Source organism: Asticcacaulis sp. AC460 (genome assembly GCF_000495795.1).
GTDB lineage: Bacteria > Pseudomonadota > Alphaproteobacteria > Caulobacterales > Caulobacteraceae > Asticcacaulis.
In genome coordinates this window covers 1-57,671 of the sequence record NZ_AWGD01000041.1, presented here as the reverse complement: position 1 = coordinate 57,671, position 57,671 = coordinate 1, and the positions used below count along the sequence as shown (strand labels likewise).

At 62.4% G+C, this 57,671-nt stretch carries 47 protein-coding genes and 1 other RNA gene (1 of these 48 running past the window's edge); 21 read left to right on the top strand and 27 right to left on the bottom strand.

Annotated features, from left to right (window positions below; all coding sequences use genetic code 11):
- Both fmt and truA read left to right on the top strand, forming a co-directional pair.
- Positions 1–49 carry the 3' end of a methionyl-tRNA formyltransferase gene (fmt, locus tag ABAC460_RS46100; protein ID WP_023455672.1) on the top strand. 881 nt of this gene lie to the left of the window's left edge, so 49 of the gene's 930 nt are visible here — the last part of the coding sequence; the start codon falls outside the window, past its left edge; its stop codon occupies positions 47–49.
- Positions 49–822, top strand: a complete 774-nt coding sequence (gene truA / locus ABAC460_RS46095; RefSeq protein WP_023455671.1) for a tRNA pseudouridine(38-40) synthase TruA — start codon at positions 49–51, stop codon at positions 820–822. The genes fmt and truA overlap by 1 nt, the downstream gene beginning before the upstream one ends.
- A 183-nt stretch (positions 823–1,005) precedes the next feature.
- Here truA and dapE read toward each other — a convergent pair whose 3' ends face one another.
- Entirely contained in the window at positions 1,006–2,160 is a 1,155-nt protein-coding gene (gene dapE / locus ABAC460_RS46090) for a succinyl-diaminopimelate desuccinylase (protein WP_023455670.1), read from the bottom strand.
- A gap of 62 nt (positions 2,161–2,222) precedes the next feature.
- Between dapE and ABAC460_RS46085 the strand changes: the two genes are divergently transcribed.
- Positions 2,223–3,500: an MFS transporter gene (locus ABAC460_RS46085; protein WP_023455669.1), complete on the top strand. Its 1,278-nt coding sequence runs from the start codon at positions 2,223–2,225 to the stop codon at positions 3,498–3,500.
- Between the two features lie 2 nt (positions 3,501–3,502).
- Here ABAC460_RS46085 and ABAC460_RS46080 read toward each other — a convergent pair whose 3' ends face one another.
- Positions 3,503–4,639, bottom strand: coding sequence for an acyltransferase family protein (locus ABAC460_RS46080; RefSeq protein ID WP_023455668.1), 1,137 nt, complete (start codon positions 4,637–4,639; stop codon positions 3,503–3,505).
- Between the two features lie 190 nt (positions 4,640–4,829).
- Between ABAC460_RS46080 and uvrC the strand changes: the two genes are divergently transcribed.
- Together uvrC and ABAC460_RS46070 are read left to right on the top strand one after the other, a co-directional pair.
- Positions 4,830–6,731, top strand: a complete 1,902-nt coding sequence (gene uvrC, locus ABAC460_RS46075) for an excinuclease ABC subunit UvrC (protein WP_023455667.1) — start codon at positions 4,830–4,832, stop codon at positions 6,729–6,731.
- A 17-nt stretch (positions 6,732–6,748) separates the two neighbouring features.
- Complete coding sequence (locus ABAC460_RS46070; protein ID WP_023455666.1) at positions 6,749–7,351, top strand: ankyrin repeat domain-containing protein; 603 nt, start codon at positions 6,749–6,751, stop codon at positions 7,349–7,351.
- Between the two features lie 41 nt (positions 7,352–7,392).
- Here the strand turns inward: ABAC460_RS46070 and ABAC460_RS46065 are convergent, their stop codons facing one another.
- From ABAC460_RS46065 to ABAC460_RS46055, 3 genes are all read right to left on the bottom strand, one after another.
- On the bottom strand, positions 7,393–8,220 hold the full coding sequence (locus ABAC460_RS46065; protein WP_023455665.1) for a slipin family protein: 828 nt from the start codon (positions 8,218–8,220) through the stop codon (positions 7,393–7,395).
- An 87-nt stretch (positions 8,221–8,307) separates the two neighbouring features.
- Positions 8,308–9,348, bottom strand: coding sequence for a GIN domain-containing protein (locus tag ABAC460_RS46060; RefSeq protein ID WP_023455664.1), 1,041 nt, complete (start codon positions 9,346–9,348; stop codon positions 8,308–8,310).
- A 92-nt stretch (positions 9,349–9,440) separates the two neighbouring features.
- Positions 9,441–9,839 (bottom strand): YccF domain-containing protein, encoded by a 399-nt coding sequence (locus ABAC460_RS46055; RefSeq protein ID WP_023455663.1) that lies wholly within the window; start codon positions 9,837–9,839, stop codon positions 9,441–9,443.
- Between the two features lie 380 nt (positions 9,840–10,219).
- Here ABAC460_RS46055 and ABAC460_RS49255 point away from each other — a divergent pair, with 380 nt between their 5' ends.
- The 6 genes from ABAC460_RS49255 to ABAC460_RS46030 all read left to right on the top strand — a co-directional run bounded on the left by ABAC460_RS49255 (position 10,220) and on the right by ABAC460_RS46030 (position 14,999).
- On the top strand, positions 10,220–10,432 hold the full coding sequence (locus ABAC460_RS49255; protein WP_081716682.1) for a DUF4169 family protein: 213 nt from the start codon (positions 10,220–10,222) through the stop codon (positions 10,430–10,432).
- Between the two features lie 147 nt (positions 10,433–10,579).
- On the top strand, positions 10,580–10,816 hold the full coding sequence (locus tag ABAC460_RS46050; RefSeq protein WP_023455662.1) for a ribbon-helix-helix domain-containing protein: 237 nt from the start codon (positions 10,580–10,582) through the stop codon (positions 10,814–10,816).
- Positions 10,817–11,103: 287 nt separating this feature from the next.
- Positions 11,104–11,481: a hypothetical protein gene (locus ABAC460_RS46045; protein ID WP_023455661.1), complete on the top strand. Its 378-nt coding sequence runs from the start codon at positions 11,104–11,106 to the stop codon at positions 11,479–11,481.
- A 64-nt stretch (positions 11,482–11,545) separates the two neighbouring features.
- Positions 11,546–13,831: an ATP-dependent helicase gene (locus ABAC460_RS46040; RefSeq protein ID WP_023455660.1), complete on the top strand. Its 2,286-nt coding sequence runs from the start codon at positions 11,546–11,548 to the stop codon at positions 13,829–13,831.
- Positions 13,828–14,643 carry a peptidylprolyl isomerase gene (locus tag ABAC460_RS46035; RefSeq protein ID WP_023455659.1) on the top strand — a complete coding sequence of 272 codons (816 nt, stop codon included), beginning with the start codon at positions 13,828–13,830 and terminating at the stop codon, positions 14,641–14,643. The genes ABAC460_RS46040 and ABAC460_RS46035 overlap by 4 nt, the downstream gene beginning before the upstream one ends.
- Positions 14,640–14,999, top strand: a complete 360-nt coding sequence (locus tag ABAC460_RS46030) for a RusA family crossover junction endodeoxyribonuclease (protein WP_023455658.1) — start codon at positions 14,640–14,642, stop codon at positions 14,997–14,999. Before ABAC460_RS46035 ends, ABAC460_RS46030 begins: the two co-directional genes overlap by 4 nt.
- A gap of 146 nt (positions 15,000–15,145) precedes the next feature.
- Here the strand turns inward: ABAC460_RS46030 and ABAC460_RS46025 are convergent, their stop codons facing one another.
- Both ABAC460_RS46025 and ABAC460_RS46020 read right to left on the bottom strand, forming a co-directional pair.
- Positions 15,146–17,431 carry a serine hydrolase domain-containing protein gene (locus tag ABAC460_RS46025; RefSeq protein ID WP_023455657.1) on the bottom strand — a complete coding sequence of 762 codons (2,286 nt, stop codon included), beginning with the start codon at positions 17,429–17,431 and terminating at the stop codon, positions 15,146–15,148.
- A 138-nt stretch (positions 17,432–17,569) separates the two neighbouring features.
- The gene (locus tag ABAC460_RS46020; protein ID WP_023455656.1) at positions 17,570–18,106 is read right to left on the bottom strand and encodes an SspB family protein; all 537 of its coding nucleotides are present in this window, start codon (positions 18,104–18,106) and stop codon (positions 17,570–17,572) included.
- Between the two features lie 232 nt (positions 18,107–18,338).
- Here ABAC460_RS46020 and ABAC460_RS51155 point away from each other — a divergent pair, with 232 nt between their 5' ends.
- Complete coding sequence (locus ABAC460_RS51155; protein ID WP_023455655.1) at positions 18,339–19,676, top strand: globin-coupled sensor protein; 1,338 nt, start codon at positions 18,339–18,341, stop codon at positions 19,674–19,676.
- Positions 19,677–19,814: 138 nt separating this feature from the next.
- Here the strand turns inward: ABAC460_RS51155 and ssrA are convergent.
- The 5 genes from ssrA to ABAC460_RS45995 form a co-directional block, all read right to left on the bottom strand.
- Positions 19,815–20,167: a transfer-messenger RNA gene (gene ssrA / locus ABAC460_RS49250) on the bottom strand.
- Between the two features lie 34 nt (positions 20,168–20,201).
- Positions 20,202–20,693, bottom strand: a complete 492-nt coding sequence (locus ABAC460_RS46010) for an RES family NAD+ phosphorylase (RefSeq protein WP_023455654.1) — start codon at positions 20,691–20,693, stop codon at positions 20,202–20,204.
- Positions 20,690–21,190, bottom strand: a complete 501-nt coding sequence (gene parS / locus ABAC460_RS46005) for a type II RES/Xre toxin-antitoxin system antitoxin (RefSeq protein WP_023455653.1) — start codon at positions 21,188–21,190, stop codon at positions 20,690–20,692. Before parS ends, ABAC460_RS46010 begins: the two co-directional genes overlap by 4 nt.
- Positions 21,191–21,244: 54 nt before the next feature.
- Positions 21,245–22,087: a HAMP domain-containing protein gene (locus ABAC460_RS46000; protein ID WP_023455652.1), complete on the bottom strand. Its 843-nt coding sequence runs from the start codon at positions 22,085–22,087 to the stop codon at positions 21,245–21,247.
- Positions 22,088–22,227: 140 nt separating this feature from the next.
- The gene (locus ABAC460_RS45995) at positions 22,228–23,598 is read right to left on the bottom strand and encodes an MFS transporter (protein WP_023455651.1); all 1,371 of its coding nucleotides are present in this window, start codon (positions 23,596–23,598) and stop codon (positions 22,228–22,230) included.
- Positions 23,599–23,987: 389 nt separating this feature from the next.
- On the opposite strand from ABAC460_RS45995, the gene ABAC460_RS45990 reads away from it, so the two are divergent.
- Complete coding sequence (locus ABAC460_RS45990; protein WP_023455650.1) at positions 23,988–24,818, top strand: alpha/beta hydrolase; 831 nt, start codon at positions 23,988–23,990, stop codon at positions 24,816–24,818.
- Here the strand turns inward: ABAC460_RS45990 and ABAC460_RS45985 are convergent.
- Both ABAC460_RS45985 and ABAC460_RS45980 read right to left on the bottom strand, forming a co-directional pair.
- Positions 24,815–25,486 carry a UTRA domain-containing protein gene (locus tag ABAC460_RS45985; RefSeq protein WP_023455649.1) on the bottom strand — a complete coding sequence of 224 codons (672 nt, stop codon included), beginning with the start codon at positions 25,484–25,486 and terminating at the stop codon, positions 24,815–24,817. The genes ABAC460_RS45990 and ABAC460_RS45985 overlap by 4 nt on opposite strands.
- Positions 25,483–26,826: a formimidoylglutamate deiminase gene (locus ABAC460_RS45980; RefSeq protein ID WP_031237480.1), complete on the bottom strand. Its 1,344-nt coding sequence runs from the start codon at positions 26,824–26,826 to the stop codon at positions 25,483–25,485. Before ABAC460_RS45980 ends, ABAC460_RS45985 begins: the two co-directional genes overlap by 4 nt.
- Before the next feature lie 103 nt (positions 26,827–26,929).
- Between ABAC460_RS45980 and hutI the strand changes: the two genes are divergently transcribed.
- The 3 genes from hutI to hutU are packed head-to-tail and all read left to right on the top strand — an operon-like array spanning position 26,930 to position 31,309.
- Positions 26,930–28,120, top strand: a complete 1,191-nt coding sequence (gene hutI, locus ABAC460_RS45975; protein WP_023455647.1) for an imidazolonepropionase — start codon at positions 26,930–26,932, stop codon at positions 28,118–28,120.
- Positions 28,117–29,643 carry a histidine ammonia-lyase gene (gene hutH, locus ABAC460_RS45970; protein WP_023455646.1) on the top strand — a complete coding sequence of 509 codons (1,527 nt, stop codon included), beginning with the start codon at positions 28,117–28,119 and terminating at the stop codon, positions 29,641–29,643. Before hutI ends, hutH begins: the two co-directional genes overlap by 4 nt.
- Before the next feature lies 1 nt (position 29,644).
- A complete protein-coding gene (gene hutU, locus ABAC460_RS45965; RefSeq protein WP_023455645.1) occupies positions 29,645–31,309 on the top strand; it encodes a urocanate hydratase in 1,665 nt (554 codons plus the stop codon).
- A gap of 6 nt (positions 31,310–31,315) precedes the next feature.
- On the opposite strand, the gene ABAC460_RS45960 is transcribed toward hutU, so the two are convergent.
- The 3 genes from ABAC460_RS45960 to ABAC460_RS45950 all read right to left on the bottom strand — a co-directional run bounded on the left by ABAC460_RS45960 (position 31,316) and on the right by ABAC460_RS45950 (position 35,324).
- Positions 31,316–33,118, bottom strand: a complete 1,803-nt coding sequence (locus ABAC460_RS45960; protein WP_023455644.1) for an IlvD/Edd family dehydratase — start codon at positions 33,116–33,118, stop codon at positions 31,316–31,318.
- Between the two features lie 9 nt (positions 33,119–33,127).
- Entirely contained in the window at positions 33,128–34,300 is a 1,173-nt protein-coding gene (locus ABAC460_RS45955) for an aldose epimerase family protein (protein WP_023455643.1), read from the bottom strand.
- 202 nt (positions 34,301–34,502) lie between these two features.
- Positions 34,503–35,324 carry a FadR/GntR family transcriptional regulator gene (locus ABAC460_RS45950; protein WP_081716683.1) on the bottom strand — a complete coding sequence of 274 codons (822 nt, stop codon included), beginning with the start codon at positions 35,322–35,324 and terminating at the stop codon, positions 34,503–34,505.
- Positions 35,325–35,491: 167 nt separating this feature from the next.
- Here ABAC460_RS45950 and ABAC460_RS45945 point away from each other — a divergent pair, with 167 nt between their 5' ends.
- A complete protein-coding gene (locus ABAC460_RS45945; RefSeq protein WP_023455641.1) occupies positions 35,492–36,388 on the top strand; it encodes a DUF3828 domain-containing protein in 897 nt (298 codons plus the stop codon).
- A gap of 6 nt (positions 36,389–36,394) precedes the next feature.
- Here ABAC460_RS45945 and ABAC460_RS45940 read toward each other — a convergent pair whose 3' ends face one another.
- The 5 genes from ABAC460_RS45940 to miaA all read right to left on the bottom strand — a co-directional run bounded on the left by ABAC460_RS45940 (position 36,395) and on the right by miaA (position 45,202).
- Positions 36,395–38,209 (bottom strand): alpha/beta hydrolase family protein, encoded by a 1,815-nt coding sequence (locus ABAC460_RS45940; protein WP_023455640.1) that lies wholly within the window; start codon positions 38,207–38,209, stop codon positions 36,395–36,397.
- Positions 38,210–38,276: 67 nt separating this feature from the next.
- Complete coding sequence (locus ABAC460_RS45935; protein ID WP_023455639.1) at positions 38,277–40,205, bottom strand: alpha/beta hydrolase family protein; 1,929 nt, start codon at positions 40,203–40,205, stop codon at positions 38,277–38,279.
- Between the two features lie 92 nt (positions 40,206–40,297).
- Positions 40,298–42,289 (bottom strand): alpha/beta hydrolase family protein, encoded by a 1,992-nt coding sequence (locus ABAC460_RS45930; protein ID WP_023455638.1) that lies wholly within the window; start codon positions 42,287–42,289, stop codon positions 40,298–40,300.
- A gap of 8 nt (positions 42,290–42,297) precedes the next feature.
- The gene (locus ABAC460_RS45925; protein WP_031237475.1) at positions 42,298–44,283 is read right to left on the bottom strand and encodes an alpha/beta hydrolase family protein; all 1,986 of its coding nucleotides are present in this window, start codon (positions 44,281–44,283) and stop codon (positions 42,298–42,300) included.
- A gap of 40 nt (positions 44,284–44,323) precedes the next feature.
- Positions 44,324–45,202 carry a tRNA (adenosine(37)-N6)-dimethylallyltransferase MiaA gene (gene miaA / locus ABAC460_RS45920; RefSeq protein ID WP_023455636.1) on the bottom strand — a complete coding sequence of 293 codons (879 nt, stop codon included), beginning with the start codon at positions 45,200–45,202 and terminating at the stop codon, positions 44,324–44,326.
- 70 nt (positions 45,203–45,272) lie between these two features.
- Here miaA and ABAC460_RS45915 point away from each other — a divergent pair, with 70 nt between their 5' ends.
- Complete coding sequence (locus tag ABAC460_RS45915; protein ID WP_023455635.1) at positions 45,273–46,385, top strand: Mrp/NBP35 family ATP-binding protein; 1,113 nt, start codon at positions 45,273–45,275, stop codon at positions 46,383–46,385.
- On the opposite strand, the gene ABAC460_RS45910 is transcribed toward ABAC460_RS45915, so the two are convergent.
- Both ABAC460_RS45910 and ABAC460_RS45905 read right to left on the bottom strand, forming a co-directional pair.
- Entirely contained in the window at positions 46,363–50,658 is a 4,296-nt protein-coding gene (locus ABAC460_RS45910; protein WP_023455634.1) for a translocation/assembly module TamB domain-containing protein, read from the bottom strand. The two genes, ABAC460_RS45915 and ABAC460_RS45910, sit on opposite strands and share 23 nt — an antisense overlap.
- A 2-nt stretch (positions 50,659–50,660) precedes the next feature.
- Positions 50,661–52,724 carry an autotransporter assembly complex protein TamA gene (locus ABAC460_RS45905; protein ID WP_023455633.1) on the bottom strand — a complete coding sequence of 688 codons (2,064 nt, stop codon included), beginning with the start codon at positions 52,722–52,724 and terminating at the stop codon, positions 50,661–50,663.
- Between the two features lie 608 nt (positions 52,725–53,332).
- Here ABAC460_RS45905 and ABAC460_RS45900 point away from each other — a divergent pair.
- The 3 genes from ABAC460_RS45900 to ABAC460_RS45890 are packed head-to-tail and all read left to right on the top strand — an operon-like array spanning position 53,333 to position 54,478.
- Complete coding sequence (locus ABAC460_RS45900; protein ID WP_023455632.1) at positions 53,333–53,629, top strand: type II toxin-antitoxin system RelB/DinJ family antitoxin; 297 nt, start codon at positions 53,333–53,335, stop codon at positions 53,627–53,629.
- A complete protein-coding gene (locus ABAC460_RS45895) occupies positions 53,616–53,912 on the top strand; it encodes a type II toxin-antitoxin system RelE/ParE family toxin (protein WP_023455631.1) in 297 nt (98 codons plus the stop codon). Before ABAC460_RS45900 ends, ABAC460_RS45895 begins: the two co-directional genes overlap by 14 nt.
- A 47-nt stretch (positions 53,913–53,959) precedes the next feature.
- Entirely contained in the window at positions 53,960–54,478 is a 519-nt protein-coding gene (locus ABAC460_RS45890; RefSeq protein ID WP_023455630.1) for a hypothetical protein, read from the top strand.
- Between the two features lie 89 nt (positions 54,479–54,567).
- On the opposite strand, the gene ABAC460_RS45885 is transcribed toward ABAC460_RS45890, so the two are convergent.
- The 3 genes from ABAC460_RS45885 to ABAC460_RS45880 form a co-directional block, all read right to left on the bottom strand.
- Positions 54,568–55,365 (bottom strand): hypothetical protein, encoded by a 798-nt coding sequence (locus ABAC460_RS45885; protein ID WP_023455629.1) that lies wholly within the window; start codon positions 55,363–55,365, stop codon positions 54,568–54,570.
- A gap of 26 nt (positions 55,366–55,391) precedes the next feature.
- Positions 55,392–56,102 carry a hypothetical protein gene (locus ABAC460_RS0125270; protein ID WP_031237473.1) on the bottom strand — a complete coding sequence of 237 codons (711 nt, stop codon included), beginning with the start codon at positions 56,100–56,102 and terminating at the stop codon, positions 55,392–55,394.
- 238 nt (positions 56,103–56,340) lie between these two features.
- Positions 56,341–57,567, bottom strand: a complete 1,227-nt coding sequence (locus tag ABAC460_RS45880; RefSeq protein WP_023455627.1) for a pyridoxal phosphate-dependent aminotransferase — start codon at positions 57,565–57,567, stop codon at positions 56,341–56,343.
- Positions 57,568–57,671: the final 104 nt, after the last annotated feature.

The window sequence follows — 57,671 nt, the reverse complement described above, 5'->3', positions numbered from 1 at the left end:
GGACTTCCTTAACGGCACCGAGTTGCAACCGGGCGACCGGTTTATCTGATGCCGCGTTATCGCTGCCTGATCGAATATGACGGCGGCCCGTATAAGGGCTTCCAGGCCCAGGGCGATCACCCAACCGTCCAGGCTTCGCTCGAGCGCGCCATCCTGGGCTTTTCGGGCGAGACTCTGCGCATCACGGCGGCGGGGCGGACGGATACCGGTGTCCATGCCACAGGGCAGGTGATCAGCTTTGACCTTGCCAAGCCGTTCAAAGCGGACACCGTGCGCGACGCGATGAATGCCTTTCTGGTGCGTGAACCGGTGTCGGTGATCGCGGCGGAACAGGTCGACGACGACTTTTCAGCACGGTTTTCGGCGACCGGACGGATGTATCTGTACCGCATCCTGACCCGCCGGGCGCCGCCGGCGCTGGACATGGGCCGGGTATGGCACATCAAGAAGCCGCTGGACGCCGAAGCGATGGCGGAGGCGGCGAAGGCCCTGGTCGGGACGCATGACTTTACGACGTTTCGGCATGTCGAATGCCAGGCGAAATCGCCGGTCAAGACCTTGGACATCGCGCGGGTGAAGCGCTTCGGCGATGAGATCCACCTGGTCTTCGCCGCGCGTTCGTTTCTGCATCGCCAGGTTCGCTCGATGACGGGCACCCTGGTCGAAGCCGGCGTTGGCCGCTGGGACATTAAGGATGTGGCCGACGCTTTGGCGGCCAAAGACCGTGCCGCCTGCGGCCAGGTGGCGCCGCCGGAAGGGCTATACCTCACGCAGGTGACCTATGAAGCCGAGCCAGATTTCGGCGCCTACAGCTCGATCTGACTAAATTTACCTCTTCCCGCCTGCGGGGAGAGGACGAGAGCGGAACGAAGTGAACGCGATCGGGTGAGGGGCTTTCCGAAGACGATTGTGCACTGACGCTGACCCAGCCGCTCAGGCTCGCCGCCCCGCGCCTAACCTCTCCCCGGCCTCGCCGGCAGGCAAAAGAACGGGGAGAGGGGTTTTTCAAGCGAACCGCTTGAAATAGGCATCAATCAAGGCCGCGTACCCATCCGCCAACGCCTGTAATTCCGTCACCGGCACGCACTCATTGATCTGATGCATGGTCTGGCCGACCAGGCCGAACTCGACCACCGGACATAGCGCCCGGATAAAGCGCGCATCCGACGTTCCGCCGGTCGTCGAGCGATCCGTTTCGATTCCGAATTGCGCCGCGATAACCTCCGCAATCAGATCCACGAACGGCCCAGGTTCGGTCAGGAAGGCCTCGCCGGAGATGCTGACCCGCACTTCGATCTTCGCGCCAGAACCTTCGGCGTGTTCGGCCGCCACCCCTTCGAACCAGGCTTTCAACTCGGCCCCGGAATGGGTGGGATTAAAGCGGATATTGACCCGCGCCGTCGCCGACTGCGGGATGACATTGGTCGCTGTATTGCCGGTATCGATCGTGGTGATTTCGAGGTTCGACGGCGGAAAGCCCTCATGGCCTTCGTCCAGCACGCGTGCCTTCAGCGCCGCCACCAGGTCGACCAGAACGGGCAGGGGGTTCAACGCCCGCTGCGGATAGGCGACATGTCCCTGCTTGCCGGTCACCACAAACGTCGCGTTGATCGAACCGCGCCGGCCGACCTTGATCATGTCGCCCAACTGCGCTGAGGACGACGGCTCGCCGACGATGCAATGATCGATGACCTCGCCACGTTCACGCAGCCATTCGACGACGCGGATCGTGCCGTCGCTGGCCTCGCCTTCCTCGTCGCCGGTGATCAGGAACGAGAGAGAGCCGGGAGCCTCGACCCGAGACACGGCGGCGATCCAGGCGGCAATGCCACCCTTCATGTCGACGGCGCCACGGCCAATGACCAGACCATCGTGGATTTCAGCGCCGAACGGATCATACTTCCACAAAGACCGCACCCCGCCCGGCACCACGTCGGTATGGCCGGCAAAGCACAGGTTCGGGCCCGTCGTGCCGCGGCGGGCATAGAGGTTTTCGATCTGGCCGAACTTCAGCCGCTCACAAGCGAAGCCCAAGCCTTCCAGGACGCGCTGGACCACATCCATGGCGCCGGCATCGGCCGGCGTCACCGACTCGCGGCGGATCAGGTTCTGGGTCAGGACAACGGGGTCGATTGGCGCGGATTTTACGGTGTTCGGCATGGCGGTGGATGTAAGACTCAAATAGGGTGCCCGCAACTCATTTGTGTGCAAAGGCTGTTGCCGTGACGACCGATACGCCGCCCATCCCTGATGCCGATCAGGACCAGCGCCATCCGCTCCAGATCCCCGATTTTCGCGCCTTCTGGCTGTCGCGTCTGTGCGGTGTGCTGGGGACCTCGGCCCAGAGCGCGGCCATAGGCTGGCAGGTCTACGACATCGCGCGGCAGACCTCGGACATGCTGGAATCGGCACTATATCTTGGTCTGATCGGCCTTGCCCAATTCATCACCCTGTTCGCCTTTACGGTCCCGGCCGGGATCATTGCTGACCGCTACGACCGCAAAAAGATCATCACCCTGGTGCTGCTAGGGCAACTGCTGCTTTCGCTGGCGTTTCTGGCCTATTCCTTCCTGCCGGCGGCACCCTTTTGGGGCTTCTTTGCCCTGAGCGCCGTCCTAGGCGCCCTGCGCGCCTTCAGCGCCCCGGCCAGCTCGGCCATCGGGCCGATGCTGGTGCCTAAATTCGTCCTGCCCAAGGCGATCGCCGTCAACTCTATGGCGTTTCAGACCGGCCTTATCGTCGGCCCAGCCCTGGGCGGAGTACTGATCGGTTTTTCGACGCACTTCGCCTTTGGTTTTTGCGCCGTCCTGCTGACGATGGCGTCAATCCTTGTCTTCACCATCAAGACGAAGACCGCGCCGGAACCGACCACCACCTCCAAGACCCAGATGATCAAGGAAGGCTGGACCTATATCTGGACCAACAAGGTCATTCTGGGCGCCATTTCGCTGGATCTCTTCGCGGTCTTGCTGGGCGGGGCGACGGCGCTGATGCCGGTGTTTATCCGCGATGTCATCGTGGCCGATACCCTGCTACCGGCGGCGATCGCTTTCGGCCTGCTGCGGGCCTCACCGGCGATCGGCGCGCTGATCATGTCTTTTTATCTGTCGTTCAAGCCGCTGCGCCGCCATGCGGGGCCGTGGATGTACGGCGGCGTGGCAATCTTCGGCGTAGCGACCATCGTGTTCGGCCTGTCGACCAATGTCTGGCTGTCGATCTTTGCCATGATCGTGCTAGGCGCGGCGGATATGATCAGCGTCTATGTCCGGGGGACGTTGGTGCAGATCGTGACGCCCGACCACATGCGCGGCCGGGTGGCGTCGGTCTCCTACCTGTTCATAGGAGCGTCGAACGAACTGGGCGAGTTCGAAAGCGGTGTGGCGGCGCGCATCCTGGGCCCCATAGGTGCGGCCTTGTTCGGCGGCATCGGTTCATTGATCGTGACAGGCGCCTGGATCAAGCTGTTCCCGACTCTTTATAAGGCCGATAAGCTGGAGTAGAATTATTCCGCCGGGGCCAGGACTTCGCGCGGCTTCGACACTGGCGGGTTCTTGATAAACGCCCGGAACCACCTACGCGACGGCTTTTCGAACTGGTAGTGGCTCAGTGCCGCCAGGGCTATCGACACCGACACCGACACGATCACCCAGCCCCATTTCGGCAGGGCGCCAATGAGGCCCCAGCCCGGAAAGGATTGGAAGATGATCTTCTGGACGATGTCATGGATCAGGTACAGGGCGTAGGAAATGCCGCCCAGCCAGTAGATCCAGCGCACCTGCATCAGCCGCGCCACCCAGCCCGTGTCGTGGCTCAGCGCCATGATCAGCACGCCGAAAACGCCGACCAGGATCAGGTCCGAGCCCCGCATCGACAGCAGCAACAGCGACAGAAGGAACAGGACACCGGCGGCGCGCGCCGGGATCAGGTCTTTGAACCGCCAGGCGACCAGGCCGATGTAGAAGGAGGCCAGGCAGCGCAGGGTCGTCCCCAGGGCGTAGGAACTTACGATATCCAGCGGACCGTGACGGCCGCGCAGGGGCGTTTCGGCGATCCAGTGGGGGCCATAGGCGATAACAGCCAGCACGGCAAAGCTGCCGGCCAGGCCCAGCAGGGTCCAGCGACGTGATACTTTCAGCGCCAGCCACAAACCTGGCGGGAAGAGCAGATAGGCAGCCCATTCGGCCGAAATCGACCATGACTGAGGCACGATCGAATTGGAGAGGCCCCACACCTGGGTCAGGGTGAAGTTGGGGAGGAGAGCCTGGGGCAGGTCTTCGAAACGGTAGGTCGGCGCCAGCACGGTGACGATCAGGATCGCCGTCAGCACCGTCATTAGCGCGAACAGCGGATAGATACGGACCAAACGCAGCACCAGGAAGTGCTTGAATTTTTTGAAGCAGAAGCCGTCTTCGAACAGGTGGGCATAGGTCATGGCCATGACGAAGCCGCTGAGGATGAAGAACAGATCGACCGCCATATAGCCGTGATGAATGAACGGCCGCACCGGATCAGGAAACTTCCAGAAACCGTTGGCGTGGAAGATCACGACGTACAATGCCGCCAGCCCGCGCAGGCCGGTGAGCGAACGGATCTCGGCCGGGGACGATCCCGGCGCCGCGGCGGTCAGTGCCGCGGTCAAAGACCCCGAAGCTTGCCTCAGACTCTGGAAAACGGACGATACAAAACGCATATAGCGTGGATACTAAAAACAGCGATTTTCGCAAGTGCAATATCACGCCGCCGTGAACAGAAATTGTTACAGTCTCCGCGCCGCTGTCGCGTAATGACAGCGGACAGGGTAGTGTTTGAGTCGTGCCAAGAAACGTAAAATGACCGAAGAGATCATCATTGCGACACCGGACAGCCCAGCGCCGGAGGAACCGCTCAAGGGTGCGGAACTGATCCGTCGTGAGGCGGCCCTGGCGCCCGACAAGCCGGGTGTCTACCGCATGCTGGGCGACGACGGCGAGGTCCTCTATGTTGGCAAGGCTAAGTCGCTGAAGAAGCGCGTGCTGCAATATGCGCAGGGCCGTTTCCATACCCAGCGCATCGCCCGCATGGTCGCCCTGACCCGCGAAATGGTGCTGATCCGCACAGACACGGAAGGCGAGGCGCTGCTGCTGGAAGCACGGCTGATCAAGGCGTTGAAGCCGCGCTACAATGTGCTGCTGCGCGACGACAAGATGTTTGCCGAAATCCTGGTGCGCAAGGACCACGAAGCGCCCCAGATCACCAAGCACCGCGGCGCTCATTCGATTCCGGGCGAGTATTTCGGCCCGTTCGCCTCGACCTTCGCGGTCAACAACACGCTGGATACCCTGCAGAAGGCCTTCCTGCTGCGCACCTGCACCGACAATGTCTATGCCTCGCGCACGCGACCGTGCATGCTGCACCAGATCAAACGCTGCAGCGCCCCCTGCACCGGTGTGGTCTCGCTGGAGGACTATAACGGTCTGGTCGGCCAGGCCCACGACTTTCTTAGGGGCAAGAGTCGCAAGGTCATCGAGCGCATGAGCGCCGAGATGATGCAGGCCTCCGACGACATGGACTTCGAACGTGCTGCCCATCTGCGCGACCGGGTGCGGGCGCTGAACCACGTCGCCATGTCGACCTCGGTGGATCTGAACGAGGAGGAGGCCGACGTCTTTTCGGTGTTTGCCGAAGGTGGCGGCGCCTGCGTCCAAGTCGTTTTCTACCGCGCCGGCCAGAACTGGGGCGACCGCGCCTATTTCCCGCGTGTCGACAGTGAGGATAGCGAAGGCGCCATTCTCGACGCCTTCCTGGGTCAGTTCTACCAGGACCGCCAGGTGCCGAAACTGATCCTGGTGTCCCACGACCTGAACGAGCCCGACCTGATGATGGAGGCGCTGAGCCTGAAGGCCGGCCGCAAGGTCCAGATCACCCGGCCCATGCGTGGGGGCAAGTGCGAGATCGTCCAGCACGCCCTCAATAACGCTAAGGCGGCCCTGGGCCGGCGACTGGCCGAACATTCGGCCCAGTCCAAACTGCTCCAGGGCGTGGCGGAGGCTTTCGGGCTGGAGGCGCCGCCGATCCGCATCGAGGTCTATGACAACTCGCACCTGGGCGGCACCCATGCTGTCGGCGGTATGGTGGTGGCTGGACCGGAAGGCTTCCTGAAGGGCCAGTACCGCAAGTTCACCATCCGCGATCTGGATACCAAGCCGGGCGACGACTACGCCATGATGGCCGAAGTCTTCCGCCGCCGCTTTATGCGGCTGATCAAGGAAAAGGACGTGCCGGAGGGCGAGAAGGCGTTCGGCAAGCCGGACTTGGTTCTGGTTGACGGTGGCCAGGGGCAACTGGATGCCGTGCTGGCGGTGATGGCCGAACTGGGCATGGAGGGCATTCCCATTATTGGTGTCGCCAAGGGGCCGGATCGCGATGCCGGCTTGGAGCGGTTCTTCATGCCAGGGCGGCTGCCGTTCATGATGGAGCCGAAGTCGCCGGTTCTGTACTATCTGCAGCGCCTGCGCGACGAAGCGCACCGCTATGCTATCGGCGCCAACCGGCAGAAGCGCGACAAGGCGATTTCGCAGAACCCGCTGGACGATATCGGCGGCATTGGCGCGCGGCGCAAACGGGCGCTTCTGGCAGCGTTCGGTTCAGGCCGCGAAGTCGCGAGTGCACGGGTCGAGGAGTTGCAAAAAGTCGAAGGCATTTCCGCGGCCCTGGCCCAGAAGATCTACGACTTCTTCCATGGTGAAGGGTAAAGATTACAAGGGGAAGCATGACACAGCAAGTTCAATTCAATCCTAAGATTTCCGCCTCGATCAGAAGCCGAGACATTTCCGCGTTTCGGCATTTATTGAAGGCCGAACCGGAGCAAATTACGGCCTACACGCCTTTTGCCGGCGGGACTTGGTTGCATTACGCTGCTTTTGAGGGAGACATTGAGGCTGCTCAACATCTCCTTACGCTTGGAGTCGATGCGAATGTCGGCGACAAACGTGAAGGGCGTGGGGCGATTTGCGACGCTTGCTTGGGGGGGCATGAAGAGATCGTTCGACTACTGCTTAATAACGACTGTCGGCTTGACACGTCTGACCCTGTGCGTAATCCACTTTTCTCCGCTATCGTTGGTCGGAGCTTACCGATAGCCAGGTTGCTGCTGGAACGGGGCATTGACCCACTCGTCCAGTACAATGGGCCGTCCATGAAGGAGATGGATGCCGCTGCCTTTGCCTTGGAGCGTGGGGAGATCGAGATTGCCGAAGAGATCGCGCGCTGGCGAGCCAAAGGCAAATCTGAAACTGCGCGCCAAATTCTGGATGACGCGCGGCGGCGGCTACTGTTGAACTATCCGCATTTGCCTGCGGATTACGAGCCCTAAGTCAGACTGTGTTAGGCCCTACGGCTTGGACTCGATCGCTCTTAGGTCTTGTTCTTGACCATATCGATCAGGCCGCTCGCCGCCTGAGTCATTTCCATCGGAAGAGCCAGGACGATCGTCGTATTCTGTTCGGTGCCGATTTCGCTCAATGTTTGCAACCGGCGCAGTTCCAGGGCCGCCGGCGCGCTCTGGATCATCTTGGCTGCCGCCACCAGGGTTTCCGATGCTGCCGCCTCGCCCTGGGCCTTGATCAGGCGGGCCTTGGCCTCGCGGGTGGCCTCGGCTTCGCGGGCGAGGGCGCGCTGCATCTGCTCAGGGATGTCCAGGTCGCGCATTTCGACGGTGTCGATGTCGACGCCCCACTTGGATGCCGAACGTTCCAGCATATCCATCAGCTTGGCATTGACCATTTCACGGTGTTTCAGCAACTCGTCCAGACCATGCTGGCCGATCGTGTCGCGCAAAGCCGTTTCCGATGCCTGCAACACCGCCATGTAGGGATCGAACACAGCGTTCAGCGCCTTGGCCGGGTCAATGACCTTGTACCACACCACGGCATTGACCCGCACGGCCACGCCGTCGCGGCTAAGGGTTTCCTGCGTCTCCAGCTTGACGGTTAGGATGCGGACGTCGACCCTTTTGACATATTCGATGAACGGGATGATCCAGTACAGGCCCGGCCCGCGGGTCGAGGCGTACCGGCCCAGGAAGTAGACGACGCCACGTTCCCATTCCTGGTTGATCTTCAGACCCATGAAGACGATGACGATCAGCAGGACCAGAACAGGCACCGCCAGGGCGCCGAGGGCAACCCAAACGCTGCCGATGCCGCCGCCTATGGCGTTGAATACGGAAATCACCTGATCCATGAAAGCCCCCTTCCAGCCGCTTCCGCGGCAACCGAAGGAAGACTACACTGCCGTTAACCATTTGCCAACGGCAAACGGCACCGTTTCCTATTGACCAATGTACATTTCGCCGGAGCCATTCACCTTGGTAATCACCGGGCCAGTAGCCTTCATGATGCTGATGTCGCCAGGGCCGTTGGCGTCGATATTTACCGTGCCGGCAATGCCGCCGAACGCGACGTCGCCCGAGCCGGAGCCCCTCATGACGAAGCCCGGAATGTGGCCGCCGGCAATATCGACGTCGCCCGATCCGGCCAGGCTGAGCGAGACGGGGCCCGCGATCTTTTGCACCGACACGTCGCTCGAGCCGGTATTGACCAGGGTCAGGCCGTTCATGACATTGCCCAGGCTCAGATCGCCGGAACCGTTCATCTTGGCCTTGACCGAGCGCGCGCTCATCACCTGGACATCGCCCGAACCCTGGTTGAAGATCTCGACATCGAGACTATTCTGGGCGGAGAAGCCGCCCGACCCGGTCTGGGTCAGCTTCAGCCTGCGTACCGACTGAACGTCGATATCGCCCGAGCCGGTGTTGTCGATGATGGCGTCACCGGCGGTCGACAGGCTGATATCGCCCGAACCGCTGTTGATGATGTTGAGCGGACCGGCGACCGGTTCAACCGTCCACTGGCCGCCGCCGCTCATGATCATATCCAGGCTAAGGCTGGGCTTGACGTGACCGACCGTCAGGGCGGCGTCCTTGACGACGGCATTGTTGGGGACGCGCACGAAGACCAGCGGCAGGTCGTCGATCTTGACCTTGCCCATGCCGGCGATCACCACCTGACCGCGGGCCAGGTCTTCTTCGTCGAACTCGATATGCGCCAGACCGCGGCCGCCCGACAGATGACCGTTCAGCACGGTAACATTGCCGCGCTGGGAGACCATCAGAGCGGGCACCTTCGCCTTGCCGTAGCGCACCTTGATGTCGATGTCGCTGCGATCCTCTGGCGTGACGACGACCCGTGCCGCCAGGTCGCGCAGCTCGATCTGCGGGCCATCGGAAATGAGGCGCATCTGGGCGGCGGCGCCCGTGGCCACGGCAATGGCGACGGCGCTGGCGGCAAAGGGGATCAGGTATTTACGCATGGCTTACTCCGGAACTTGTTCGTAAAATGGCCCTTGGGCGCCGCGAAATCAAATTAAAAGGGAGTCATCTTTAGAGGTCGGGCGCCGCGATCTTACGGCTTATCGACGATCTTCTTGCCGATGGGGGCCAGGGCCAGGGCGGCCAATTGGACGTCCTTGAAGGCGAAGGGAATGCCGATGATGGTCACGGCCTCGGCGACGGCCGCCAGAATGTGGCTCAGCGCAATGTACCAACCGGCGAAAACGAACCAGATGATGTTGAGTACTACGCCAACGCAGCCGCCCCCCAGGTCCTTCTCGCCGTCATAGGTCTCGCGGTCGACGATTTCCCGTCCGAAAGGCCAGAATACGAACCCGGCGATTCGCCATGCCGCCATGGTCCAGGGCAGGCCGACCACGGTCAGCGCCAGAATCGCGCCGCCCAGAAGCCACAGGCAGCCGGAAATAAAGCCGCCGAAAATCAGCCAGAGAATGTTGAGCAAGAAGGTCATATCACGTTATCCGTTGCAGATGAGACGGCATTATAATGACCTGTTCAACGGCTTCATCTTAATTTTCATTTATTTACGAAATATCCGAAAAGCGCAGGTCCCCGGACAATCCCATTCGCGTGACAATACCGCACAATGGTGGACGAGGCGTGATTTAAGGTATATACTTGCCTGAACACTGCGACCTATCGGGCGTTGTGGCATTTTTTGCTTGGACACGGGCGGGGCGGCCCAGTCGAAACATGAAATGGCAGGGCATGTACTTGCATTTGCGAGGCGTTATCTGAAACGCCGGCGCACAGGCCTGCTGTTTCTCCGCGGCGTGAGGCGCGGTGACAAAGCTCCCCCAGGTGCCGGAATCGGTGTGACGGGAGGTCGAATTGACAGACATTATCAATCTCAATAAGGCGCGAAAAGCCAAGCTAAAACAAAGCAAAACGAAACAGGCGGCAGAAAACCGCGTTCGTTTCGGCACTTCGTCCAAAGCCCGTGCCGCGGAGCTTCGTGAACGTGAGCGTCAAATGGCACAGATTGACGGCCATCGTCTTGCGACAACTGTTGAAAATCAAAAACCTGTTGACGAGGAACAATAAAAAACCCCAGATTAACTACCAAGGAGGGGATGTGGTCGAATATTACCACAAACATGCGTAAGTACACGGGTTACAGTTGCGTATAGAGACGGCCAAAACCGGCGCAAACTGCACAATCGGATCACCAACGATCCGGAGGAAAAATAAATGCCTGGCCTTAAAAAAAGATCGGTCAACCTTGCTGGACATGCCACATCGGTTGCCCTTGAACCCGAGTTCTGGGTGGTGCTGGAGAACATCGCCAAAGAACGTCGAATCAGTCTCGCGGCCTTGATTGCGGAACTCGATTCGAAACGGGGAGAAAGTCTGCTGGCCTCCTTCTGCCGTCTGTCCGCCCTGGCTTTTGTCCAGGGACGTGGCGGGCCCAAGCGTAAGAAGGCCTGAGTAACAGTATTTCCGGGGAATTTTGCGGCCCGAATCATAACAATGTTATGACCGGGTCCTGTAATTGGTAAGCGTGCCCTATCTCGGCCATGATTTTCACCTTTCCTGGTGGAAACCATGTTTCTTTGCCCAGAGATATCGTCATGACCCTCCCGCAATCCTGTTCGAAGCGCATCCCAAAAAGTGTGACGCACTTTTTGGATAGGGATGCGCGTCATAACAAGAAATTAGAGCGCCGATCCGATATCTTCGGATCTAAAAGCGCTCTAATTTGGCCGGTTCTCGGAATGGCGGCGCTTATTTTGAGTGCCTGCCAGACGACGCCTGCGGTCGGCGGTCAGGGCGACATTGACGCCCTGACCGCGACGATCCGCGATGCCGCTGCGGCGGAAGGGGAGAGCATCGGCCTGATCCCGCCGCTGCGCACCGGCGCGCCCAAGGCCGATGTCGAGCGTCAGCTAAGCCGGGCCGGCTACAGTCTGTTCAATACCGGCATCATCGCACCGCGACCGGGCGAACCGTCGCTGGGCGTGTACGGCAAGACCATGGGCAAGGGCTATCAGGTCGATCCCTGCCAGGTGCGCTACAACATCACGGTACATTTCGACGGTTCCGACCGTCTGACCTCGGCCGAAGGGTCGTGGGTGGATGCGGGCTGCCAATAAACGCTTCTGCGGATATCACATAATCGGGGTTGGACTTGCTGTCGGCAGTTGCTAAATTGTTCCGATGGAATCTGTCACCACCCGCATCAGCGAACTCGCCGCCGTCCGGCCGCCCGAACGCCCTGAACTTTTCTCCGGCCTGAACCCCGAGCAGGAAGCCGCCATCCGCGCCACCGAAGGCCCCGTGCTGGTCCTGGCCGGCGCCGGCACAGGCAAGACGCGCGTGCTGACCACCCGTATCGCCCATATTCTGCAGACCGGTCTGGCCCGTCCGTGGGAGATCCTGTGCGTTACCTTCACCAACAAGGCGGCGCGCGAGATGCGCGAACGCACGCAGCGTCTGATCGGGCCGTCGGCGGAGGGGCTGTCGAACCTGGGCACCTTCCACTCGATCGCCGCCCAGATCCTGCGCCGCCATGCCGAACTGGTGGGGCTGAAGTCCAGTTTCACCATCCTGGACGACGACGACCAGGTCCGGCTGATCAAGGGAATCTTCGAAGGCGAGAATATCGACCAGAAGCGCTGGACACCGAAGTCCTTCGCCTGGCACCTGGACCAGTGGAAAAACAAGGGGCTGTCCCCTGACAAGGTCAAGGGCGACGGCACCGAATTCGCCGGCAACCGCGGCCAGAAACTGTACCAAATGTACCAGGACCGCCTGCGCATCCTGAATGCCTGCGATTTCGGCGACCTGTTGCTGCACAACCTGACCATCCTGACGCAGCACCAGGATGTGCTGGAGCACTATCACAAGCGCTTCAAATACGTGCTGGTCGACGAGTACCAGGACACCAACGTCGCCCAGTATCTGTGGCTGCGCCTGCTGACCAATGCCAACCGCAACCTGTGCTGCGTCGGTGACGATGACCAGTCGATCTATGGCTGGCGCGGCGCTGAGGTCGACAACATCCTGAAGTTCGAACGCGACTATCCCGGCGCCAAGGTCATTCGTCTGGAGCGTAACTACCGTTCGACCCAGCATATCCTGGGCGCGGCTTCGGGCCTGATCAAGGCCAACTCGGCGCGCCTGGGCAAGACCCTGTTCACCGACCAGAAGGGGGGAGACAAGGTCCGCGTCAACGGCATCTGGGACGGCGCCGCTGAGGCCCAGTTCATCGCCGAGGACATGGAAAAGCTGAAGAAATCCGGTCGCAACTGGGCGGACATGGCCATCCTGGTGCGGGCGTCATTTCAGATGCGGGCGTTCGAAGAGCGCTTCGTCATGCTGCAGATCCCGTACATCGTCGTCGGTGGTCCGCGCTTCTTTGAGCGCGCCGAAATCCGCGATGCCATTGCCTATCTGCGCCTGATCCAGTCCCAGGACGACGACCTGGCCTTCGAGCGTATCATCAATGTCCCCAAACGCGGCATCGGCGACGCCACGGTCCAGAAACTGCTGCAACAGGCGCGGCTGGCGGGCCAGAGCGTGATGACCGCGGTGCGCGACCTGGTCCAGACCGACGAACTGCCGGGCCGCAGCAAGACGCCGCTGATCGCGTTTTTGCGTGATTACGACCGCTGGGCGGCGATGAGCAAGGACAGCCGGGCCGAGGTGCTGCTGGATACGGTCCTGACCGACAGCACCTATTACGACATGCAGCGCGCCGACAAGACCTCGGGGCAGACGCGGCTGGACAACCTGAAGGAACTGGGCGACTCGATGGCCGCCTTCGACAATCTCGGGGCCTTCCTGGAGCATGTCGCCCTGGTCATGGACCTGGAGCGCGACAATGGCGCCAACAGCGTGCGTTTGATGACCCTGCACGCCGCCAAGGGGCTGGAATTTCCAGTCGTCTACCTGCCGGGCTGGGAGGAGGGCATCTTTCCGTCGCAGCGGTCGATGGACGAGGGTGGGCTGAAGTCCCTCGAAGAAGAGCGCCGGCTGGCCTATGTCGGCCTGACACGGGCGCGCGAGCAGGCCAAGGTCAGCTTTGTCGCCAACCGCCAGGTCTATGGCCGTTGGACCAGCCAGATACCGTCGCGGTTCGTCGATGAACTGCCGATCGAGCATGTCGAGGCGGCGTCGCAGACGGGCTACGGCAACTCGGGCTGGACCTCGCAGGAATCGCGTTGGGACCGGGCGGGTTATCAGCCCAACCACACCAAGCGCGAACCCGACAACACGCGGCTCAGCGGTGTCGACATGTCGCGGCTGGAGCGCAAGCCCGTGCCGCACCGTCAGCCGGTGGCCGCCAAGCCGGAGGGCAAGAGTTTGAAGGTTGGCGAGCGGGTCTTCCACGTCAAGTTCGGCTATGGCCGGGTGACCGAGGTGGAGGGCAACAAACTGCTTGTCGATTTTGAAACCAGCGGCGAGAAGAAGGTCATCGATAGTTTCGTGGATCGGGCATGATGATGAAAGCGGCGGCTGGGGTTTTGGCGTTGATGTTGGCGGCCGGAGCGGCTCAGGCCGGTACCGAATGGAAGGCTGTAGATCCGGAAAATGTTCTCATCGTCGATACGGCGAAGGGGCGGATCTTCGTTGAACTGCACCCGGAGGTGGCGCCCAAGGCCGTGGAGCGGATCAAGCTGCTGACCCGGCGTGGCACCTATGACGGCCTGCAGTTCTGGCGCGTGGCGCCAAACTTTGTGGTCCAGATAGATGTCGGCAATGTCGAGGGCGGCAAGACGGAATTGCCGAACCTGGCGCCGGAGTTTCGTTTTCGGCTGGGCGTGGATGCGCCGCATACAGTGATTTCGAAACCGAAAGGTCTGGAGAGCGGATTTATCGGCGCCATGCCCTATATCGCGGTCGAAAAAAATTCGTGGGGCACGCCGAAGGCGCCGGACGGCAGCCGTTCGGCCTGGATCAGCTACTGCACCGGCGTCGTCGGGATGGGGCGCGATACGGCGCGGGATTCGGCCAATGCCGAGCTGTTCTTCATGACGGGGGAATATCCGGGGATCGACCGGGAATTTACGCCGGTCGGCCGGGTGGTCGTGGGCAAGGATATTCTGGCAGGTCTGCCGCAGGGCGAACCGCCGGCGGCGCCGGATTCGATCCGGACGGTACGTATTCTCGCGGATGTTCAGGATGGGGGGCAACTGGAGGTCGAGGATACGGCAGGAACCGAGTTCGCGGCGAAGGTCGCAGCCGTACGGGCGGAACGCGGCGCGGATTTCTCGGTGTGTGACGTACCCGTGGCTGGCCGGGTGGTGCCGTGAGCGACGGCTGGATTGCTTCGGGCAAGGTCAAGGCACGCGAAACCGCCGAGGGGCTGGAGATCGTTATCGACGGCCTGACGACCCAGGGCAGGTATTACAAGCCGCTGGTCTATGAGTTCTTCCGCAAGGAATGGCGCGGGTCACGTCCGGCCTGGGGCGACCACGCTGTCGACATCCGCATGGAGCATATCGGCGACCCGCCTTGGATGGATCTGGATAACCTGGCGAAAGCGCTCTTGGATGCCATCAAGGGCTTTGTCTTCCATGACGACAGCCAGGTGGCGCGGCTGTTGGTTGAGCGGTTTCCGGGGGAACGCGAGCAGATTACGATCAAGGTGTATGCGTTGAAGCGCTGAACCCATTTATGGGGTTTGGGGCCTGTGGCCCCAAGTCTTCCCTTTTCCTTTTCTTGACCTTCGCCCTCAAGGGGGCGAGGTCAAGAAAAGGAAAAAAGAAAGATTTTATGGGGCCGCAGGCCCCAAACCCCATGAGTGGGGTCGCGCTACACCGGCATCAGCGCCCCCCACCACGCCAGCACGATCGCATAAAACACCCAATACCCCAGCAGCAGCCCGTGCGCGAGCTTCTGCCACAACGCCCAGCCCTCGCTGACACTGAATCTCTGCGTCTCATTGGCCACGAAGTAGAAGGTCGCCACCTGGTACAGCGTCCCAAGCGTCCCCACGATGGCCAGCCATGACGCCAGTTGCACCTGGCCGCTGGGCCAATGGGTGAACAGCTTGCCCGGGTCTTCGGCCAGGCTGCCCTGCCATGCGTTGAACGTAAATATCGCCGCCAGCCAGGCCAGCGACAGGCCGGCCGAGACCAGAGAGGCCCGTGCCTGGGCTTCGGTCGGACGCTCGTTACGCGTCATACCCCGCACCACCGATACCCAAACCAGGATACAAATCCCCACCATGATCCCGGTCAGAAGATGCAGCGTCCCCGGCTTGTGAATCCAGCCGACGCGCTCGTAGCGCATCAGGTTGCTGGCAGTCTCGAACGACTTCGCCTTGGCGCCCGCCTTGGGAAACAGGAAGTGCAGCCCGCCCAGCTTGCCTGCCGGCCCGCTGCCCTCGCTGTCCTGCGGATTGAAGAAATCCTGGGCCGAGGCCGGAACGAAGGCCGAAATGCCGTCTTCTGTGGTCAGAATCAGGCGGCCGTCACCGTCGACAGTGACCTCGACCGTGTTGATCAGCCGGGTGATCGCGCCTTCCAGCCCGCCATAGGCGCGCCGGGTCGAGACATAGTGCCCGCGCAGCGAGTCGTAATAGCGCTTGTTGGCGGCGTAGGCCTGGGCCTGCGTCGGCATCAGCGGCGGACGCACCAGGTCGCCCTGGAGATGGTCCAGCAGCAGGTCGGGGAAGCTTTCGGCCAGATCGCCGCCCGACTGGGTGTTGGTGCTGATGAAGATGGCCAGGTTCATCTCCGGCACGATGACCAGGTTCGAATTAAACCATAAAGTCGCACCGCTGTGGCCATAGGTGACGAGACCTGACGGCGAAGTCCGGACCATCAGGCCCGACGCCCAGCCATTATAGCCTTCCGGCATCTTCAGCAGCGGCGTGCGGAAGGCCCGCGCCGAGTCGGCATTATACAGCGATATGCCATCGGCCTGGCCGTTGGCCAGCATCACCGACATCAACCGTGCCATGTCGCGCGACGTGGTCGATCCACCCAGGGCGCCCGACATGGCGATGGCGTGGTCGAAGGGCTGGGCCTTGTAGGTGGCGCCGTCCCAGATGAAGCCGTCCGACAGCGCACTGGTCAGGTTCGCGGCCAGCGGCGCCGGCAGGTTCTGGATATCGGCCGGACCGGTGGCATAGGGCTCGCGCAGGGTCGTGTGATCCATGCCCAGGGGCTGGAAGATGCGGGCCTCCATCAACGACGGCACGTCCTTGGCCTGGGCGGTCTGGCTGAGCGCGGTCGCCGCCAGGGCAACGCCGAAATTGGAATAGGAGCTGAACTCACCCGGCGCGCGCACCTGCCGCGGCGTATGGCGGCGGAAATAACCATCGGGGCCGCTGAGCTGGGCGCCGTTGAGCTGGAACAGATGACCCAGGCTGGTGTCTTCGAAGCCGCCGGTGTGCGACATCAGGTTACGCAGGGTCAGGGGCTTGTAGACGCCGCGCTCGGCGAAGACATCGGCCGGGACGTGCTGACCGACGGGGGTCTCGAGCCCGATGCGGCCGGCCTCCATCTCCTGGCGCGCCACGATCCAGGTGAAGGTCTTGGTGACCGAGCCGACGCGGAACATGCTGGTGTTGGGATCGACCCGGCGCGCCGGCGACAAACGGTCATAACCGTAACCCTTGACCAAAAGCGGCGTATTGCCCTGTACGACGGCGACAGTGGCCCCCAGCACATGGTCGCGCTGCATCAGGGCCCGGACCACCGAGTCGGTGAAGGTTTCGATGTCGTCTGCGCTGATCGGTGCGTTCAGGGCAACAGGGGCCGTATCGACCACTGGTGTCGCCGCCGGCGCAGGCGCGGCGACGACGGGCTGCGGTGCCGGCGTTGCGGCGACCGGCTGGAGATAACTCGGCCCGGAGGGGGAGGCGGCTGCACTGGAGCTGCTGCCGGCCGTCGCCGTCGCAGGTTTTGGTTTGGGCTTCGGCTTGGGCGCGCTGGAACTGGACGCCGAGGCGGACGACGGCACGTAGGGCTTGAGCGTCGCTTCCGCGGCGGGCGTTGCCGTGGGCGGCGCGGCCGCCGCGGTCGGCGCAGCGTCCTGCGGAACGGCGGGGCCGGCCGCCAGGATCAGGGCTAAAGCCAGGGCGGAGCCCACACTCGAAATCCTGCCGCCAGCCGAAAAAGCGTGCCACATCATGTTGTCTGAGATCCCGATACGCCTGCCGATACCAATAGGCATAAGCTTAGGCGATTCTGGGGCGGGACGTACGTCCTTTTTGGGGGAAAACCGGATTTACTTTTTGCGGAACTGGTCCAGCGAAACCACCTTCGGGCCGTCTTCCGGCGGCTCGGAGTCCTGGTTTTCTGAGGTCGGAACCGACAGCAGGTCAGGCGCCAGCGTATCCGCCTCGTCGATCATATCGGACGGATCCGTATCCTGGGTCAGGGCGGTCGCGTCCTCGACTTCGAACTCCAGCATGAACTGGGCGAAGGGGTCATGGAACCGGGTGATGGCCGCATAGGGGACGGTCAGGACCTTGGGCGCGCCGCCAAAGGTCAGGGTAACGCGGAAGAAATCGTCGGCCACGCGCAGGTCGCGGTACTGGTGCTGCAACACGATGGTAATGTCGTACGGGTACCGGGCCAGCAGGTCTTCCGGAATGGATACGCCCTGGCCACGCGTCAGAAAGGTGACGTAGAAATGATGCTCACCTGGCAGCCCTTGCGGCGACGCGGCACGTTGCAATGCCTGCCGGATGACGCCGCGAAGGGCGTTCTGGGTCAGGGTGGCATAATCCATCAGATCGGAAGGCATCTGATCGTCGGTCATGATATCCTTGGGCAATACAGCGGGCGGAACAGGTGTGTGCAAGCGCAATAAGACTTAGCACGACGTGACGCAAACGAAACCGCAAAATTGTCCGGTCACGAAAAAGCGATACTACAGGCCTTTGGCGCTTGCGTAAACGCGATTTCAACGACCTTTGGTTGAGGTAACCTTGGGTTAACCATGGGGGCGTAAACCAAGCGTTGTAGGGCCATTTTTCAGGTTAGGGCGCGTCATGTCCGTTTCAGAAATCGATTTCGGTGCGCGTTTGCGCTTTGCCCGCATCGAGCCGGAGGACATATCGCAGTTGCGCCGGGCCTGGGCCCTGCTTGAGCCTCACCTGCCACGCATACTGACCGCATTCTATAACCATATACAGCGTGAACCGGGTTTGTCGGCCATGATTGGCGAGCGTCAGGACCGGTTAAAGGCGGCGCAGACGCGCCATTGGCACACCCTGTTCAACGACGGTTTCAGCGAGACCTATTTCAATCGCGCCCTGGACATAGGCCGGACGCACCATCGTATCGGGCTGGAGCCGAAATGGTATATCGGAGGCTACCAATTCATCCTTGATGACCTGACCGAGGTGATCGTCAAGGCCCATCGCCTCCAGCCGGCCCGGTTGACCCGGATGCTGACCGCCGTCAACAAGGCCGTGCTAATGGATCTGGATGTTGCCGTATCGACCTATCAGGCGGCCAGTGAAGCGGCGATCCGCGAGCGCGGCCAGCGCACCGAAGCGGCCATCGCCGAATTTCGCGCACAGTTCGACGGTGTGATCGGTATTTTCAATACCAGTTCGGCGCAACTTCAGGCAACGTCGCAGGAATTGGGCCGGGTGGCCGACAGCGCGCAATCGACGTCGCAAACCGTGTCCCACGTCGCATCCACCTCATCGATGGACGCGCAATCGGTCGCGGCTGCGGCCGAAGAACTGACCAAGTCGATCCAGGAGATCAGCGGTCAGATCAATAGTGCTTCCATCGGCATACGCTCGGTGGTCCATATGGCGGAGGTTTCCAGTTCCGAGGTCGAGCGGCTGTCGGTCGCGGTGAACAAGATCGGCGATATCCTCGGGCTGATCCAGGACATTGCCGCCCAGACCAATCTGCTGGCGCTGAACGCTACCATCGAGGCGGCGCGGGCGGGCGAGGCCGGCAGAGGGTTTGCCGTGGTGGCCTCGGAGGTCAAGGCCCTGGCCAGCCAGACGGCACGGGCAACCACCGAGATTGCGCGCCATATTCAGGACATCCAAACCTCAAACGGCAAGGCCGTCGAGGCCATCCGCGGTATGGTCGGCGCCATCAACGAGGTGGAAACCTCGTCGACATCCGTGGCGGCCGCGGTTGAGGAGCAAAGCACCGCAACCAATGAAATCGCCGGGTCGATTCAGCATGTGTCGACGTCGGCGTCCAGCCTGACCGACCACATGGGGACGCTGGACCACGCGGTGCGTCAGACCCAGGTCGCGACGGGCGCTGTGGACGAAGCGGCCCGAACTATGGCGGCGCGGTCGCAGGAACTGACCCATCACACCGAGGCCTTTTTCACCAAACTTCGCGCGTCCTGACCCTAAAGCGCATCCCAAAAAGTGTGACGCACTTTTTGGATAAAGATGCGCGTCAAAACAAAGTTCTGGAGATGTGTTTGACTCGACCAAAAACGCATCTCGCGCTTGCGCGAGACCGACGGACTTTTTTGCGAGAAAAGTGGCAGGCTTCTGTTGCAAGGCGCCTGCCGGGCCCCGCCTAGAGGGCTTATTCCCTAGGAGTTTAGGTGGAGGATCCCCGCTGCATTACGCAGCAAGGGCATGCTCCTGAGCGAAGTTATCGTTCGCAGTTAAGAAATGAGCCGATCGCGGAGGCTCATACCGAGGGAAGGCTTCACCTTTACACGCCTGTCGATGCTGATCGGCCCCATAGAAAATCCCCGAAGGGAGAATGGTGGAGCCGCCGGGAATCGCACCCGGGTCCAGTTCGCTTATTACGTGGGCGTTTATCCCCATAGTCCGGTTGCCCGGACACCACCTATATAGGGGTTTCGTCCGGTCATGAAAAGGGAAGCGGCTGAAAATTTGTCGACCGCCGCACGATCCTTAGCCGGGCGCCCCCAGAGGCATCCGCGAATCGTACTGCCACCGCCTCAGCTTGACTGCCGTGACGCTTGCGGCGTCGCTGTGATGGGGGTTGATCAGAATATTGCTTTCTTCCGGCACAACGATCGACGGGACGACCAGGATCGCGCTGCGTCGGCTTAAGGCCCAGCCGTCACCGAAATCGAGGCTGACCTTGCCTGTGGGCAGGGCGTCCCAGCCGACCGGAGCGGTGTCGCGATCGAGACGTTCCGCCCGGACCCATACGGCATCGGGTATGTCGAAACGGACCAGGTATCGGTTGAACGGCAGGTTGTTGCCGCGCAAATGCACGAAGGTTTCCAGGCAGGCCAAGGCGACGGATTGCGCGGCGTAGAGCAAGGGGGTGCCCTGACGATTCCAACGTCCGCCGGTGGTCTTGGCGCCGGCGCCCGACAGGTCATCGGCGGTGTAGTCCGGCGTGTCCGTGGCGATCCGCCAGACGGACACGGTCATGCGTAGGCGCCACTTTGCATCTGGGCCAGCAGGTTGGAGATCAGGCGCTGGCCTTCCATGGTGTCCAGATAGGTGGCCGGGCATTCGCCACCCAGGGCGGGCAGGGGCTCTTCCAGCCAACGCGCAAGCCATTTGGCGGCGTCGAAGCCCTCGGGATTTCCGGATTGCTGGACCATGGTCTGAACCTGGCCGATCAGGTGCGACAGGCCGATGGCGCGTTCGCTGTCTTCGGCCGACAGGTCTTCGTCCCGCTTGGCCTTGCGGTTGACGGTTGCCGTCGGCACGCGCAGGTAACCCAGAACCTTGTCCTGAGACGAGTCCATCAGCCGTATGACGTTTTTCAGATCGGAAGCCGGCACACCCTCGCGGATCAGGCGGACACGCTGGGCCGGAGTCGATTGGTAGAGCGACAGAAAGTTCGTCAGGGGCATGGCTGGATCGTAGGAAAAGGCGGGGCTGGCCTCCTCGAATCCGGAAAACTGTGGGTTCAGGCTCATGGATCGCTCCTTTGATCTAAATAAATAGCTCAAATGATCCCCACCTTCAAGCCCCTAATCCAGCAAGATTTCACGCAGCTTGAGCTCGTCCCGCCGCTCCGCCTCGCGCTGAGCCTGGGTGGCGCGTTCGTGTTCGATGGCGCGTTCCTTGAGCACCGCCAGGGCCTGCCACACGCTGGAGACCTCATCATTGCCTTCGGTTTCCTTCAACGGAATGGCGTAGTCGCCTTTCGACGTACTGATGATGGCCGAAGCGATGGCCCGCAGCGGCCGGGTGACGAAGTGCGACACCACCCAAAGGGCCAGGCCCAGCATGACGATGATGAAGGCGAGTGAAGCGACGAAGAATTCAACGGCGCGGCGCTGGGTAAAACTATCGGCTTCGGTGCGCGCAGCCGTCAGTTCCGTGTGGGTCGACTTGACCACGGCCTCGACCTTGGCCTGGAAGGCGATGCGGGTGGGACGATTGGCGACCCCCAGCCGTTCCGCGCTGGCATGGTCGCCGGCACCCCCGACCCGCGCCAGTTCGCGGCGCAGGGTGATAAAGGCGGCGGCTTCGCGGCTGAGGTCGGCGACCTGAGCCGTTTCGGCGCCGACGCTGTCCTTGCGCCATTCTGCCAGCAACACTTCCATCTCGTCGAGATTGCGGTTGAGATTGCCGGCGAACACGGCTGATTCGGTTGCGTCATTGGCGACGTAGAGGCCGCGCGCTTCCATCACCACCTGGCTGACCAGGCGATTGAGATGCTCGCCGCGCCAGGCGTTGAGATAGGCGCGGTCGAACCGCCCCATCATGCGGTTGTAATCGGACAGCGTCGCCAGGCCCAGCACGGTGACAGCCAGGGCCATGACAGCAAAACTGCCCACCAGGGCGAGGATACGAACTCGGATCGACATGGACGGGGCCTCAGAAGCAATACAGGCGATCAACCTAGCAAAAAAGCCTGAATAATCTGTGGCCGCCGCAGGATGCGGATAAAAAATTATGGCGGAGTGACCAGGTCACTCCGCCATAATTGCGGCATTCCAGGTCCAGGTTAGGTCTTGGGCGCTTCAGCCACTCCGTCCAGCTTGGTCGTGCGTTCGAGCCTGGGGCTCATCACGTGGATGACCAGGACGGCGATCAGATAGACCGAACCGGCGATCCAGAAAATGGTCCGGTACGAACCCGTCGCTTCCAGGATGAAGCCTACATTCTTGGACATCAGCATACCGCCGATGGCGCCGCACATGCCGCCGAAGCCGATCACCGAGGCCACGGCCGCACGTGGCACCGTGTCGGTCGGAATGGTGTAGACATTGGCCGAGAAGGCCTGGTGCGCGGCGGTGGCGATACCGATGATCAGCACAGCCGTCCACAGGTCCTTGACGCCGTCCAGGAAGAAGACCGGCAAGACCATCAGGGCGAAGACGAACAGGGTGATCTTGCGCGACCAGTTGACCGAAACGCCCGACTTGATCAGTTGCGACGACATCCAGCCGCCGGCCACGGAACCGACGTCGGACATCAGGTAGATGACGATGATCGGCAGGCCGAAGCTGGACAGGTCCAGGCCGTAATTCTTCTTCAGCATGCCAGGCAGCCAGAACAGCCACACCCACCAGATCGGATCGATCAGGAACTTGGCGATGGCGAAGATCCAGGTTTCCTTGACGGCGATGACCTTCAGCCACGGCACCTTGGGGCTCTTGTCGGCCGGATCGCTTTCGATGATGGCCAGTTCGACGGGATTGACCTTGGCGTGTTCGCGCGGGCGGCGGTACATGGCCCACCACACCAGCACCCAGGCCATGCTGGCCAGACCGGTGACGAAGAAGGTCGCCTGCCAGCCCCAGCCCAGGCCCTGCATGTCCAGGGTGAAATTGCCCAGAGTCATGTGGACGGTGCCCAGCGTGATCAGCGGCACGGCGAACGGTGCAACGATGGCGCCCAGGTTCGAACCGGCGTTGAAGACACCGACGGCCAGGGCGCGTTCCTTTTGCGGGAACCATTCGGCAATGGCCTTCAGGCTGGCCGGGAAGCTGCCCGATTCCCCGATGCCCAGGGCGAAGCGCATGACCATGAAGTTGGCCGCACTGCCGGCGAACCCGGTCAGGGTGTGGGCGACGGTCCAGATGACGAAGGCAATGCTGTAGCCGGCGCGGGCGCCGATGCGGTCGATGATGCCGCCGAAGCTGACATAACCTATGGCGTAGGCGCACTGGAACCAGAAGACGATGTCGGCATAGGTCTGTTCGGTCCAGCCCTGCTCGGGGCCGACGACGTCTTTCAGAAGGGCGAAGGTCTGACGGTGGGTGTAGTTGATGACCATCGCCACCAGCAGCAGGATACAGATGACCCAGCGGTAATTGCTGGCCTTCTGCGCCGCGGAAGAGGTGATCGCGTCACGATCCAGATCTTTCGGCATTTGGACTTCCCTGTGTTTTGTGTATTGTTAGCGTTATCAAGCCCTTTTCGGGCCTTTTGTCCAGTGCAATAAGCCTCAGCGTGACACCGGTGTCAAGGAGGGCTCCCGTCATCGGTGAATTTCTAACGGCGATATTTTTTATGCCCCCCATGTAACACTCGGCGCGCACCCAGAGTCAAATATCGCAACCCGGCGTCAGGACTGCGAAATTGTCGGATTTTTCCTCCGTGCAATCCATTTCGGTGCTTCGGTACCGCTTGAATGACGGCCGTCATCTCTCCATAGTTGCACCTGGCGGCTGTTCAGAATTCGCCATGCCTATCCAGTTCGCGTGTCCGATGCAGCCGGTTTTCCGGCTGCGCTTCCTCCCCCATTCAAGGACCGAAACCATGACTTCCACGACCGAAGAGACCTTCGCCGGCAAGGGCGGGGTCGCTATCTTTTACCGTTCCTGGGTGCCGGCTGGGGCGCCCAAGGCCATCGTCGTCCTGATGCATGGTTTCAATTCCCACAGCGGCCAGTACGAATGGCCGGCACAACAATTTGCTGCCGCTGGCTACGCCGTCTATGCCGGCGACATGCGCGGCCGCGGCAAGTCCGGCGGCAAGCGTTTTTACGTCGACAGTTTTTCGGACTACATCTCCGACGTCGGCGGGGTCTGCGACATCGCCCGCGCCCGTCATCCCAACCTGAAACTGTTCGTGCTCGGCCACAGTGCCGGCGGCGTGGTCGCCACGTCCTCTACTTTGGACAACCAGGACAAGGTGGCCGGCCTGGTCTGCGAAAGCTTCGCCTACCGTGTGCCGGCGCCGGAACTGGCGCTGGATTTCCTGACCTTCCTCAGTGGCTTCCTGCCCAATGCTCCGGCGCTGAAGCTGAACAATGCCCATTTCTCGCGCGACCCGGCGGCCGTAGCGGCGTTGAATGCCGATCCGCTGATCAAGGACGAAACCCAGCCGATGAAGACGGTCGGCGAGATGTGGAAGGCCGATCGCCGGCTGCAGGTGTCGTTCGGAAAGATCAAGACGCCGAGCTTCATCATCCACGGCACGGAGGATAAGGCGACCTCCTATCCGGGCAGCGAGGAGTTCTACAAGAAGTCCGGCGCCACCGACAAAACCCTGAAACTGTACAAGGACCATTTCCACGACCTGCTGGCCGATGTCGGCAAGGAAGGCGTGATGGCCGATATCATCGCCTGGGTCGACCAGCGCGTTTAGTTTCGGCCAAACGACGCCGTCAGCCGGTAGGCGGTGCCATCGAAGGCCTGGCGGACGACGGTGACGACGGCGTCGTCCTTCCAGGTCCGGCGTTCGACGACCAGACAGGCGGCGCCCTTATCGACGCCCAACCGGGCGGCGATCGAAGCGGGGGCGGCGAGGGCGCTGACCATGTGCTCGACCCGCGTCCACGGTACCGCCTGCAGCAGCCAGTGGCCTGGCGACTGCACCGTAAAGTCCGCGGTCGCCGCTTCGGGGACTGCGGTCAGGCTGATCCGGCGTTCCTCGAAGGCCAGGGCGCGGTCCTGGGCGTAGTGGATGCCGGTCAGGGACAGGGTCGGGCCGTTGAGATCGCTGTCGTTGCGGGTCTGTGCGTTCAAGAGCTCGAAACGGTAGCGGTCGCCACGCGCCGTCACCTCGACCTCGATGTCCGGAATCTCCAGCACCGGGGTATCCAGCCGTGGCAGGCGCACGAAGGAGCCGGCCCGTTTGCGCCGTTCGATCAGGCCATCGCCGGCCAACTGGCTCAGCGCCTTGTTGACGGTCATGCGGGCGCAGCCATAGGTCTGCATCAGCTCGTGCTCGGTCGGGATGCGCTGGCCGGGCCGTAATTCACCCGAACGGATGCGGTCTTCCAGGTCGCGGCTGATCCGGCGGTGCAGGGTCATGCGCGCAAGGTCTCTAGCGCGCGAACATATTTTGGCAGAATACGATCGCGCATGATGTGGCGACCGTCCTGCACCTGAAGCCGTCCATATCGCCAGACCCGGTCGACCAGGCTGCCGCCGGCGGCAAAGACCAGCGAGTCGAGGATCTCGTCACCCGTCTTTCCGGCCAGAGCGGCATGATCGGCTTTGAGGCTGACGATATCGGCGGGCCCGCCCTCGAAGAGCCCGGCCGGGTAACCCAGGGCTTGAGCCCCACCGGCGATGGCGTCATTGTAAAGCCGCGCACCCGTTGACTGGCCTGGCTGGGCCAGGACGTTGCGCGCGCGGTGCGAGAGTCTCTGGCCGTATTCCAGCAGCCGCAATTCCTCTGCGACACTGATACAGACATTGGAATCGCTGCCGATCCCCCAACGGCCGGTATAGGTGGACGCGGGGAACAGGCCGTCGCCGAGATTGGCTTCGGTGATCGGACACAGGCCGGCGACGGCGCCGCTACGCGCCAGCCGCGCGGTTTCATCTTCGGTCATGTGGGTGGCGTGAACCAGGCACCAGTTCGGTCCGACCCGGAAATTTCTCAACAACCATTCCACCGGCCGTCTGTCGTAGTAGAGGACGCAGGCACCGACCTCCGCAACCTGCTCGGCGATATGGATGTGGATCGGTCCGCCCAGGGCCAGGGGCAGAATGGTTTTCAGTTCGTCCCAACTCACGGCCCTCAGCGAGTGTGGGGCGATGCCGACCTTGCCATCGGGGAGGGCGGCGACATGGCGCCGGGCGCCGTCCATCAGGTCGGCATAGCTGTCAGGCGAAGTTACGAAGCGCCTTTGCTCTTCACTCGGTGGCTGGCCGAAACCTTTGTGGGCGTAGAAGACCGGCAGCAAGGTGAATCCAATCCCTGTGGTTTCGGCGGCTGCGCAAACGGCTGCTGACATCTCGGCCGGGTCGTCAAACGGCCTCCCGTCGGCGCCGTGATGGACGTAGTGGAATTCCCCGACCCGGGTAAAGCCGGCCTCCAGCATCTCCATGTAAGCTAAGGTCGCGACGGCCGTAAAAGTTTCCGGATCGAGGCGCGCGGTGACGTCGTACATCCGCTCGCGCCAGCTCCAGAAACTGTCCTCACCGGTCCCGCGCCGCTCGGTAAGACCGGCCATGGCGCGCTGGAAAGCGTGGCTGTGCAGGTTGGGCATGCCGGGCAGGGCGATGGCGTGACGTTCGTCGCCGGCTTCAGGCGCCACATCGGTTTCGATCCGAGCGATATGACCGCCCGCCAGCGTTAGACGCACATCCTGTGCCCAGCCGTCGCCGAGCAAGGCTTCCCTGAACCAAAGTCTGCTCTGCACCGGGCCACCTCACGGAAACTTGCGTCGCCGGACAGTTTGCCGCTTGCCAAGAGTAATGTCTATACATTATCCATTATGTCTAGACATAATTTGGGAGCGGCCGATGCGCTGCGATACGCTGTGGACGAATGCCCGCCTCGTGCCCATGATCTCCGGCCTAGAGATCGTGGACGGCATGATTGCATCGCGTGACGGCCGCATCGTCTATGCCGGGGCGCCGCGCGACATCGACGCCAACACCGTCCATGACCTGGACGGACGGCTGGTGACTCCGGGCCTGATCGATCCCCACACCCATCTGATCTATGCCGGCGACCGTTGCCATGAATTCCGCCTGCGCCTGGAAGGGGCCTCCTACGAAGACATAGCCCGCGCCGGCGGCGGTATCGCCACCACGGTCCGCGCCACCCGCGCCGCCAGCGAGGCCGACCTGATGGCCCAGGCCCTGCCGCGTCTTGATGCCCTCCTGGCCGAAGGCACGACCACGGTCGAAATCAAATCCGGCTACGGCCTGACCCTGGCCGACGAACTGAAGATGCTGCGCGCCGCCCGCGCCCTGGCGAGCCATCGCCCGGTGCGGATCGTCACCACCTTCCTGGGCGCCCATGCCCTGCCGCCGGAATATGCCGGCCGGGCCGACGACTACACTTCCAGTATATGCGAAGTGATGATTCCGGCCGTCGCCGCCGAAGGCCTGGCGGTCGCTGTCGATGCCTTTTGCGAAAATATCGGCTTCACGCCCGACCAGACCGACCGCGTCCTGACCGCCGCGCGGGCACACGGCCTGCAGGTCAAACTCCATGCCGAACAGTTGTCCAACCTAAACGGAGCGGCCCTGGCCGCCCGTCATGGCGCCCTGTCGGCCGATCATCTCGAATATCTCGATGACGCCGGCATAGCCGCCATGCGCGCCGCCGGCACGGTCGCGACCCTTTTACCGGGCGCCTTCTACACCCTACGCGAAACCAGGCTGCCGCCGATCGCAGCCTTGCGCGAAGCTGGCGTGCCCATAGCCCTGGCGACCGACCACAACCCCGGCACCTCGCCGCTCTGCTCACTGCTGCTGACCATGAATATGGGCGCGACCCTGTTCCGCCTGACGGTCGGGGAATGCCTGGCCGGCGTTACCCGTCATGCCGCCACCGCCCTCGGACTGGGCGACGAAATCGGCACGCTGGAACCCGGCAAGGCCTGCGATCTGGCCATCTGGGACGTCGACGTCCCGGAACAGCTGGTCTGCCGCATCGGCCTCAACCCCTTGTTCCAACGCGTTTTCAACGGAGCGGTGTCATGATCACCCTGACCGCCGGCCAGGTCACCCTTGACCACTGGCGCGACATCTATCGCGGCGCCCGGTTCCGGCTGGATCCCGCCTGTCTGCCTGCCGTCGAAGCCAGCGCCGCCGCCGTCCTGCGCATCCTCGCCCAGGGCGAGCCGGTCTATGGCATCAATACCGGCTTCGGCAAGCTGGCCTCGACGCGCATCGACGACCATGACCTGGCCAGGCTACAGCGCAATATCATCCTGTCCCACGCCGCGGGCGTCGGCGCCCCGTCGCCACGACCGGTGGTGCGGCTGATGCTGGCACTGAAACTGGTCAGCCTGGCCCAGGGCGTTTCCGGCGTCCAGACCACCACCCTGGCCCTTCTCGAAGTCCTGCTGACCCACGACCTGATGCCGGTGATTCCGTGCCAGGGCAGTGTCGGCGCCTCTGGTGACTTGGCGCCGCTGGCCCATATGGCCGCAGCCATGATGGGGGTAGGGGAGATCGACGCGGCCGGCACCGTCATGCCGGCCGCGGACGCCTTGAAAGCGGCCGGCCTGAACCCGCTCGTGCCCGGCCCCAAGGAAGGCCTCGCCCTGCTCAACGGCACGCAGTTTTCGACCGCCAACGCCCTGGCGGGTCTGTTCGAAGCCGAACGACTATTGCAAACCGCCCTGGTCACCGGCGCCTTGTCGACGGAAGCCGCCAAGGGTTCCGATGCGCCCTTCGATCCGCGTATCCACGCCGTCCGCCGTCACCGCGGCCAGATCGATACCGCCCACACCTTGGGTGAACTGATGAGCGGTTCAGCCATCCGCGCTTCGCATCTCAAGGGCGACGAAAGAGTCCAGGACCCGTACTGCCTGCGCTGCCAACCCCAGGTCATGGGCGCGGCTTTGGACATCCTGCGCCAGGCGGCGGCGACCCTGGAAACCGAAGCCAATGGCGTGTCCGACAACCCGCTGATCTTTACCGATCCCGACGTCGCCCTGTCCGGCGGCAATTTCCACGCCGAACCGGTGGCCTTTGCCGCCGACATGATCGCCATGGCGGTGTGCGAAATCGGCTCGCTGTCCGAACGCCGGGTGGCCATGCTGGTCGATCCGGCCCTGTCGCGCCTGCCTGCGTTTCTGACGCCGCATCCGGGGCTGAACTCCGGCTTCATGATCCCCCAGGTGACCGCCGCCGCCCTGGTCTCCGAAAACAAACAAAGGGCCTACCCGGCGTCGGTCGATTCCATCCCGACATCCGCCAACCAGGAAGACCATGTGTCCATGGCCGCCCACGGTGCCCGGCGTCTTAAAGACATGGCCGACAATGCTTTCGGTGTCTTGGGCATCGAACTTCTGGCGGCCGCTCAAGGCAGCGACTTCCACGCCCCCTTAACCTCGTCGGTGGCCCTGGAACGCGTCCGTGCCCTGGTCCGTGGCTCGGTACCGGCTCTGGACGACGACCGTCATTTCCATCCCGACCTGCAAAAGGCCATCGCCCTGGTCAGCACGGGCGCCGTGGCCCGGGCCGCCGGCATCGCCCTGCCGACCGTAAGGAGTTAACATGTCCACCGACAATGTCCGCCGCATCCTGCCGGCCACGGGCACGGAGCTGACCGCCAAGTCCTGGCTGACCGAAGCGCCGCTGCGCATGCTGATGAACAACCTGCATCCCGACGTCGCTGAACGGCCCGAAGACCTTGTCGTCTACGGCGGCATCGGCCGGGCGGCGCGCGACTGGGCCAGCTACGACAAGATCGTCGAAACCCTGCGCCGCCTCGACGACGACCAGACCCTGCTGATCCAGTCGGGTAAGCCGGTGGGTGTCTTCCACACCCACCGCGATGCCCCACGCGTGCTGATCGCCAACTCCAACCTGGTGCCGCGCTGGGCCAACTGGGAGCGTTTCAGCGAGCTCGACCGCAAGGGCCTAATGATGTACGGCCAGATGACGGCCGGATCGTGGATCTATATCGGCACCCAGGGCATCGTCCAGGGTACCTACGAAACCTTTGCCGAGATGGGGCGCCAGCATTTCGGCGGCGATCTGAAAGGCCGCTGGCTGCTGACCGCCGGCCTGGGCGGTATGGGCGGCGCCCAACCTCTGGCCGCTGTCATGGCCGGCGCCTCGTGCCTGGCTATCGAATGCCAGGCGTCCCGTATCGAGATGCGGTTGCGCACCGGCTATCTCGACCGCTCGACCGATAATATCGACGAAGCCCTGGCCTGGATCACCGGGGCGAAGACGCCCCAAAAAACGCCCCTGTCGGTCGGGCTGCTCGGCAACGCCGCCGAGATACTACCCGAACTGTTCCGGCGCGGTGTCCGTCCCGACATGCTGACCGACCAGACCTCGGCCCACGATCCCGTCAACGGCTATCTGCCGGCGGGCTGGTCGGTGGAACAATGGCTGAGCATGCGCGAAAGCGCCCCCCAAGCCGTAGCCCGCTCCGCCAAGGCTTCCATGGCGGTCCATGTCCAAGCCATGCTGGACTTCGCCAAGGCCGGCGTGGCCACGGTCGACTACGGCAACAATATCCGTCAGGTTGCCCTGGACGAAGGTGTTGCCAACGCCTTCGATTTTCCGGGTTTCGTGCCGGCCTATATCCGGCCGCTATTCTGCCGTGGCATCGGTCCGTTCCGCTGGGTGGCGCTGTCGGGCGACCCGGAGGATATTTACCGCACCGATGCCAAGGTGAAGGAACTGCTGCCCGACAATGCCCACCTGCATAACTGGCTGGACATGGCGCGACAGAAGATCAAGTTCCAGGGCCTGCCGGCGCGCATCTGCTGGGTGGGATTGGGCGACCGTCACCGCCTGGGCCTAGCCTTCAACGAGATGGTCCGCAGCGGCGAGCTTAAGGCGCCGGTGGTCATCGGCCGCGACCATCTCGATTCCGGCTCGGTCGCTTCACCCAACCGCGAGACCGAAGCCATGCGCGACGGATCGGACGCCGTGTCGGACTGGCCGCTGCTCAACGCCTTGCTGAACACGGCGTCGGGGGCGACCTGGGTGTCGCTGCACCATGGCGGCGGCGTGGGGATGGGCTATTCGCAGCACGCCGGCATGGTCATCGTCTGCGACGGCAGCGAAGACGCCGACCGCCGCTTGCGCCGCGTGTTGTGGAACGACCCGGCGACGGGCGTCATGCGCCACGCCGACGCCGGTTACGACATCGCGCTCGATTGCGCCCGCGAGCACGGACTGGACCTGCCGGGGATTTTGTAACCGGAGTTAGTGATTATCTCTGGGCAGGCCCATCGTCTGGGCGATACGCTGGAACTGCACCGAATCTTCCAGCGTGGCGCCGGTGTCCATCTGGCCGACGACGGCGCGTTGCATGACCTGCCACGGCGTCTGGCTCTTCGGATACTGGAAGCCGCCCGCCGCGTCGAGCGCGGCCCGGCGCTGGGCCAGGTCCTCGTCGGAAATCAGCACATTGACCGTGTTGGTCAGCAGGTCGACGCGCACCTGGTCGCCGGTCTGCAGCAGGGCCAGGTTGCCCCCGGCCGCGGCTTCCGGCGAAGCATTCAGGATCGACGGCGAACCCGACGTGCCCGACTGACGGCCATCGCCGATACAGGCCAGGGACGAGATGCCCTTCTTGATCAGGTAGGACGGCGGACGCATGTTGACGACCTCGGCCGCGCCGGGATAGCCGATCGGGCCGGCACCGCGCATGAACAGGATGCAGTGCTCGTCGATCCCCAGTGACTCGTCGTCGATGCTGTTGTGATAATGTTCCGGCCCGTCGAACACGATGGCCCGGCCTTCGAAGGCCTCCGGATCGTTTGGGTTGGACAGGTAGCGCGCGCGGAATTCCGGCGAAATCACGCTGACCTTCATAACGGCGGAGGTAAACAGGTTGCCCGACAGGACGCGGAAACCGGCGCGTTCCTTCAGCGGCTTGTCATAGGGACGGATGACGTTCTCATCTTCGATGACAGCGTCACGGCAGTTGTCGCCCAGCGACGTGCCGGTAACGGTCAGGGCATCCTCATGGATCAGGCCCTGGTTCATCAATTGCTTGACCACGGCGGGAACGCCGCCGGCATGGTGATAATCTTCGCCGAGATATTCGCCGGCCGGCATCAGATTGACGATCAGCGGCACCTCTTCGCCATAGGTCTGCCAGTCCTCGACCTTCAGCTCGACGCCGATATGGCGGGCCAGGGCGTTGAGGTGGATCGGGGCATTGGTCGAGCCGCCGATGGCCGAATTGACGCGGATGGCGTTGATAAACGCCTCTTTGGTCAGAATATCCGACGGCTTGAGGTCTTCATGGACCATGTCGACGATGCGCTTGCCGGTGCGCCAGGCGCATTCCTGGCGGTCGCGGTGCGGCGCCGGAATGGCGGCCGAGTAGGGGAGTTGCATGCCCAGGGCTTCGGCCAGCGAGTTCATCGTCGTGGCCGTGCCCATGGTGTTGCAGTAGCCGGTCGACGGCGCCGACGACGCCACCAGCTTGATGAAGCCCTGGTAGTCGATCTCGCCGGCGGCCAGCAGTTCGCGAGCCTTCCAGACGATGGTGCCGGAACCGGTGCGTTGCCCCTTGTACCAGCCGTTCAGCATCGGGCCGACCGACAGGGCGATGGCGGGGATATTGACCGTGGCGGCCGCCATCAGGCAGGCCGGCGTGGTCTTGTCGCAGCCGATCGTGAGTACCACCCCGTCCAGCGGGTAGCCATACAGGACCTCGACCAGGCCGATATAGGCCAGGTTGCGGTCCAGCCCGGCTGTCGGGCGCTTGCCGGTTTCCTGGATCGGGTGAACCGGGAATTCCAGCGGGATACCGCCCGCTTCGATAATGCCTGCCCGGATGCGGTCGGCCAGCACCAGGTGGTGCCGGTTGCAGGGCGACAGGTCGGAGCCGGTCTGGGCAATGCCGATAATCGGCTTGCCGGATTGCAGCTCCTCCAGCGACAGACCGAAGTTCATGTAACGCTCCAGGTAGAGCGCCGTCATGTCGGCATTGTGCGGGTTGTCGAACCAGGCGCGCGAGCGCAGCGTTTTTTGGGCAGGCTTATCGAAGGACATCAGGGGGTCTTACTGGACAGTGTAGAGGTGATGGACGGTCGTCTGGGTGTAGGTCTGGCCGGGATCCAGGCGGGTCGTCGGGAAGGACGCCTGGTTGGGGCTGTCCGGGTACCGTTGCGCTTCAAAGGCGACGGCCTGGTACTTGACCAGCTTCTGGCCGCCCTTGCCGGCAATGGTGCCGTCCAGGAAGTTGCCGGTGTACATCTGGATGCCCGGCTCGGTGGTGGCGATGGTCATGCCGCGGCCCGTGGTCTTGTCTTCGATCGTGACAGCAGGCTTCGGCGCGGGCGTCAGGCCGCCACGGATGATGTAATTGTGGTCGATACCGGCATTACCGATGACGATCTGCGGGTGGGTCGAGGTAACGCGCTCGCTGATCAGGCCCGGGGTATTGAAGTCGAAGGGGGTACCCTTGACGGCCAGTTCGCCAGTCGGGATCAGGGTCTTGTCGACGGCCAGGATGGCGTCGGACTCGATCTTCACCGTCGCGTCCAGCGCCGAACGCGTGACCGGAACGCCGCCCAGGTTGAACAGCGAGTGGTTGGTCATGTTGACGACGGTCGGCTTGTCGGTGGTGGCCTTGTAGCTGATCGTCAGGTCGTTGTTTTCGTTGAGCGCATAGGTCACTTCGGCGGTCACGGTGCCGGGATAGCCTTCCTCGCCGTCCGGCGAGACATATTGCAGGGTGACGGAGGCGGTATCGCCGCTCTTGACGTCGGTGATGGTCCAGTTGCGCTTGTCCCAGCCCTTCAGGCCGCCGTGCAGTGCGTTGGGCTTGTTGTTGATGGCCAGGGTGTATTCCTTGCCGTCTAGGGTGAACTTGCCCTTGGCGATGCGGTTGGCATAGCGGCCGACGGTGACGCCGGTATAGTTCGGGGTCTTTTCGTAGCCTTCGATGTTGTCATAGCCGATGACGATATCGCCGGGCGCGCCGGCCTTGTCGGGCACGATCAGGTTCTGCAGGGTGGCGCCGTAGGTAATGATGCGGGCGGACACGCCCTTGGAATTCTTCAGCACCACGGCCTCGACCTTGCTGCCGTCCGACAGCGCGCCCCAATCGGCGCGTTCCGCGCTTACCGCGGCGGCCTTGGTTGTCTCCGCGCCCTTGTCGGCGCAGGCCGACAGGCACATGATCGCGCCCAGGCTTACCGCCAAACCCAATTTCTTCACCATCGACATCATGCTATGCCTCTCCTGAGACGCTGGGACTAAAGAACGTCCGTTTCCAACACCCGTTATGCGCCCGGCCGCATGGCAAGGCACTAATTTATCGCACGAGTCATAGCCGTGACTATAAAGTCAGACAATAGGAAATTAAAAAATCACACAAAATAACCGCCGTTTAAGGCTCGGCTCGCGTGATTTGCGCCTTCGCTAAGGACTTTCAGTTCGTAAACGCGCGCTGGGTGTCTTCGTGGGCCATGCGGATGAGTGATTCCATGCACCACCGTGCCGCCCGCCCGTCGCCGGCCGCGACCGCTTCAAAGACGCGTTCATGGTCCGGCACCGGGTCGCGGGTCAGCACATTGTGCCGCGCCTTGTAGCGCGTCGTCCACGACACCGCGGCTTCGATCGATGAGCTGAGCGACGCCAGGGCTTCGTTGTCGGTGGCCTGGATCAGGGTGTGGTGAAACTCCAGGTCGGCGCGGCGGCCGGCCTCGGTCTGCAGCGTCTCGCGCTTCATGACCTCGATCGAATGGCGCATCGATTCGACCTGCTCGTCGGTGCGGCGCTGGGCGGCCAGTTCGGCGGCCGCCGGTTCGGTAATCAGGCGCAGTTCGAACAGCGCCTTGACGAAGTCATGGGGAGGCTCGGTCTCGAACATCCAGCCCAGGACCTCGGGATCCAGCAGGTTCCAGCGCGTCCGTTCGGTAACGCGCGTGCCGGTCTTGGGACGGCTCTCGACCATGCCCTTGGCGGCCAGGATGCGGATGGATTCGCGATAGGCCGAACGCGAAATGTCCAGCGACGACGACGAATCGATTTCATTGGGCAGGATTTCGCCCTGCTTGTAGACGCCGCGCAGGATATCGACGCCCAGTTGCCGCGCCAGGGCGCCGTGCAGCCGGCCCTGATACATCGGATGGTTCTGTCCGGGGCCGCCGTCACGCGGGCGCGCGGCGCCTATTTTCAGGCGGCGGGACAGGGTCTTGATGTCGGAGGACTCGTCTTCGCCGGCCGACTCGGGTGGGGCGGGTTTTCTCATGTCCATGTCATGACACTGAAATGTCTGTTTGACAAAGCTATTTTGCGGCGTATTGGCGAAGCAGAAAGCTTTATTTGTCTGAGTAAATCGGCGTTACATTACAGGCTTTGTACATGGTCAGTCCAACTCTTCCCGCTTAGATTGGCATCACTTCAGGGGAGACCGCCATGTTGCGCCGTACGTTTCTTATCTCTGCCCTGGCGCTGTCGGCGGCGCCGGTACTCGCCGCAACACCCGGCCCTGCGCCGGAACAGATCATCCGCGATCTCTATGCCCTGTATAAGCCGGTCGGCATGGACGTCTATCCCGACGTGAAGCCGCAGCGGTTGATGACCACCGAACTGGCAGTGTTGTACACGGCTGGCGCAACGGAGCCCGACAACAATATTCCGCCTCTGGACTGGGACATCTTCGTCAACGGCCAGGATTTCGGCGTGACCAGGCTCAAGGTGAAGCGCGAAGGCGACGTCGTCACGGCGAAGTTCGACAATCTGGGTGAGGCGACTACGGTCTTCTACGATTTCGTCGCGACGCCGGAGGGTTGGCGCATCGACAATGTCCGCTATCCTGACGATGAAAACGGGCCGGGTTTTGACCTGCGCCATTTCGCCCATCTGCTGCTCGCCACCCCGGCCTCGGACCCGGAACCGGGGTCGACCATCGTCCGCTACTACGCGCCCATGATGGAACCCTCCGCCAGTTCCACCGATGAGCCGTACATGCCATTCACGACAGAACTGGAAGCCCAGTACGACAAGGCGGTTCAGGACCGGCCCGACGGCGAAATGCCGCTGATCGACTGGGATATCTTTGTCAGCGGCCAGGATGCGCGGATCGAATATGTCTACGTCCTGGCCACCGACAAAGATGCGCCGGACCAGCAGACGGTCACCGCCTTTTTCGCCAATATGGGTAAGGCGACGGCGGTGATCTACGACTTCGTCAAGCAACCGGAAGGCTGGCGGATCAGCGACGTCCGCTACCCGGAAAACGAGACCTTTCCGCAGGGTTTTTCGCTGACGGCCTATATCGAAAACGATGGCGTGGTGGGGCTGGAACCTTGAGTTCGATCATGCCGGATTGTGTTTTTTCAGAAAGGCGCTGATGGCGTCGATCATCTGGATTCGCGTATCCTCGCGCGACAGCCAGTGATCTTCGCCTTTAAGCTTGACGAATTCGCAGGTCTTGCCGGCCTGGCGAAGTGCCCGTTCCATGCGATAACTTTGTTCGATCGAAACGATGATATCGTCGACGCCATGAACCAGCAGGATCGGTATCGTTACCGCGTCTGCGTGTTTGACAGGGGAAATCTCGTCCACATCGCCATCGCCGATCATCCGGCGAATATAGCGGTAGTCGGAGTTTTCACGCAGGTTCGAGTTCAGCAGATACTGGTATTCGACGTCGCTGACTCCGGCGACCGACACTGCGCAGCGATAGACGCCGGTATCGAGCGTCGCTCCGGCCAGCGCGGCATAACCGCCATAGGAACTACCGACGATCGCCACCCTGGATGGATCGATGATGCCCTGCGCGGTCAGATGACGAACACCGTCGGACAAGTCGGTCTGCATTTTGCGTCCGTATTCCCCGAAGCCGGCCTTGATAAACCCCCATCCGAAACCCGTGGACCCACGATAGTTGGGTTGGAGAACCGCGTAGCCTTGCGCTGCGTAAGCTTGCGCTTCCCAATCGAAAGCCAGCGTATCGCGGGCATTGGGGCCGCCGTGCGGCAGAACGATCAGCGGCAGGTCTTTTACGCCCCGCAACGGCGGAAGCGTCAGGAAAGCTGGAATCGAAAGGCCGTCCGCCGCAGGATAATCCATGCGGACCTTATCGCTGAGCCATTCGGTCGGAATGGTCGGAAAGTTGCTTTCGATATCGACGATGTCACCCGTGGTAAAGTCACAGAAGGTGTAGCTGCCTGCATTTCCCTTGCCTTCGAAATACAGGAGAACCTTGCGCGGATCTTCGGCAAAATCGACGGCCCGGACGCGTTGCCCCGGAGTGGCCAGGGCCAGAACGGCCGTCTGGACGTCTGCCATGATCGGGTCGTCGTAATGATAGGTCGGCCAGTCCCCCTGGGTGCCGTGGCCACAGAGTTGCCAGGTCGTCGGATGGAACAGCGGGAACATGTCTTCTCGCCCGTCAAAGAGCGGCGGGCCCAACTGAGCGTCTGCCCCGATCTCGTGATAGCTTCCACCGCCGTCGTCGTTGCGAATATATACAATCAGAGATTTGCCATCTGGCCCCAACCCGATCAGGCTGGAGGTATCGATGACGATCGGTTCGCGGCGCAACTGGGACCAGTGGCCGTCGGAGAAGTATTCAAGATACCACAACTCCTCCTTCAGCTTGGAATTATCTACCCGTTCCCGGCCGACGAGGGTGCCGTCAGGCAGGAAGGCCCACGACTTGAAGCCGCGCCCCCCGCTGTCGAGTATTCGTTCCTTTCCGTCATCCAGGCTGTAATCCCAAAGAATCCCGCCATGGGTAATGGCCAGCCGGTAACCGCCCTCGCCGTGGAGCAGACCGAGAACCTCCGAGTCCGGCAAATCCCTCACCTTGCCGGTGCGGATGCTGATGATACGCGTGTGGAAGATTTCCATGGACCCACGAAAGGTCCGTGACTGGGTGACTGCGACGTGTTCGGGACTGGCCCAGTACACAGTGCGTAATTTTTCATCCGCCAAAGGGGCAACTGTCTGTTCACCGCTGGCAATTGCGGTAATTTTCAACAGGTGACGACCATTCTCCCAGGCGACGATGGCCAGATGCGCGCCATCGGGCGACAGGGCGATATCTTCGACGCGGGGCGTGGCGGCGAACTGCGCCGGCAAGGGGGCAACGCTTTCGGCGTGCAGTGCACGCGGAAAGGCGGCCATCCCAACCGTCAGGCCGGTCAGAACTTCTCTACGACTTAACCGCATGCTCGCCCCCCTGTTCTGCGGATCAGACCGGCACGTACTGTTTCAGGAACGGTACGATCGTATTGATCATCTCGGTGCGGCCGGCTTCGGTGGATTGCCAGTGGTCTTCATTCTGCAGTTTGACGAAGGTGACATCCTTGCCGGCGCGCTTCAGGGCGCCGTTCATCCGGTTACTCTCCTCGATGGAGACGACCGTATCGTCGTCGCCATGGATGATCAGGATCGGGATGTCGGCCTTGTCGGCGTTCTTGAGGGGGGAAATTTCGTCGAGATTTCCGTCGCCGAGCATACGCTTGGCCCAGCGATAGCGGGGATTTTCCGTCAGGTTGGTATTGAGGTAGAAGAACTTCGGATCGCTCACCCCGGCGATGTCGACGGCGCAGGCGTACACACCATGGTCGACCGTGGCCCCCATCAACGCGGCATATCCGCCATAGGAAGCGCCGGCAATCGCAACCTTTTTGGCGTCCACGATCCCAAGCTTCACCAGGTGCCGCACGCCATCGGAAAGGTCGGTCTGCATCTTTCGGCCATATTCCCCAAAGCCTGACGCCATATAGTTCCAGCCATAGCCCGACGAACCGCGGTAATTGACCTGCAAGACGGCATAGCCTTGCGACGCGTAGGCCTGGGCTTCCCAATCGAAGGCCAGGGTGTCGCGGGCCTGGGGACCGCCGTGGACGAGGACCACCAGGGGCAGGTCTTTCGGTTCACGGAACGGAGGATAGGTGACGAAGGCGGGAATGGTCTTGCCGTCGGCAGCTTTGAACGAAATGGCCTTCTTGTCGCTGATCCATTCGGCGCCGACGTCAGGGTAGTTCTGAAGGATCGGAACAACATCGCCGGTGGTGAAATCGGTATAGAAGTAACTTCCGGCATTGCCCCGGCCTTCGGTGTAGAGGATCATCTTGCGCGGATCCTCGGCAAAGCTGACGGATTTGACCCGTTCGCCGGGTTCGATCATGTCGGCCAACGCGCCCGTGACCCCCGCCAGGACCTGATCGTCGTAGTGGCGTTCGGGCCAGTCACCCGTTACTCCATAGCCGCAAAGGCGTCGCGTCAGAGGATGGAACAGGGGATATCTGTTGCCGTCTCCGCCGAACAGGGCGGGGCCGATTGTGCCCGAAGCGTCGATCTCGTGATAGGTGCCGCCTTCGCCTTCCTCGTTAAGGTAGATAACCAGATGGTCTTCGTCGCGCCCGATCCCGACGAGGGATGGGGTTTCCGTGATGACGGCGCGGCGCACGACTTCCTTCCAGCGCTTGTCCACGAACATTTCGAGCAGCCAGTCGCCGCGGCTGTTATTGGTAACGTCGAAGCTTTCCCGGCCTAGCAGACGCCCGGTGGGACTGACGACCCAATCGGTCGTGCCTTCGCGGCCACCGTCCAGGAAATCACCCGACGGACTGGTAAGATCGAATTCGAACAGGGTAACCGAGTCGGTCGTCGGACTGATATTGGAAGCGCTGAGAGAATATTTGCCATCACGTCTGAAGACCTGGAACCCGCCCAGGACGATATCGTGATAACCAGCCGTATCGAACAGTGTAATGGCCTTGCCGGTTTCGATGTTGAAGACGTGGGCCTGGAAATATTCGCTTAGGCGCCACGCAATCTTGACGGGCGTGGTGACCGAGGTTTCAAAGACGATATGCTGCGGTCCGGCCCAGAACATGTCGCGCAGCTTGTAGGCGCCCATGGGAAATTTTTGGGCGGAGCCTGAAGCCAGGTCGATGATTACCAGAATGCGCTCGGCGCCTTCCTGGGTGACATAGGCGATACGCTTCGCGTCGGGGGAAAGCGAAATTTCCTCGACGCGCGGCGTTTTGGCAAATTGCGCCGGTGTCGGCCTGGGGCTGGCCTGCGCCCAGGCGACAGGGGCCGCTACGGACGTGAGGGCCAGGGCAGTAACACCTGCGAGCAGGCGGCGGCGATCGATCGAACTCTTCACGGAAATCCCCCGAGCATACTGAATAATTGCCCGCGACGGTAACGTCTCGTCGCGGCGGTTTCAAGTGCAATCAAAACACATAGCAAGCATGATCAGGCCGGATTGTGCTTTTCGAGAAACGCCAGCGCCGATGCCATCATGCCGATGCGATGCGACCCCACGGTTTCCCAATGGTCCTGGCCCTTGTAGGTAATGAACTCGACCGGTTTGTCCGCCTCCTTGAGCGCTCTTTCCATCCGCTTACTCTGGTCGATCGGCACCACCGTGTCGTCGGTGCCGTGAATCAACAGGATGGGACAATAGGCCTTGGCCGCCTGGCGCGCGGGCGAGATGTCATCATAGCCACCGCGATCGCCTGTGAACTGTTGCCAGTGGCGCACTCTGCGGTTGAGGGTGCCGCCACTGCTGCGGAATTGGTAGTCGAGCATGCTGTTAAGCTCGGATACGCCGGCGATCGACACGGCGCAGCGATAGGCGCCGGCATCCAACGTCGCCCCGGCTAAGGCGGCATAACCGCCATAGGAAGCGCCCATGATGGCAACGCGCCTTGGGTCGATCGTGCCCTGGGAGGCCAGCCAGCGTACCCCGTCCGACAGGTCGGTCTGCATCCTGCGGCCCCACTCACCATGTCCGCGGACCACGAAGGCCTCGCCGTAGCCGCTGGAACCGCGGAAATTGGGCTGCAGGACGGCATAGCCGCGCGAGGCCAGGGCCTGGGCCTGCCAGTCAAAGCCGATATTGTCGCGCGCCTGTGGCCCTCCGTGAGGAAGAACCACCAGGGGCAGGTTCTTCGCCACCCGGAACGGCGGCAGGGTGAGGTAGCCGTGAATCTCCAGACCGTCACTGGCTCTGTAGCTTACGGGGGTCTTCTGGCTGATCCAGGCTTCGGGGATCAGCGGGTAGTTATGGGCCAGAAGCTCGACCTGGCCGGTCGAGAAGTCGGCATAGTAGTAGCTGCCGGCGTCCTTCGGGCTTTCGCCATACAGGATCAGCTTGCGCGGATCCTCGGCAAAGCCCTTGATGGCGACGCGGTAATCCGGCCCCAGCGCGGTCGCGGCTGCTGCAACAATCTTCGTCAGCAGCGGATCGAAATAGTCGTAGGTGAGCCAATCGTCATGGTGCGAAAATCCGGCCAGGCGGCCCGTCGCCGGATGGAACAGCGGCGTACGGCTGCGGCCGCCGCCGTCATTGTCCAGCGCGGGGCCCAAGGTGCCGTCGGGCGACAGTTCACGGTATTCGCCATCGTGCTCGCCGGCATTAAAGGCCACGATGACGGACTGGCCGTCGCGACCTTGCCCGACAAGGACCGGCGTATTCAACGGTTCTCGTACGCTGAATATCTCTTTGAAGTCCGGGGATTTTCCGCGTCCGGCCAGGTTGTGGTGCAGGCTCCACAGCTTGCGCTGATCGTCGTATTTGGAAAAGGCGACCAGATACCCGTCGGGCGCCACCACCCAGCCTTCGGCATCCGGACCGGCCTCATGGATCAGGCGGCTGCGCGGCTTGGCCATGTCGAAGCTGAACAGGCACAGGTTATAGCTACCCAGGATGCGATAGTTCGACGCCGTGACGCGGTATTCGCCGTCGACCTTGATCCGGTTCAGGTCGCCGGCGATGATGTTGTAGAATTCCTTCTGGTTGGCGAATAGTCGGACCGCATCGGTCGTTTCAAGATCGATGGCGTGGGCGACCGAAAACTCGTCGTTTCCGCCGGCAAAATTCGCCAGGTCGATGGTCACGGAACTGACCACCACCACATGGTCATTGTCGCCGAACATCAGGCCGCGGACCTTGGCCGGGCCCAGATTGATGGCACGAAGCGCTGCGTCGCTCACCCGGAAATGCAGCAGGGTCTTCTCTTCCCCCATCTGCGAGACGATGGCGCAGCGCGTGCCGTCGGGCGAGATGGCGACTTCGTCGACGGCCGGAGGCGCTGCAAAGGCTTCCACCGGCGGCATGGGTGTCGAAGGCGCGGCGGCTTCGTCGGCGCGCGCGCTCATGGCCGTCAGGTTGACGGCTGCCGCGGCCCCACCGATGCGGAACAGGGCGCGGCGATTCAGGCTGGAAGGTCTGGTCGTGCGCATGTTGAACCTCAGCCTGCCGGATTATGTTTCTCAAGGAAGGCGAGGGCGGACTTCATCATGCCGATACGGTGCGAGCCGACGGTTTCCCAGTGGTCCTGGCCCTTGTAGGTGACGAACTCAACCGGTTTGCCGGCCTCTTTAAGAGCCTTTTCCATGCGTTTGCTCTGATCGATCGCAACCACTGTGTCGTCCGTACCGTGGATCAGAAGTATCGGGCAGTAGGCCCTGGCGGCCTGGCGCGCGGGTGACACGTCTTCATAGGTCTTGGGGTTACCGGTAAACTGTTTCCAATACCGCACCGACCGCGAGTCGCGGCTGTGCTGGTCGATCTCGAAGCTGAGCATCGACTTGAGGTCCGATACCCCGGCGATCGACACGGCGCAGCGATAGACGCCGGCATCCAGCGTCGCACCCGCCAGGGCGGCGTAGCCACCGTAGGAAGCACCCATGATCGCCACCCGCTTGGGGTCGACCGTGCCCTGTTTCGCCAACCAGCGCACCCCGTCCGATAGATCGGTCTGCATCTTGCGGCCCCACTCGCCGTGACCCTTGGTGATGAAATCATCGCCATAGCCGCTGGAACCGCGGAAGTTGGGCTGCAGCACGGCATAGCCGCGTGACGCCAGACATTGGACCTGCCAGTCGAAGCCGATTGTGTCGCGCGACTGCGGCCCGCCATGCGGCAGAACAATCAGGGGCAGGTTCTTCGCAGCCTTGAAAGGGGGCAGGGTCAGGTAGCCCTCGATCTTGAGCCCGTCGGCAGCCGTGTAGGAGATCGGCGTCTTCTGGGTGATCCATTCCTGTTCGAGATCGGGATAATTCTGCGCCAGGATCTGAATCTCGCCGGTGGAGAAGTCGATGTAGAAATAGGTGCCGGCGTCGAAGGCACTTTCGCCGTACAGGATCATCTTGCGGGGATCTTCGGCGAAATCGATCATGGAAATCCGGTAGTCGTCACCCATGGAGGGGGCCAATCCTTCGGCCAGCTTCTTCAGCAGCGGGTCGAAATAGTCATAGGTGAACCAGTCGTCGTGGTGCGAAAAGCCGACCAGGCGTTTTGTCGTCGGATGGAACAGGGCACGCGTCGCCTTGTCCTCGCCGCCGGTTTCCAGGGGCGGGCTGAGCACGCCGTCGCCGCTGACCTCGTGATACCGGCCTTCGTCCTCGCCGGAATTGATGAACAGCAGGACGGACTTGCCGTCGCGGCCCAGCCCGACCAGGTCCGGCGTGTTCAGTGGCTCCTTGATGGAGTAGATTTGTTTGAACCGGTTGGCCTTTCCCGGTTCCGCCAGGTTGAAATAGAGTTCCCAGGTCTTGCGGTCGCCACTATAGTCCGCATAGGCCAGCGGCCGTCCGTCCGGCGTCAGCACCCAACCTTCTGTATCGTTGGTGCCCTCGTGGAGCAATTTGCCGCGCGCCGCCGTTAAGCCGAAACTGAACAGGCACAGGCTGTAGGGTATGGCCATGCGATAGTTGGAGGCGGTGACACGGTATTCTCCGTCGACCTTGACGCGTTCAATATTGCCCAGGACGATGCCGTAGAAATTGTCTTCGCGCGAGAAGAAGGTGATCATTTCGGCGGTATCGAGCGTGACCGACCGCGCCATGGAAAATTCGTGCTTGTTGCCGGCAAACTGCGGCAAGGCGGCGGTCACCGAATTGATCAGGACGACGTGGCTGTTGTCGCCGAAAAACAGGCCGCGAATCTTGGCCGGCGCCATATTGATCCGCTTCATCGGCGCGTCATGCTCGGCGAGTTTGAAGTGGAGCAGGAGCTTGTCATCGCCCGACTGGCTTACGATGGCGCAACGTGAAGCGTCGGGGGACAGGGTGATCTCGTCGACGAAGGGCGGCGTGGCAAAGGCCTCGACCGGCGGCATGGGTGTGGTCGGTTTTGCCGGCGCCTCGGCGCGCGCGCTCAGGGCGGCCAGGTTGATCGCGGCGGCGGCGCCTCCGAGACGGAACAAGGCGCGGCGATGTAAATGCGATGTCATGAAAGCCCCCCAAATCGCATACCAAACTACCGCCGAACCGTCAGGGGCGCAAGCCTGCCTCCGGGAACTGGTTGCGGAACCAGGTGGTCTGGCGCTTGGCGTAATTGCGGGTCATCTGCCGGGCCTGGGACAGCGCCGCGTCGAGCGTCATCTCGCCCTTCAGGTAGGCGGAAAATTCCCGCAGACCCAGCACCCGCATGATCGGCCACTCATCACGCAGACCCTGGCCCATCAGGTCGCGGACCTCGTCCAGGGCGCCCTGGTCCAGCATGATCTGCAGCCGCGCATCACACCGCGCGTAGAGGTCTTCGCGGTCGGGATATAATACTTCCAGTTTATAGGAATTTTTCGGAATGGCCGGTTTTGTCTTGTCTTGCCAATGGGTTAGTGGTGTGCCCGTGTGCAGGAAGACTTCGTAGGCTCGGGCCAGGCGCTGGCGATCGTTCGGGAAAATGCGACGTTCGGCCTTCGGGTCATGCTGGCGCAGCAGGTCGCGGAAGGCGGTTTCGCCGAGCACGTCGTAGGTGTCGCGGGCGGTGGTGCGGGCCAGTTCGCCGATCTCAGGGATCTCGGCCAGGCCGAAGACCAGGCTGTTGAAATAGAGCCCCGTACCACCCACCACGCACACCGGCGGACCGTCGTTCAGGGCGGCATCGAGGTAGGGCTGGGTGGCGCGCAGCCACTCGCCGGCTGACCATAAAACCTGCGGTCCGAGGTGACCGTAAAGGAAGTGTTCCGCCTGGGTCATATCGTCTTGCGTCGGCCGCGCCGTCAGGATCGGGACGTCGCCATAAAGCTGCATCGAGTCGGCATTGAGGATGATCCCGCCGGTTTCCTGCGCCCAGGCAAGCGCCTTGGCCGACTTGCCCGAGGCGGTCGGTCCGGCCAGCAGATAGATGGGCGGGTCTCTTTCTGACATTTTCTACTTTAAAGCGGAGGCCTGAGCGCCTATGTCAACGCCCTATTAGCCAACGAAACGAGTCCCGTCCATGTTAGACCGCGACCAGGTCCTGACCGCCCTCAATGCCATCATCGATCCCGGCACCGGACAGGGGCTGAGCGATGCCGGCCTGGTGCGGGCGTTGATCGTCTCGCCCGAGCGGGTCGGCTTCATGCTGGAAGTGCCGCAGGACAAGGTGACGTCTTATGGACCGGTGCGGCTGGCGGCGGAAAAGCTGCTGGCGGGTCTGGAGGGCGTGCGCAAGGCGCAGGTGGTGTTGACGGCCGAGATGGCGCCGGCGCCGCCAAAGCCCGCCCAGGCAAGGCTTTCGCCGCAGGCGGTGGACCAGGTCAAGAAGGCGGCCCCCGTAGCCCATGACCGGCCGGACCATGTCAAACAGGTGATCGTGGTCGGGTCGGGCAAGGGCGGGGTCGGCAAGTCGACCGTGTCCCTGGGGATTGCACTTGGTCTGCATCAACTGGGTTTGCGGGTCGGGTTTCTGGATGCCGACATCTATGGGCCGTCGGCACCGACGCTTTTGGGCGTCCGCCGGCCGCCGGAATTCGGTCCCGACAAGCTGATGGTGCCGCCGGAAGCCTTTGGTTTAAAAGTGAATTCCGTCGGATTCTTGGTCGATGCCGACCAGGCCATGATCTGGCGTGGACCCATGGCGTCGCAAGCCTTGACGCAACTGTTGACCCAGACGCGGTGGGGTACGGAAAGCCAGCCTCTGGACGTGCTGGTAGTCGACCTGCCGCCGGGGACGGGGGATGTGCAATTGACCCTGACCCAGAAGACCCTGATCGATGGCGCGGTGATCGTCTCGACGCCTCAGGAAATGGCGCTGTCGGACGCCCGCCGGGCGGTGACATTGTTCGGCAAGACCAGCATTCCCGTGCTGGGAGTCGTTGAAAACATGGCGTTTTTCAAGACGCCCGACGGCACGGAGGTCGAGATCTTCGGCCGCGGCGGGGCGGCGCGTCTGGCCGATGGCGTCAAGGTGCCATTCCTGGGCGAGGTGCCGCTGGACCCTGCGTTACGGGCGGGTTGCGACGACGGCCGGCCGTTGACGGCGCTGGAGCCGGACGGCGACATGGCCGCCCGGTTCAAGGTTATGGCGCAGAAGGTGTTGGATTCGCTTAGTAATCCTTCGAATACCTGACGCTGACGGCAGTGCCCTGGTTGCCGACCTGGGACAGGACCGACAGGGCGCGCGACAGGGCGACTTCGAGTTGGGTGGCGGTGAAGCCCTTGGTGTCGGTGACGATCTCAACATAAACGTTACTTGTCAGGTACTTACCGGCAGCGAGCGAGGTGCCGCGGCCGGTTTCCGTGTCGGCCCCGACCAGGCGCAGGCGGTCGATGCCGGTGGCTGAACGCAGGGCGCCCAGCGGGTTCAGGAAGTCGGTTCCGCCGCGTAAGCCATTGACAGCACTGGCCAATTGCAGGGCTTCGGTGGCCGACAGGTTGGTGACGCTTTCGCCGAACAGCATCCGCGACAGGACCTCGTCCTGGGGCAGGGCCGGGGTCGAGGAGAACGCCAGGGACGGACGCTGGGCCGAACCGGAAACCTTAATGATTCCCTTGACTTCCTGCATGTCGCCTGATGCCTGGATCGAGATTTCCGGGTCGGCCAGAGGCCCGCCGTCGAATATGATATTACCGTTGTCGATGACGAAAGCCTTGCCGGCAAAGGTATAGTTGCCCCGGACCACCTCCATCCGGCCGACGACGCGCGGATCGCGGGTCGTGCCGATGACTTTCAGGTCCATTTCCCATTCCGAATCGAGACCCATCCCGGAGACAAAAATCTGGCGGTCGGCGCGGACCCCAATGCTTAAATTCCATAATGCTGGAATTGTCGTATCGATGGCTTGGGGCTGGTCCTCGACGCCCTTCTTGTGGACTCCGTCCAGGACGTTGACCTGGGCGGCGCCCTGGCGGACCACTTCGTACTTGAGTTGCGGCAGAATCAGATCACCACGGACCCATGCCCCGTCGGATTGCGAATTGGTGATGTCGAGCGTGCCGGAGACCGTCGAGTCGACCGTGTCGCTGCGTGCCAGCCGGGCATTGGCGAGGTCGACATGGATGGACATGGGGAAGCGCTGTTCGGCGGCGAGGCTGAGCCAGCCAGATCCGGAGACGGTGCCGGCGCCGGCGCGGCCGGTCAGTTTGGTCAGTTCGAGGCGGTCATTGGTGAAGCGGCCGTCGACGGCCAGGGAGGTGATGCGGGTGCCGAAGGTTTCGTTGTCGTAGGTCAGCGACGTGCCCTTGATCACCCCGTTCAGGCGCGGTTGGCGCAGGCGACCGGACATGTCGGCGGCGACGGCAACGGCGCCGGTCAGGTTCTGACGCGGCAGGCCGGCCAGGGAGAAGGGCACGGCGGCCGGGCCGTTGTAGCGCACGCCGCCCGACAGGCCGGAGTCCATCAGGGCTTCGACCCAGCGGGCATCGCCGGACGGCGTCAGGTCGGCATTGACGCGGCCGACGACATTGCCGGCCTGACGGACCACGGCGCGGACATAGTTGGAGGCGGCGGAACGGTTGGGGTTGAGTTGGGCGTCGACCGTCATGTCGACCGGGGTCGAGACCACGGCGGCGGAGGTGCGCGAGAAGTCGTCGATCTTCAGCGCCAGGCGGGCGGTCGGGAAGCCGCCGCCGACCTGGGCGAATTCGACCGAGCCTTCGGCGCGGCCGGCGACGCCCAGGTCGTTGCTGAACAGGTTGACGACGGACAGGTCGATATTGTGCAGGCGGGCCTGCATCTGGAGCTTTTCGCCGAAGCGGCCGGCCAGGTCCATGCGGCCCTGCTCCATGACGAGTTTCGTGGGTTGCAACACCCAGTCGTTTCCGGCTTTCGTGATACGTGCCGGCTTTTCGAGGGTGAAGGGCAGCCCGTTGGCGGTGCCCTTGGCGGCGACGGTGTAGAGGTTGGGGGCGATCGTGCCGTTGACCGCGACATTGAACGGCACGGCGGCCGAGCCGGTGGCGACCGCCTGGACGGTGCCCGCTTCGCCCTTCAGGTTGATCTTGGCGCGGCCGGTGGCGAGGCTGAAGTCCTGCCAGGTGGCGTTGGCCATCTGGACGTCGCCGGTCAGTTCGAGCTGGTCGCGCAGGACCAGGTTGGCGGCGATGATGGCGCGGCCGACCTTTATGTTCATGTCGCCGGGGATAACCACGCCCGAACCGGTGGCATTGACGATCGCCGCCTGGTCGCCGGCATTGTTGCTGAGGATGGCGGTGCCGTTGAGGCCCGATCCGGCCAGCGCCAGGTTGCCGGCAAATGGGCCGCCGTCGGTCTGGGTCAGGCGACCGGAGGTGTTGATGCCGGCGAAGCTGGCGGTCTTGATGTCGATGATCAGCGGACCGTTGCCGATCAGGATGACCGTGTCGGCCGAGAAGGGACCGTAGGCGCTGTTGCCTTCGCCGATGATGGCGTAGCCGCCTTCCGCGCTGGTGATGTTGGCGACGACATCGCGCATCTCGACGCCCAGGCCGGGGCTGGCGGCGCGCAGGACGGCCTGGGGCCGGTCGAAGGTGCCGCTGGCGGTCAGGTCGAGCGGGCCGTAGGTTTGTGAGCTGCCGAGGGCCTTCAGGGTGATGGCGCCCTTGGTGTTGAAATTGCCATCGGCCGAGGCGAGGGTGAAGAGCGGCGCCTTGCCGCTGACCTTGCTGAACGAGAAGACGCCGTTGGGCGACCAGGCGTAGTTGCCGGTCAGGCGGGCATTGCCGCCCATGATGTCGCGGACGGCGTCCTGGGACCATTGGGTGGTGACGATATTGGCCGAGCCATTCATAGAGAAGCCTGGCATGGAGAAGCCGGGCTTGTCGCGATAGGTCATCTTCGCCGAGGTCGAGACGTTCATCGTGCCGATTTCGGCGATGGTGTAGTTGTTGACGGTGGCCTTGACGTCGGCGTTGTAGACGCCGTCGCGGGTATTGCCGCGCAGGGAGCCGGTGGCCTTGGCGCGGTCGGAGACCAGGCGGATATTGTCGCTGGTCAACTGGCCGTTTTCGATGCGGATATCGCCGTCGAGTTTCAGCTGGGTCAACAGCGGGTCGACTCGCGGGTCAATGCCGGAAATGGCGGTCGCGCGGGCATTGACCGGGATGATGACCACGCCGTCGCTGCCGCGCGAGGTGCCCTGGGCGGTGAAATCAACCAGACGCAGCGTGTCCAGATTGAAGCGCGTCGCCTTGACGTCGTAGTCGAAGCGCGGCTGACGGAACTCGCCGTCGATGACCAGGTCGGCATAGAGGTCACTGGCGGCAAAGCCGTAGCCGAGTGCGTCCGGGTCGAGCAGGCGCAGATGGGCCTCGACCTTGTCGAAGCGGTTGCCGGCCAGGTTGACCAGACCCTTGGCGGTCAGGCTTAGGGCGTTCGAGGTCAGTTTCAGGTCGGTGTCGAAGCGGCGATCCTTGCCCTTGGCCGTCAGGTCGACCTGGACCGCGGGCTTAAATAGCGCGGCGGATTCGCCGGTCAGGAAGACACCGGGATAGGCCGGGCCCTTGACGAAGAAGGTGCCGTCCTGGGCCGTCAGGTCCAGGTTCATCAGGGACTGTTCACCGAGGCTGGCGGTGGCCTTGCCGCGCCACAGCTTCCATTCGCCCTTGCCGCCGACAAAGGCGGTAACCGGGCCGTCCAGTTTCAGGATATCGTCGACCAGACCACCGGACGGCGCGCGCAGGGTGGCTTCGATGTCGAGCTTGTTGTCGTCGGGGACGGCATCCAGCAGGACATTGATCAGGTCGCCTTCGGTGCTGCGGGCATCGGCGACGATGTGGGCCCGGCGTTTGAGCAGATGGGCCTCGCCGTTGAGGCTGAGCGTGCGGGCTTCGCCGGTGATTTCGGGCGACAGGTTGATGGCGTCGACCTTGACCTTGCCGATGTCGATCTTGATGTCGGGCAGCAGCGGACCCTTGTCTTTTTCGGGATCCTGGGACGGGTTCAGCGCCGGCTGGCGCAGGACATCGATGCGCGGGGTCGAGAATTCGCGGATATCGACGTGTTTGTTCAGCGCGCCGAAGGGGCGCCAGTTGAGGTGGATGATCGGGCTTTGGATGAAGACGCCCTTGGGGTCTTTGACGCGGACATTGTGCAGGGTCATTTCGCCATACAGCGAGCCGTCGATGCGTTCGATCTCGATCTGCAGGCCGGAATTGAGCTTGATGCCGGTGGCATATTCGATCAGCAGCCGCCGGCCGGGCGCGGTGTTCAGCGAGGTCAGCAGGATGGCGATGATCGCCGCGACGATGGCCAGCAGGATGGCGATGTTGAGCGCCACCTTCGACCAGGTGACTTCGCGCCAGTCGAGCGCCTTCCAGCGGCCATGGACCTCGTTGGCGGCGTTACGGCCGAGGCGGTTGGCGTGGCCATGCGCTGCCTTTAGGCGCTGTCGGAGGTTCGGTTTTTCGGGCGGGGTTTCGGCCATATTCAGAAAGCCTGGCCGATGCCGACATAGAGCGCTACCTGGGGTTCGTTATCGCGCTTGCTCAGCGGCATGGCGATGTCGATGCGGATGGGGCCGAAATTGGTGTAGAGGCGGGCGCCGACGCCGACGCCGACCCGCAGGTCGGAGAAGCTGGGGACCTCTTCCGGATAGGCCTGGCCGATGTCGATAAAGGGTACGATGCCGAGATCACCGAGGCGGTAACGAAGTTCGACCGAGGCTTCGAAGAGGCTCAGGCCGCCCGTGGGGTCGCCATTGGCGTCCAGCGGCCCCAGGCCCTGATAGGCGAAGCCGCGCACCGAACCGCCGCCGCCGGCATAGATGCGCCGCGACGGCGCGATCTGGTCCAGGGTGGCGCCCAGTTGCGTGCCGAGCCGGACCCGGCCGGCGACCACCATCTTCTCGTTGATCGCCTTGTAATAACTGCCGTCGACGATGGTCTTGACGTTGGAGGCGCCGCTGCCGCCGAGGGCAAATTCCGGCGTGGTCTGGAGCCCGAGGCGAAAGCCCTTTGTGGGATTGAGCAGGTCGTCGGAGCGGTCGTAGCCGATGCGGATCGGCAGGTCGGCGAGGTAGAAGACTTCGCGGACATTGGTGGTGGCGGCGCCGGTGGTCAGGTCGGTCGAGATTTCCTGGGTGGCCAGGATTTCGGCGCCGTAAGACCAGGTCCACACCTTCTGCCACAGGGGCGTCGAGACGCGCGAGCGGGAGTAGTTGAGACTGGCCGTGTTGGCGTCGTAGGCGTCGTAGACATTGTGCGCCGCGCTGACGCCGAACTGGGTGCTGCGGTCGCGTTTCTTGTCGTTGGAGCGGCGGAAGGTCGCCGACAGGCCCTGTTCCTGGGTGCCGAGCACGCCGGTATAGATGACGGCGCCTTCGGGCGGGAAGCGGTTGCGGTCGGTCCAACTGGCCGAGGCCTGGAAGCCTTCGCCGGTGCTGTAGCCGACCTCGGCCGACAGGGTGCGGCTGGGGCCTTTTTGCTGGTGGACCAGCAGGTCGACATAGGCGGTGCCGTCCTCGGCCTTTTCGCCGGTGGGGACGGGTTCGACCCCGACGCTGGAGAAAAGTCCGGTGGCGACCAGGGCTTCGCGCAGGTCGTCGACCTTGCGGTTATCGTAGAGTTCGCCGCGTTCAAAGCGCGTCAGGACCTCGACATGGTCGGGTTGGAAGACGATATCGCCGTCGCTGCGGAAGCCGCCGAAGCGCGAGCGGTCGCCGGTGTCGACCTTGAGCTTGTAGTCGCCGGTGTGGGTGAGTTCTTCGAGGGCGATGTCGCGGGCGCCGATCTTGGCGAAGGGGTAGCCGTTGCGCTGCATCTCCAGGCTGACATTGGCCTCGGCGGCCAGGACGGTGTCGGCGACGATGCCGTCGTCCTTTTTGAGCGGCAGGGAGCGGCGGATCAGGTCGGGCGGCGTGGTCGGTTCGGCGGAGATGTCGATGGCGTTGAGGCGGTAGAGGTTGCCGGGGGTGACGGTGATGGCGACGCGGGTCTGGTCCGGCTGATCGGTGACGGGGGCCAGGGTGGTCATGACCGAGCCGTCGAAATAGCCTTCGGATTTGAGCAGGCGCAGGATGAGGGCTTCGTCCTCATTGGCGCGGGCGCGGATCATGGCGGTGTTGGCGGCCTTGCCGTCGCCCTGTTCGAGGGCGGAGAGGTCCTTGAAGCGGTCCTTCATGCGGCCCCACAGGCCGTCGACCTGGAGGCTGTAGCGGATATCGGGCAGGTCGCGGTCGGGCTCGGCGGCCGCCTGGAGCGGCTGGACGTCGTAGCCTTCGAGCGCGGGCAGGGGCGCGGCCAGTTCCTGGTCGTCGACGGTGACGGCGGGGAGGGCGTCGGCTTGGGTGGGGGCCGTTTCCGTGACGGTTATGGTGGCGTCCGGTGACGGCAGCGGCGTCGGTTCGGCCGGTGGTGGCGTTTCGGTTGGCGTGTCGGGTGTGGCGTCGAGGGTGGGAAGGGCTTCCTCGAAGGCTTCGTCGGAGACGATGTCATCCGGCGGCGGAGTTTGCTGGGCAGACGCCGCACCGGCCAGCAGGGCGGCCAGGCTCACGGCGCATAGTATAGATCCACCCCTTGCGCCCGTCACGTGCCCACCTTTTTCCTGCCGAGGCCCGGATTACGCTGGGCTTATGGCTGTCCTCAGATACCGATCACACGCACTACCGCGGCGCAAAAAATCCATATGGAAGTATGGCTTGATTCGATAGCGCATTGAGATTGATCGAGAGTGAACGGGAGGTGCGGCGGGATTGTGTTCGGGGTTGTTTCGCGCCGGTTGTGGCGGTGACGGATGACGGTAAGAAAGGTTGGCCCCAGATAAGCACAGATAAGAACAGATGGATGGCGCATGTGGCGGCGCCGGTGTTTCATCGGCTGCCGCGCAAAGCGCATCAAACGTATCGTCTGCCTCCCCTGCCGAAGCGGGTTTGATCGTTTCTTCTTCGCGTCTTCGCGTGAAATATTTGCACCGGTTCGAAAAGCTCTGCAGCGGCGGGCGATGTGGCGCGCTAACACCGTCTATCTGTTCTTATCTGCGCTTATCTGGGGCCAATACTTATTCCGAGGTTTCGCCAGATTGCAGTTTCCGTTGAGGCTCAAAACAGGGTTGCGCGTCTCTCATTTGAGAGACATACTTCCGCGTTGGAAGAGGAGAGGACAATGGCCCAAACGTCGATGCTCCATGTTCGGGTGGACGACGAATTGAAGACGGTTGCTGCTGAAAAACTGGCCAGTGTCGGCCTTACCATCTCAGATGCCGTTCGTATTCTGCTGACCCGTGTCGCAAAGGATGGTGGACTACCTGCTGGCTTGACAACCACGCCGGAAGCTTATGACGCCTGGTTTCGCGCCAAGGTCCATGAGGCGCTTGAGGATGAACGCCCGGGCGTTGACCATCAGCAGGTCATGGATGACGCCCAACGGCTTATCGACAGGAAGCGCCGTGCTGGCGCTTGAATGGCGGCTGGCGGCCCGCGCCGACCTTCTGGCCATTGTTGATTACATTTCCGACGACAATCCCGATGCCGCCCAGAGTCTCAAGGACGATATCGAAGCCAAGCTCGCGAAGCTAAGGGCCCGGCCAAAATTGTTTCGTCCCGGGCGAGTTGCCGGTACGCGGGAAATGGTCGTTCGGCCCAACTATATAGTCATCTACGCATTCGACGCCCATAAGGTTTTTGTCCTCCGGGTGCTTCATGCAGCACAACAGTGGCCTGGCGGACAGGACACGAGTAGTTGAATTGGTGTCACCAAAATCTTTAGTGTTGAATTTTCCAAGCCGGATCAATGACCAAAACGCCTTCAGACATCTGCGAAGACATAGGTTTTAGCTTTATTCTGCGGCGCTATGGCTGGAGCGACCTATACATCGTTCTGGCAGACACCGCAGTCGAGATTGGCATTACTCATGTGTTCAACGATCCGGAGACTGAACTTCTGGAGCTGTGCAACGCGGTTTTGAACAACGTTAGTACTACGATCGCACTGTATGATGAGCCAGGCCGCCACGTCATTTCACTAACGTCACAGCCTCAGCAACATACGATGCTGTTGGAAATTCTGGAAGGTGGTTCTTATGGAACTGGGGATGCGATTACAGGAAATGAGAAAATTCTGGCCTCGGCACGGGTAAAGCGTAAACAACTCCTCGGCTTGGCGATGGCAGAATTGTGGAAGCTCCGCTTCTTTCTGCGCGACCCCTCGTATCAGAAAGCCAGAGCAGGAAATTTCCCTAGCGACAGGCTCGAAGCCCTGAATGCCGAATGGGACGTCCACAAAACCTTGGGGCCATCGTTTCTCAAATGACCCTGACCCTTATCAGCTTACCCCTCAACTTAGTTTCGGATAAGTCTTCCAAGACCTGCCGGTAAGATCTGCCCGTGAAAATACCGTCTCTATTTCTTTATTGAGAACCCATACGGAATGTAGAGAAAAACCTCGGTATTGCTGACTTGTTTCCAGGCTATGCTCTTGTCCAGACCCGTGACATCAAGGCCGTACTCCGCTCCGTAAAAACTCATCGCATGCGTGGCGCCTGCGGCGATACGGCGATAAATTTCGTCGCGATATTGCTCCGGATTGATAATGGTCAGCGCCAGACCGCCCGTCTGCTCGATTTGTGAGCGCCCGGTCGCCGGGACAGATTTCACAAACTTATCGATCGCCTGCTGCGCGTTGCCGATGGACCCATCCAGCTTTGTCTTCACCTTCAGGCGCACGACCATGATAGAGCCACTATCTTCGAACGCCGGTGGCGGTTGGTTGTCGTCGTCGTCGTCGTAAGAGTCGTCGTCCTCATCGTCCTGCGAATCCTCAGTGCCGGCAAGGCCCGGGAACAGGTCCTTCCAGTTGGCTTTGGTCACTTCGACGAGCTCGAACTGCCCGGTAACCAGGGTAAATCCATTGCGTTTGGCGCGGTCAATCGCGTCAAACAGCATGGTTTGGACTTCCTGCCGGCGCATCGCCTCCTCGCGCGAATCCGAGACGATCTCGATGTTGCGTACCGCCGAATCCGCCTGCCGCTTGAGTCCTATGACGGGAGGCGGCGCGACAACAGCCGTGGCAGACCCGGAGAGGCTGCTTCGCCGCACGCCACTGACAACGACGACTTCGCTGTAGCCATCGTCCTGCGCATACAAAGGACCGGCGACCAGGGTCAGACTGCTGATGGCCGCCAGAATAAATGCTTTCATGCCGTGTCTCCCAGTTCTTTGGCCAGTCATTTGGGCACGATGGTATAGCGGTAGGGAATATACAGGAACACTTCCGTGCTGCTGACCTGCGACCAGTCTATCTGGCCGTCGATCCCGGTCACCTGGACCGCATAATCGGCGCCGAACATGGCGGCATAGTGCCGGGCATTATCGGCCACGAGGGCCACTATGGTATCGCAATATTGGTCAGGGTTGACGATGGTCAGCGTCAGATCTCCCTTCTTGTCGATCGAGCCACGCCCGGTCTTTGGGATATCTTTGATAAAGGCGTTGATGGTCTGTTCGGCGGCGCTGGCCGATCCGGACAGCTTTACCTTGACCATCACCGTCGTCTGGCTGGTATCCACGCGCCCCCCATACGACAAGGGCAAGTCCATATAGGTCTTCTTGGTGACCGGCGTCAGCTCGAAATTTCCGGTCACGAGCTCGACGCCGGACGACGCTGAGCGTTCAAGCGCGGCGAGAAGCATGGCGTGAATTTCGCGCTCACGGGTCGCGTAGTCACGCGAGTCCGACGCAAATGAAACTTGGATCAGCGCCGAATCGGCTTGCCGGCGTAGTCCGACCACAGGGCGGTTTTGCTCAGCGTAACGGGCGTTGTTCCGGTTCGAGGTTACAGCGACCTCACCCAGTCCGAGCGTGTTCGCATCCTGTGCAGATGCCGGAACACCAGCGGCACCCAAAATGACAGCCGCCAGAAAAAATACTGGTTTCATCGCCCTTCTCCCCCGTAAATGTCCTACTGACGCCCGGTAGAGGCGAAGTTTGCCTGCCATTTAGGCATTTTGAAGTCCGCGTGGAAGTGTCCGCGCACGTTCAGCCCGGTGTTCGGGGAGCGACCTGAGTAAAGGACCCCTCCGTCTCGACGCGCGTCGGCCCATAAGGGGCCTCGCTTGCTAGCCACCTCCCCATCAAAGATAGGGAGGAGAAGGAAGTGAAAGTCACGCGTCGGGGCTAGGCGGCCTGTTTCGCGCGGTAGTCTTCCAGGAAGCGGGCCAGGCGGCCGATGGCTTCGCGCAGGTCCGAGTCGTGCGGCAGGAACACGATCCGGAAGTGGTCCGGCGACGGCCAGTTGAAGCCCGTCCCCTGGACCAGCATCACCCGCGTGGCTTCCAGAAGCGCCAGGAAGAACTGCCGGTCGTCCTGGATCGGGTAGACCGCCGGATCCAGGCGCGGGAACATGTACAGGGCCGCTTGGGGCTTGACGCAGGTCACGCCTGGGATCGCTGTGATCAGGTCGTAGGCCAGGTCGCGTTGTTGCCGCAGCCGGCCGCCTTCGCGCACCAGGTCGTTGATGCTTTGATAGCCGCCCAGGGCCGTCTGGATCGCCCACTGGCCCGGCACATTGGCGCACAGCTTCATATTGGCCAGCATGTCGAGGCCTTCGATATAGTCGCGCGCCGAGGCCTTGTCGCCCGACACCACCATCCAGCCCGCCCGGTAGCCGCAGGCGCGGTAGCTTTTCGACAGCGAGTTGAAGGTGAGGGTGACGACGTCGGTCGACAGGCTGGCCAGGGCGGTGTGTTTGACGTCGTCGTACAGGACCTTGTCGTAGACTTCGTCGGCCAGCAGGACCAGGCCGTGGTCGCGCGCGATGGTGATAAGTTCGTGCAGGATATGGTCGGGGTAGACCACGCCGGTCGGGTTGTTGGGGTTGATGACCACGATGCCCTTGGTGCGCGGGGTGATCTTGGCGCGGATGTCGTTCAGGTCGGGGACCCAGCCCTGGCTTTCGTCGCAGAGATAGTGGACCGGTTTGCCACCCGACAGGCTGGCCACCGCCGTCCACAGGGGATAGTCCGGCGCCGGCAGCAGCAGTTCGTCGCCGTCGTCCAGCAGGGCGTTCGTCGCCATCGCGATCAGGTCCGAGGCGCCGTTGCCCAGGTAGATGTCGTCCAGGGTGACGCCGCGCACGCCCTGCGACTGGGTATAGTGCATGATGGCCTTGCGCGCCGCGAAGATGCCCTTGGAATCGGAATAGCCTGCCGAATTGGGCAGGTTGCGGATCATGTCCAACTGGACTTCTTCCGGCGCGTCGAAACCGAAGGCTGCCAGGTTGCCGATGTTCAGCTTGATCAGTTTGTGGCCTTCGTCCTCCATCTGACGGGCGCGGGCCATGATGGGGCCGCGGATGTCGTAGAGGACGTTGGCGAGCTTGGTCGATTTGCTGATGGGTTTCATGGACGCGTACCGAAGAAGGGGAAGAGGCACTTCCATGATCGTGGGGTTAAAGTCAATTGGAGACGTTTGAGTGGGGCAAGGAAGATACCCCTCCACCCCTTCGG

What these genes read in the sequence shown, in the direction of transcription:
- truA (WP_023455671.1), top strand. Translation starts at nt 49, where the DNA reads ATGCCGCGTTATCGCTGCCTGATCGAATATGACGGCGGCCCGTATAAG.
- dapE (WP_023455670.1), bottom strand. Translation starts at nt 2,160, where the DNA reads ATGCCGAACACCGTAAAATCCGCGCCAATCGACCCCGTTGTCCTGACC.
- uvrC (WP_023455667.1), top strand. Translation starts at nt 4,830, where the DNA reads ATGACCGAAGAGATCATCATTGCGACACCGGACAGCCCAGCGCCGGAG.
- ABAC460_RS46070 (WP_023455666.1), top strand. Translation starts at nt 6,749, where the DNA reads ATGACACAGCAAGTTCAATTCAATCCTAAGATTTCCGCCTCGATCAGA.
- ABAC460_RS46065 (WP_023455665.1), bottom strand. Translation starts at nt 8,220, where the DNA reads ATGGATCAGGTGATTTCCGTATTCAACGCCATAGGCGGCGGCATCGGC.
- ABAC460_RS46060 (WP_023455664.1), bottom strand. Translation starts at nt 9,348, where the DNA reads ATGCGTAAATACCTGATCCCCTTTGCCGCCAGCGCCGTCGCCATTGCC.
- ABAC460_RS46055 (WP_023455663.1), bottom strand. Translation starts at nt 9,839, where the DNA reads ATGACCTTCTTGCTCAACATTCTCTGGCTGATTTTCGGCGGCTTTATT.
- ABAC460_RS46050 (WP_023455662.1), top strand. Translation starts at nt 10,580, where the DNA reads ATGCCTGGCCTTAAAAAAAGATCGGTCAACCTTGCTGGACATGCCACA.
- ABAC460_RS46045 (WP_023455661.1), top strand. Translation starts at nt 11,104, where the DNA reads ATGGCGGCGCTTATTTTGAGTGCCTGCCAGACGACGCCTGCGGTCGGC.
- ABAC460_RS46040 (WP_023455660.1), top strand. Translation starts at nt 11,546, where the DNA reads ATGGAATCTGTCACCACCCGCATCAGCGAACTCGCCGCCGTCCGGCCG.
- ABAC460_RS46035 (WP_023455659.1), top strand. Translation starts at nt 13,828, where the DNA reads ATGATGATGAAAGCGGCGGCTGGGGTTTTGGCGTTGATGTTGGCGGCC.
- ABAC460_RS46020 (WP_023455656.1), bottom strand. Translation starts at nt 18,106, where the DNA reads ATGACCGACGATCAGATGCCTTCCGATCTGATGGATTATGCCACCCTG.
- ABAC460_RS51155 (WP_023455655.1), top strand. Translation starts at nt 18,339, where the DNA reads ATGTCCGTTTCAGAAATCGATTTCGGTGCGCGTTTGCGCTTTGCCCGC.
- ABAC460_RS46010 (WP_023455654.1), bottom strand. Translation starts at nt 20,693, where the DNA reads ATGACCGTGTCCGTCTGGCGGATCGCCACGGACACGCCGGACTACACC.
- parS (WP_023455653.1), bottom strand. Translation starts at nt 21,190, where the DNA reads ATGAGCCTGAACCCACAGTTTTCCGGATTCGAGGAGGCCAGCCCCGCC.
- ABAC460_RS46000 (WP_023455652.1), bottom strand. Translation starts at nt 22,087, where the DNA reads ATGTCGATCCGAGTTCGTATCCTCGCCCTGGTGGGCAGTTTTGCTGTC.
- ABAC460_RS45995 (WP_023455651.1), bottom strand. Translation starts at nt 23,598, where the DNA reads ATGCCGAAAGATCTGGATCGTGACGCGATCACCTCTTCCGCGGCGCAG.
- ABAC460_RS45990 (WP_023455650.1), top strand. Translation starts at nt 23,988, where the DNA reads ATGACTTCCACGACCGAAGAGACCTTCGCCGGCAAGGGCGGGGTCGCT.
- ABAC460_RS45985 (WP_023455649.1), bottom strand. Translation starts at nt 25,486, where the DNA reads ATGACCCTGCACCGCCGGATCAGCCGCGACCTGGAAGACCGCATCCGT.
- hutI (WP_023455647.1), top strand. Translation starts at nt 26,930, where the DNA reads ATGCGCTGCGATACGCTGTGGACGAATGCCCGCCTCGTGCCCATGATC.
- hutH (WP_023455646.1), top strand. Translation starts at nt 28,117, where the DNA reads ATGATCACCCTGACCGCCGGCCAGGTCACCCTTGACCACTGGCGCGAC.
- hutU (WP_023455645.1), top strand. Translation starts at nt 29,645, where the DNA reads ATGTCCACCGACAATGTCCGCCGCATCCTGCCGGCCACGGGCACGGAG.
- ABAC460_RS45960 (WP_023455644.1), bottom strand. Translation starts at nt 33,118, where the DNA reads ATGTCCTTCGATAAGCCTGCCCAAAAAACGCTGCGCTCGCGCGCCTGG.
- ABAC460_RS45955 (WP_023455643.1), bottom strand. Translation starts at nt 34,300, where the DNA reads ATGATGTCGATGGTGAAGAAATTGGGTTTGGCGGTAAGCCTGGGCGCG.
- ABAC460_RS45950 (WP_081716683.1), bottom strand. Translation starts at nt 35,324, where the DNA reads ATGAGAAAACCCGCCCCACCCGAGTCGGCCGGCGAAGACGAGTCCTCC.
- ABAC460_RS45945 (WP_023455641.1), top strand. Translation starts at nt 35,492, where the DNA reads ATGTTGCGCCGTACGTTTCTTATCTCTGCCCTGGCGCTGTCGGCGGCG.
- ABAC460_RS45940 (WP_023455640.1), bottom strand. Translation starts at nt 38,209, where the DNA reads ATGGCCGCCTTTCCGCGTGCACTGCACGCCGAAAGCGTTGCCCCCTTG.
- ABAC460_RS45930 (WP_023455638.1), bottom strand. Translation starts at nt 42,289, where the DNA reads ATGCGCACGACCAGACCTTCCAGCCTGAATCGCCGCGCCCTGTTCCGC.
- ABAC460_RS45925 (WP_031237475.1), bottom strand. Translation starts at nt 44,283, where the DNA reads ATGACATCGCATTTACATCGCCGCGCCTTGTTCCGTCTCGGAGGCGCC.
- miaA (WP_023455636.1), bottom strand. Translation starts at nt 45,202, where the DNA reads ATGTCAGAAAGAGACCCGCCCATCTATCTGCTGGCCGGACCGACCGCC.
- ABAC460_RS45915 (WP_023455635.1), top strand. Translation starts at nt 45,273, where the DNA reads ATGTTAGACCGCGACCAGGTCCTGACCGCCCTCAATGCCATCATCGAT.
- ABAC460_RS45910 (WP_023455634.1), bottom strand. Translation starts at nt 50,658, where the DNA reads ATGGCCGAAACCCCGCCCGAAAAACCGAACCTCCGACAGCGCCTAAAG.
- ABAC460_RS45900 (WP_023455632.1), top strand. Translation starts at nt 53,333, where the DNA reads ATGGCCCAAACGTCGATGCTCCATGTTCGGGTGGACGACGAATTGAAG.
- ABAC460_RS45890 (WP_023455630.1), top strand. Translation starts at nt 53,960, where the DNA reads ATGACCAAAACGCCTTCAGACATCTGCGAAGACATAGGTTTTAGCTTT.
- ABAC460_RS45885 (WP_023455629.1), bottom strand. Translation starts at nt 55,365, where the DNA reads ATGAAAGCATTTATTCTGGCGGCCATCAGCAGTCTGACCCTGGTCGCC.
- ABAC460_RS0125270 (WP_031237473.1), bottom strand. Translation starts at nt 56,102, where the DNA reads ATGAAACCAGTATTTTTTCTGGCGGCTGTCATTTTGGGTGCCGCTGGT.
- ABAC460_RS45880 (WP_023455627.1), bottom strand. Translation starts at nt 57,567, where the DNA reads ATGAAACCCATCAGCAAATCGACCAAGCTCGCCAACGTCCTCTACGAC.